General features: G+C 55.7%; 62 protein-coding genes (2 of these 62 cut by a window edge). 34 read left to right on the forward strand and 28 right to left on the reverse strand.

Translation table 11 applies throughout. From position 1 onward, the window contains the following. The 3 genes in view from rimI to arfB are tightly spaced (at most 15 nt apart) and all read right to left on the reverse strand, a layout consistent with a single transcriptional unit that may run on beyond the window. Positions 1-340 carry the 5' portion of a ribosomal protein S18-alanine N-acetyltransferase gene (gene rimI, locus LG203_RS11490; RefSeq protein ID WP_230345890.1) on the reverse strand. The gene continues 122 nt to the left of window position 1, outside the view, so 340 of the gene's 462 nt are visible here — the first part of the coding sequence; the start codon lies at positions 338-340; its stop codon lies beyond the left edge, outside the window. Continuing rightward, positions 337-1029, reverse strand: coding sequence for a tRNA (adenosine(37)-N6)-threonylcarbamoyltransferase complex dimerization subunit type 1 TsaB (gene tsaB, locus LG203_RS11495; RefSeq protein WP_230345891.1), 693 nt, complete (start codon positions 1027-1029; stop codon positions 337-339). Before tsaB ends, rimI begins: the two co-directional genes overlap by 4 nt. Before the next feature lie 15 nt (positions 1030-1044). Further along, a complete protein-coding gene (gene arfB / locus LG203_RS11500) occupies positions 1045-1449 on the reverse strand; it encodes an alternative ribosome rescue aminoacyl-tRNA hydrolase ArfB (protein ID WP_230345892.1) in 405 nt (134 codons plus the stop codon). A 123-nt stretch (positions 1450-1572) separates the two neighbouring features. On the opposite strand from arfB, the gene LG203_RS11505 reads away from it, so the two are divergent. The 5 genes from LG203_RS11505 to LG203_RS11525 are packed head-to-tail and all read left to right on the forward strand — an operon-like array spanning position 1573 to position 4056. Further along, on the forward strand, positions 1573-1938 hold the full coding sequence (locus LG203_RS11505; protein WP_230345893.1) for a DUF4144 domain-containing protein: 366 nt from the start codon (positions 1573-1575) through the stop codon (positions 1936-1938). Next, the gene (locus LG203_RS11510) at positions 1935-2156 is read left to right on the forward strand and encodes a DUF3820 family protein (protein WP_230345894.1); all 222 of its coding nucleotides are present in this window, start codon (positions 1935-1937) and stop codon (positions 2154-2156) included. Before LG203_RS11505 ends, LG203_RS11510 begins: the two co-directional genes overlap by 4 nt. Before the next feature lie 39 nt (positions 2157-2195). Beyond that, entirely contained in the window at positions 2196-2813 is a 618-nt protein-coding gene (locus LG203_RS11515) for a DUF4202 domain-containing protein (RefSeq protein WP_230345895.1), read from the forward strand. A 1-nt stretch (position 2814) separates the two neighbouring features. Further along, the gene (locus LG203_RS11520; RefSeq protein ID WP_230345896.1) at positions 2815-3138 is read left to right on the forward strand and encodes a hypothetical protein; all 324 of its coding nucleotides are present in this window, start codon (positions 2815-2817) and stop codon (positions 3136-3138) included. Between the two features lie 30 nt (positions 3139-3168). Next, positions 3169-4056 carry a DMT family transporter gene (locus tag LG203_RS11525; protein ID WP_230345897.1) on the forward strand — a complete coding sequence of 296 codons (888 nt, stop codon included), beginning with the start codon at positions 3169-3171 and terminating at the stop codon, positions 4054-4056. Between the two features lie 101 nt (positions 4057-4157). On the opposite strand, the gene groL is transcribed toward LG203_RS11525, so the two are convergent. The 6 genes from groL to LG203_RS11555 all read right to left on the reverse strand — a co-directional run bounded on the left by groL (position 4158) and on the right by LG203_RS11555 (position 8739). Further along, complete coding sequence (groL, locus tag LG203_RS11530; protein WP_230345898.1) at positions 4158-5780, reverse strand: chaperonin GroEL; 1623 nt, start codon at positions 5778-5780, stop codon at positions 4158-4160. Positions 5781-5828: 48 nt separating this feature from the next. Beyond that, positions 5829-6146, reverse strand: a complete 318-nt coding sequence (gene groES / locus LG203_RS11535; protein ID WP_230345899.1) for a co-chaperone GroES — start codon at positions 6144-6146, stop codon at positions 5829-5831. A gap of 182 nt (positions 6147-6328) precedes the next feature. Continuing rightward, positions 6329-6958, reverse strand: a complete 630-nt coding sequence (locus tag LG203_RS11540; RefSeq protein WP_230345900.1) for a diguanylate cyclase — start codon at positions 6956-6958, stop codon at positions 6329-6331. Positions 6959-7104: 146 nt separating this feature from the next. Continuing rightward, on the reverse strand, positions 7105-7470 hold the full coding sequence (locus LG203_RS11545) for a YidH family protein (protein ID WP_230345901.1): 366 nt from the start codon (positions 7468-7470) through the stop codon (positions 7105-7107). A 15-nt stretch (positions 7471-7485) separates the two neighbouring features. Next, positions 7486-8400, reverse strand: coding sequence for an NAD(P)-dependent oxidoreductase (locus LG203_RS11550; protein WP_230345902.1), 915 nt, complete (start codon positions 8398-8400; stop codon positions 7486-7488). Positions 8401-8472: 72 nt separating this feature from the next. After that, complete coding sequence (locus LG203_RS11555; protein WP_230345903.1) at positions 8473-8739, reverse strand: DUF2798 domain-containing protein; 267 nt, start codon at positions 8737-8739, stop codon at positions 8473-8475. Between the two features lie 136 nt (positions 8740-8875). On the opposite strand from LG203_RS11555, the gene LG203_RS11560 reads away from it, so the two are divergent. Further along, positions 8876-9808, forward strand: a complete 933-nt coding sequence (locus LG203_RS11560; protein WP_230345904.1) for a LysR family transcriptional regulator — start codon at positions 8876-8878, stop codon at positions 9806-9808. Positions 9809-9816: 8 nt separating this feature from the next. Here LG203_RS11560 and LG203_RS11565 read toward each other — a convergent pair whose 3' ends face one another. Next, complete coding sequence (locus LG203_RS11565) at positions 9817-11775, reverse strand: ATP-dependent DNA helicase (protein ID WP_230345905.1); 1959 nt, start codon at positions 11773-11775, stop codon at positions 9817-9819. A 115-nt stretch (positions 11776-11890) separates the two neighbouring features. Between LG203_RS11565 and LG203_RS11570 the strand changes: the two genes are divergently transcribed. Further along, positions 11891-12301, forward strand: a complete 411-nt coding sequence (locus LG203_RS11570) for an SRPBCC family protein (protein WP_230345906.1) — start codon at positions 11891-11893, stop codon at positions 12299-12301. Positions 12302-12424: 123 nt separating this feature from the next. After that, positions 12425-13081: a 2'-5' RNA ligase family protein gene (locus LG203_RS11575; RefSeq protein WP_230345907.1), complete on the forward strand. Its 657-nt coding sequence runs from the start codon at positions 12425-12427 to the stop codon at positions 13079-13081. 7 nt (positions 13082-13088) lie between these two features. Here the strand turns inward: LG203_RS11575 and LG203_RS11580 are convergent, their stop codons facing one another. Next, positions 13089-13817 (reverse strand): proteasome-type protease, encoded by a 729-nt coding sequence (locus LG203_RS11580; protein WP_230345908.1) that lies wholly within the window; start codon positions 13815-13817, stop codon positions 13089-13091. A 137-nt stretch (positions 13818-13954) separates the two neighbouring features. Here LG203_RS11580 and LG203_RS11585 point away from each other — a divergent pair, with 137 nt between their 5' ends. Next, positions 13955-15010 (forward strand): aldo/keto reductase, encoded by a 1056-nt coding sequence (locus tag LG203_RS11585; protein WP_230345909.1) that lies wholly within the window; start codon positions 13955-13957, stop codon positions 15008-15010. A gap of 13 nt (positions 15011-15023) precedes the next feature. On the opposite strand, the gene LG203_RS11590 is transcribed toward LG203_RS11585, so the two are convergent. Next, the gene (locus LG203_RS11590; protein WP_230345910.1) at positions 15024-15863 is read right to left on the reverse strand and encodes a DUF3034 family protein; all 840 of its coding nucleotides are present in this window, start codon (positions 15861-15863) and stop codon (positions 15024-15026) included. Positions 15864-16050: 187 nt separating this feature from the next. On the opposite strand from LG203_RS11590, the gene LG203_RS11595 reads away from it, so the two are divergent. Genes LG203_RS11595 through LG203_RS11605 form a run of 3 tightly spaced genes read left to right on the forward strand, consistent with a single transcriptional unit; the run spans position 16051 to position 19499 of the window. Further along, entirely contained in the window at positions 16051-16488 is a 438-nt protein-coding gene (locus LG203_RS11595) for a group I truncated hemoglobin (RefSeq protein ID WP_230345911.1), read from the forward strand. Between the two features lie 18 nt (positions 16489-16506). Further along, entirely contained in the window at positions 16507-17136 is a 630-nt protein-coding gene (locus LG203_RS11600; protein ID WP_230345912.1) for a methylamine utilization protein, read from the forward strand. 14 nt (positions 17137-17150) lie between these two features. Continuing rightward, positions 17151-19499 (forward strand): bifunctional diguanylate cyclase/phosphodiesterase, encoded by a 2349-nt coding sequence (locus LG203_RS11605; RefSeq protein WP_230345913.1) that lies wholly within the window; start codon positions 17151-17153, stop codon positions 19497-19499. Between the two features lie 41 nt (positions 19500-19540). Here LG203_RS11605 and pyrC read toward each other — a convergent pair whose 3' ends face one another. Further along, on the reverse strand, positions 19541-20575 hold the full coding sequence (gene pyrC / locus LG203_RS11610; protein ID WP_230345914.1) for a dihydroorotase: 1035 nt from the start codon (positions 20573-20575) through the stop codon (positions 19541-19543). Between the two features lie 53 nt (positions 20576-20628). Beyond that, positions 20629-21480: a 16S rRNA (cytidine(1402)-2'-O)-methyltransferase gene (gene rsmI, locus LG203_RS11615; protein WP_230345915.1), complete on the reverse strand. Its 852-nt coding sequence runs from the start codon at positions 21478-21480 to the stop codon at positions 20629-20631. Between rsmI and LG203_RS11620 the strand changes: the two genes are divergently transcribed. Genes LG203_RS11620 through LG203_RS11640 form a run of 5 tightly spaced genes read left to right on the forward strand, consistent with a single transcriptional unit; the run spans position 21472 to position 24989 of the window. Then, on the forward strand, positions 21472-23121 hold the full coding sequence (locus LG203_RS11620) for a penicillin-binding protein activator (RefSeq protein ID WP_230345916.1): 1650 nt from the start codon (positions 21472-21474) through the stop codon (positions 23119-23121). The genes rsmI and LG203_RS11620 overlap by 9 nt on opposite strands. Positions 23122-23126: 5 nt before the next feature. Beyond that, on the forward strand, positions 23127-23462 hold the full coding sequence (locus LG203_RS11625; RefSeq protein ID WP_230345917.1) for a YraN family protein: 336 nt from the start codon (positions 23127-23129) through the stop codon (positions 23460-23462). A gap of 17 nt (positions 23463-23479) precedes the next feature. Further along, positions 23480-24070, forward strand: coding sequence for a phosphoheptose isomerase (locus tag LG203_RS11630; RefSeq protein WP_230345918.1), 591 nt, complete (start codon positions 23480-23482; stop codon positions 24068-24070). Positions 24071-24072: 2 nt separating this feature from the next. Next, positions 24073-24642, forward strand: a complete 570-nt coding sequence (locus LG203_RS11635) for a BON domain-containing protein (RefSeq protein ID WP_230345919.1) — start codon at positions 24073-24075, stop codon at positions 24640-24642. Between the two features lie 50 nt (positions 24643-24692). Beyond that, positions 24693-24989 (forward strand): DUF3579 domain-containing protein, encoded by a 297-nt coding sequence (locus LG203_RS11640; protein ID WP_013443041.1) that lies wholly within the window; start codon positions 24693-24695, stop codon positions 24987-24989. 96 nt (positions 24990-25085) lie between these two features. Here LG203_RS11640 and LG203_RS11645 read toward each other — a convergent pair whose 3' ends face one another. Further along, positions 25086-25544: a TlpA disulfide reductase family protein gene (locus LG203_RS11645; RefSeq protein WP_230345920.1), complete on the reverse strand. Its 459-nt coding sequence runs from the start codon at positions 25542-25544 to the stop codon at positions 25086-25088. A 2-nt stretch (positions 25545-25546) separates the two neighbouring features. Then, positions 25547-26167: a YqhA family protein gene (locus LG203_RS11650; RefSeq protein WP_230345921.1), complete on the reverse strand. Its 621-nt coding sequence runs from the start codon at positions 26165-26167 to the stop codon at positions 25547-25549. Between the two features lie 128 nt (positions 26168-26295). Here LG203_RS11650 and LG203_RS11655 point away from each other — a divergent pair, with 128 nt between their 5' ends. Next, on the forward strand, positions 26296-27855 hold the full coding sequence (locus LG203_RS11655; RefSeq protein ID WP_230345922.1) for a hypothetical protein: 1560 nt from the start codon (positions 26296-26298) through the stop codon (positions 27853-27855). Here LG203_RS11655 and LG203_RS11660 read toward each other — a convergent pair. After that, positions 27852-29105 carry a sensor domain-containing phosphodiesterase gene (locus LG203_RS11660; RefSeq protein ID WP_230345923.1) on the reverse strand — a complete coding sequence of 418 codons (1254 nt, stop codon included), beginning with the start codon at positions 29103-29105 and terminating at the stop codon, positions 27852-27854. The genes LG203_RS11655 and LG203_RS11660 overlap by 4 nt on opposite strands. Before the next feature lie 169 nt (positions 29106-29274). Here LG203_RS11660 and trxA point away from each other — a divergent pair, with 169 nt between their 5' ends. The 4 genes from trxA to LG203_RS11680 all read left to right on the forward strand — a co-directional run bounded on the left by trxA (position 29275) and on the right by LG203_RS11680 (position 33202). After that, positions 29275-29601 (forward strand): thioredoxin TrxA, encoded by a 327-nt coding sequence (gene trxA / locus LG203_RS11665; RefSeq protein WP_013443046.1) that lies wholly within the window; start codon positions 29275-29277, stop codon positions 29599-29601. A gap of 140 nt (positions 29602-29741) precedes the next feature. Continuing rightward, positions 29742-31001 carry a transcription termination factor Rho gene (gene rho / locus LG203_RS11670; protein WP_230345924.1) on the forward strand — a complete coding sequence of 420 codons (1260 nt, stop codon included), beginning with the start codon at positions 29742-29744 and terminating at the stop codon, positions 30999-31001. A 176-nt stretch (positions 31002-31177) separates the two neighbouring features. Further along, positions 31178-31420 carry a type B 50S ribosomal protein L31 gene (locus LG203_RS11675; protein ID WP_015830863.1) on the forward strand — a complete coding sequence of 81 codons (243 nt, stop codon included), beginning with the start codon at positions 31178-31180 and terminating at the stop codon, positions 31418-31420. Positions 31421-31552: 132 nt separating this feature from the next. Beyond that, a complete protein-coding gene (locus tag LG203_RS11680; protein ID WP_230345925.1) occupies positions 31553-33202 on the forward strand; it encodes an ArnT family glycosyltransferase in 1650 nt (549 codons plus the stop codon). A 55-nt stretch (positions 33203-33257) separates the two neighbouring features. On the opposite strand, the gene modC is transcribed toward LG203_RS11680, so the two are convergent. The 5 genes from modC to LG203_RS11705 form a co-directional block, all read right to left on the reverse strand. Next, a complete protein-coding gene (gene modC, locus LG203_RS11685; RefSeq protein WP_230345926.1) occupies positions 33258-34340 on the reverse strand; it encodes a molybdenum ABC transporter ATP-binding protein in 1083 nt (360 codons plus the stop codon). Next, positions 34327-35040 carry a molybdate ABC transporter permease subunit gene (gene modB / locus LG203_RS11690; protein ID WP_230345927.1) on the reverse strand — a complete coding sequence of 238 codons (714 nt, stop codon included), beginning with the start codon at positions 35038-35040 and terminating at the stop codon, positions 34327-34329. Before modB ends, modC begins: the two co-directional genes overlap by 14 nt. Positions 35041-35052: 12 nt before the next feature. Next, positions 35053-35808 carry a molybdate ABC transporter substrate-binding protein gene (modA, locus tag LG203_RS11695; RefSeq protein ID WP_230345928.1) on the reverse strand — a complete coding sequence of 252 codons (756 nt, stop codon included), beginning with the start codon at positions 35806-35808 and terminating at the stop codon, positions 35053-35055. A 21-nt stretch (positions 35809-35829) separates the two neighbouring features. Next, on the reverse strand, positions 35830-37335 hold the full coding sequence (locus LG203_RS11700) for an OprO/OprP family phosphate-selective porin (protein ID WP_230345929.1): 1506 nt from the start codon (positions 37333-37335) through the stop codon (positions 35830-35832). Between the two features lie 129 nt (positions 37336-37464). Continuing rightward, positions 37465-37800 carry a winged helix-turn-helix domain-containing protein gene (locus LG203_RS11705; RefSeq protein WP_230345930.1) on the reverse strand — a complete coding sequence of 112 codons (336 nt, stop codon included), beginning with the start codon at positions 37798-37800 and terminating at the stop codon, positions 37465-37467. Between the two features lie 160 nt (positions 37801-37960). Between LG203_RS11705 and moaA the strand changes: the two genes are divergently transcribed. From moaA to moeA, 4 genes are read left to right on the forward strand one after another with little or no spacing between them, the layout of a single operon-like run. Further along, on the forward strand, positions 37961-38971 hold the full coding sequence (gene moaA / locus LG203_RS11710; protein WP_230345931.1) for a GTP 3',8-cyclase MoaA: 1011 nt from the start codon (positions 37961-37963) through the stop codon (positions 38969-38971). Positions 38972-39020: 49 nt separating this feature from the next. Then, positions 39021-39599, forward strand: a complete 579-nt coding sequence (gene mobA / locus LG203_RS11715) for a molybdenum cofactor guanylyltransferase MobA (protein WP_230345932.1) — start codon at positions 39021-39023, stop codon at positions 39597-39599. 3 nt (positions 39600-39602) lie between these two features. Next, positions 39603-40148 (forward strand): molybdopterin-guanine dinucleotide biosynthesis protein B, encoded by a 546-nt coding sequence (gene mobB / locus LG203_RS11720; protein WP_230345933.1) that lies wholly within the window; start codon positions 39603-39605, stop codon positions 40146-40148. A 23-nt stretch (positions 40149-40171) separates the two neighbouring features. Then, a complete protein-coding gene (moeA, locus tag LG203_RS11725) occupies positions 40172-41452 on the forward strand; it encodes a molybdopterin molybdotransferase MoeA (protein ID WP_230345934.1) in 1281 nt (426 codons plus the stop codon). A 42-nt stretch (positions 41453-41494) separates the two neighbouring features. Here the strand turns inward: moeA and LG203_RS11730 are convergent, their stop codons facing one another. Next, entirely contained in the window at positions 41495-41878 is a 384-nt protein-coding gene (locus tag LG203_RS11730; protein WP_230345935.1) for a VOC family protein, read from the reverse strand. Positions 41879-42061: 183 nt separating this feature from the next. Between LG203_RS11730 and LG203_RS11735 the strand changes: the two genes are divergently transcribed. Both LG203_RS11735 and LG203_RS11740 read left to right on the forward strand, forming a co-directional pair. Beyond that, positions 42062-44176: a TonB-dependent receptor family protein gene (locus tag LG203_RS11735; protein WP_230345936.1), complete on the forward strand. Its 2115-nt coding sequence runs from the start codon at positions 42062-42064 to the stop codon at positions 44174-44176. A gap of 225 nt (positions 44177-44401) precedes the next feature. Then, a complete protein-coding gene (locus LG203_RS11740; protein WP_230345937.1) occupies positions 44402-45223 on the forward strand; it encodes a quinoprotein dehydrogenase-associated SoxYZ-like carrier in 822 nt (273 codons plus the stop codon). An 84-nt stretch (positions 45224-45307) separates the two neighbouring features. Here the strand turns inward: LG203_RS11740 and LG203_RS11745 are convergent, their stop codons facing one another. Next, entirely contained in the window at positions 45308-45835 is a 528-nt protein-coding gene (locus LG203_RS11745) for a cytochrome b (RefSeq protein WP_230345938.1), read from the reverse strand. A 261-nt stretch (positions 45836-46096) separates the two neighbouring features. Between LG203_RS11745 and LG203_RS11750 the strand changes: the two genes are divergently transcribed. The 6 genes from LG203_RS11750 (at position 46097) to lplT (ending at position 52627) form a co-directional block, all read left to right on the forward strand. After that, the gene (locus LG203_RS11750) at positions 46097-47008 is read left to right on the forward strand and encodes a quinoprotein relay system zinc metallohydrolase 2 (RefSeq protein ID WP_230345939.1); all 912 of its coding nucleotides are present in this window, start codon (positions 46097-46099) and stop codon (positions 47006-47008) included. 159 nt (positions 47009-47167) lie between these two features. Continuing rightward, positions 47168-47941: an energy transducer TonB gene (locus LG203_RS11755; protein ID WP_230345940.1), complete on the forward strand. Its 774-nt coding sequence runs from the start codon at positions 47168-47170 to the stop codon at positions 47939-47941. A gap of 14 nt (positions 47942-47955) precedes the next feature. Next, entirely contained in the window at positions 47956-49422 is a 1467-nt protein-coding gene (locus LG203_RS11760; protein ID WP_230345941.1) for a sensor histidine kinase, read from the forward strand. A gap of 95 nt (positions 49423-49517) precedes the next feature. Then, on the forward strand, positions 49518-49970 hold the full coding sequence (locus LG203_RS11765) for a peroxiredoxin (protein ID WP_230345942.1): 453 nt from the start codon (positions 49518-49520) through the stop codon (positions 49968-49970). Positions 49971-50005: 35 nt separating this feature from the next. Then, positions 50006-51403 carry a PhoH family protein gene (locus LG203_RS11770; protein WP_015830877.1) on the forward strand — a complete coding sequence of 466 codons (1398 nt, stop codon included), beginning with the start codon at positions 50006-50008 and terminating at the stop codon, positions 51401-51403. A gap of 60 nt (positions 51404-51463) precedes the next feature. After that, positions 51464-52627, forward strand: coding sequence for a lysophospholipid transporter LplT (lplT, locus tag LG203_RS11775; RefSeq protein WP_230345943.1), 1164 nt, complete (start codon positions 51464-51466; stop codon positions 52625-52627). A 100-nt stretch (positions 52628-52727) separates the two neighbouring features. On the opposite strand, the gene LG203_RS11780 is transcribed toward lplT, so the two are convergent. The 4 genes from LG203_RS11780 to LG203_RS11795 all read right to left on the reverse strand — a co-directional run. Next, a complete protein-coding gene (locus tag LG203_RS11780; protein ID WP_230345944.1) occupies positions 52728-54068 on the reverse strand; it encodes an NAD(P)/FAD-dependent oxidoreductase in 1341 nt (446 codons plus the stop codon). A 21-nt stretch (positions 54069-54089) separates the two neighbouring features. Further along, positions 54090-54629: a c-type cytochrome gene (locus LG203_RS11785; protein ID WP_230345945.1), complete on the reverse strand. Its 540-nt coding sequence runs from the start codon at positions 54627-54629 to the stop codon at positions 54090-54092. 125 nt (positions 54630-54754) lie between these two features. Further along, positions 54755-55258: a c-type cytochrome gene (locus LG203_RS11790; RefSeq protein WP_230345946.1), complete on the reverse strand. Its 504-nt coding sequence runs from the start codon at positions 55256-55258 to the stop codon at positions 54755-54757. Between the two features lie 123 nt (positions 55259-55381). After that, positions 55382-55732, reverse strand: partial view of a substrate-binding domain-containing protein gene (locus LG203_RS11795; RefSeq protein WP_230345947.1) — the final stretch only. The gene runs 564 nt beyond the window's last position; 351 of the gene's 915 nt are visible here — the last part of the coding sequence; its start codon lies beyond the right edge, outside the window — the gene reads right to left on this strand; its stop codon occupies positions 55382-55384.

Here is a 55732-nt window from a genome sequence, read left to right on the forward strand (position 1 = left end):
ATGGTCGCACTTCCAGAAACATATTGAGGCCGCCATACTGACGGCCGATCTGCATGACATGCTCCAGCAGCAAGCGCCCCAGCCCCCTGCCCTGCATGGCCTGCGCCACACTGATATTCAGGAGATGGGCTTCATCCAGCACCATCATGACAATGGCATAGCCGACGATGCTGGCGTCTTGCTGCATGACCCAGCAGCTGTGGCCCGCATTCAGCGAGTCCATGAAATTACCGCGGGTCCATGGGTAAGGAAAAATCACCTGCTCGATGGCGACGATGGTATCCAGGTCGTCTTTTTGCATGGGGCGGAATGCCACCCGGGGCTTGAGCACGGCGTTCATTTCAGCCCTGCCATCTTGGCGCGCTCGCTGGTTTTGAGCGCCACCTTGTTACGAATGTACAAAGGCGCTGCCTCAGCCGCCGGGCGCCCTTCACCCGCGGCAAACACTGGCAAGGCCAAAGCCACAATCTCCTGCGCACGCGGGTAGCGGTCAGGCTGTGTGCTTGATACTTGCGCAGGATAAGCGGCTTGGAGGATGTCGGCATAACTGGCCCAACCGCTACCAATCCCGACCCAGCCAGCCCCCTCTAAGGCGGGCACGGCTTCAGGCTTGTATAAGCCTGGGGCGATGACTTCCTGCCATGCATCGCCTTGCCGACGATACACGGCGTGGTACACCTCACCCATGCGCGCATCGAGACAGGCTATCACCTGGTCAGCGCCACTGGCTTCCGCCAGCGCCAGCAGGGTGCATACGCCCACCACCGGCAGACCCGCGCCAAACGCCAGGCCCTGCGCCACGCCACAGCCTATGCGCAAACCGGTGAACGAACCGGGCCCGGCGCCGAAGGCAATGCCATCCAGATCGGTCATGGCGAGTCCGGCTTCGTCCAGCAATTCACGCAACAAAGGCAGAATGCGCTGCGAGTGGGTTTGACCAGCATGCAGCTCGCGCGTCAACACGCGGCCATCCAGATGGAGCGCCAGGGAAAGGTATTCGGTAGAGGTATCGAGTGCGAGCAGCCGCATAAAAACTTCAGTCTGTTATTCAGCCGCTATTTTGCCACGCATTGCCTTGATATGCCCGCGCCGCGTCTTGCCTTCCAGTCTTCTTTTGCGTGAAGCCAGCGTGGGGCGCGTGGCATGCCGCACAGCGGGCGGCCGCGCCACCTGGTTTACCCAGGCATGCAGGCGTTCGATGGCATCCTGGCGATTGAGCAGCTGGCTGCGATGGCGCTGTGCCTTGATGATGAGCACACCTTCGCTGCTCACCCGGGCATCGCGCAGCGCCAGCAATCTGGCCTTGTGCGCGTCATCCAGCGAAGAAGCACGGATATCAAAGCGCAAATGCACCGCGCTGGACACCTTGTTGACGTTCTGCCCGCCAGCACCCTGTGCCCGCATGGCGGTCAGTTCAAATTCGCTGTCAGGAATCACGATGGGCTGCATGAAAAGGGGCTCGGCATTCTGGGGTACCAGGCATTGTAACGCAGGGCTGCCGTGCCGTTAGCCGGTAATCCTGACAGCAGCAAACCGGTTGCCAGCAGGCATGGGCATGGTTACCATGCGGGCATGTCCCCTAGCCCCGCTCCTGCCCAGCCACATTGGCCCGCGATTGTGCAATTTGATGGCCAGCCCGAGCTGGCCTACATTAGCAGTCTGGCGGAGTGGCAAGCCGCGGCCGACCTGCAGCACCACATTTACCATGCACGCGATCGGCTGATTGATGCCCATGGCGCCATTTATACGCTAACGCCACGGGCGCAGCAGCGGGTCAAGCCCCAGGCCACCGGCCAGCATCTGTCGCTGGATCAGGTGCTGGAACTGGTACGCGCACATCTGGCACGTGAAGGCCAGGCCTGCGTCGCCAAGTTCCATGCGCCCTCCATCGCAGCCGCCATCGCCATGGCGAATGATGACGAACACACCGCGCCATGAAACCTGAAGATCTGCACCGCCTGGTGACTATGCAAATGCCGTTTGGCAAATACAAGGGCAGACTGCTGGCCGACCTGCCGGGTAATTACCTCAACTGGTTTGCCCGCGAAGGCTTTCCGCCCGGCGAGATCGGCCGCCTGCTGGCACTGATGCAGGAGCTGGACCACAATGGCCTGAAAACCCTGCTGGACCCGTTGCGGGTACCCGGCCAGCACTAGGTGCCCCGCAATATATACAGACAATACCCAGGAAACTATATGACCAGCCCTCAGCTGCAACAGGCATTGGATGCCTTTGATGCCCGCAATGCCCAAGACCCCAAGCACACCGTGGTCGATGGCAAAGCCATCCCCAATGAGCTGCTATATGCTCAGCGCATGAGCGCCATGCTGCAGCGTTACCGGCCCGATGCCAGTGAAGTGCTGCAGCTGGCCGCCCGCTGCCAGCATATTTGCCGCTGGAGCATTGCACGCGACAGCTACCCCATGACCAAGCCTGGCTACCATCAATGGCGCAATGCGCTGAAAGCCATGCATGCCAAGCTTGCCTCCGACATCCTGCGTGACGTGGGCTATGACGACATCACCCTCCAGCGCGTGGCCCAGCTGGTGGGCAAGGCCGCCCCGCTTAGCGACCCGGATATGCAAACGCTGGAAGACGTGATCGTGCTGGTGTTTGTGGAGGATTACCTGCAAGCCTTTGTCGAGCAGCACCCGGATTACGACACGCCCAAACTGCTGGATATTCTGCGCAAGACCTTGCGCAAGACATCGCCACAAGGCCGCGAGGCCGCCCTCACCATCATCCGCCTGCCGGATGCGCTGGTGCCGGCCATTACCCAGGTGATGCAGGAAGAAGGCTGGCTGCCCGCCTGATATGCGCATTGAGCCACAAAGCAGGCAGGCCGCCATTTTGCATCTGGAGGATGGGCGCCAGCTTGCCTTGCGCGTGGAGTCACATGCCCTTGTTTTTGCCTGGGCCGGACAGGTTATAATCCGCCTGCATTTCCGCACCCTGCGCTCTGCCAACTCCCCGGAAGAAACCCCGCTGTTCAGCCTGGAATCTGCCGAGGCCAGCCCCGAGTGGAAAGCCCAACTGGCGCCATGGCTTGCGCCAGCCCTGGCGTTATTCAGCCAATACCATGGCGGGCGCGTGATCATTGCCAAAGCGCTCGCCATCGACCTTGACCTTCCGGCCTGAGCTGCCGCCACCTCATCAGGAACCTTGCCCTTGAGTCTTGCTTTTACCTACTTCTGTGTCTTATTCGCCGCCATCCAATGGGGCGCCAACTTCAATCTGGCCATTCCCGTGGTGGCCGAAATGCCGCCAGTCGTGGCCGGCGCCACGCGCTACCTGCTGGCCGCGCTCATCATGCTGACGCTGACCTATATCCGGGGCGAACATGTTCCGCTACGTCATGCCCGTGCCTACGTGGTGCTGGGGCTGGTAGGCGTATTCGGCTTCAACCTCCTGTTTTTCCTCGGCATGCAAAGCACTTCAGCGGTCAATGGCGCCCTCATCATGGCGCTGAATCCATTGCTGACCGCGCTCATTGCCTGGGCCACCATAGGCGAGCGCCTGCACATGCGCCAATGGCTGGCATTCCCTATCGGCTTGCTCGGCGTGGCGATTGTGGTGCTTGGCGCAGGGGCGCATCTGGAAATATCGCACGGCGACATTCTGATTTTCCTCGCCAGCCTGAGCTGGGCCGCCTATAACGTCTGCGTCAAAAAAATGATGCCGACCGACACCAGCGGCATCGCCAGCACCGCCGCCATCATGACCGTGGGCGCCCTGGCGCTGACCTTAGTGGCGCTGCTCTCGGGCGAGCACTTCGTCATGCCTGGCCAGCACGCGGCCACGGCGCTGCTGATCATGACCATAGGCGGCGGCGTACTGGCTTACTTGTGCTGGAACGCGGGGATTCGTCGGCTGGGCGCGGGTCGGGCCGCCATCTTCCTGAATCTGGTGCCGGTCACCTCCATGGTGATTGCGGCGATGGAAGGCGTGCCGCCCACGACGATACAACTGACCGGGGCGGCCCTGGTGATTGGTGCCGTCAGTTTTGCCAGCTGGCCGCGTCCGCAGCCCACCGTTGACACTACACCCGCAACCTGAGCTGAACACCCCATAAAAAAAGCCCTTCCAGCAAAGACTGGAAGGGCTTTTTTCATCCTGCCGACATGAGCGCCGGAACAGGATGTTGCCTCCGGCCAGGCTTAGTAGCCCATGTCCGGCATGGCAGGTACGGCAGCCTTATCCTCCTTGGGCAACTCGGCAATCGAGGCATCCGTGGTGAGGATCAGGCTGGCCACCGAGGCCGCATTTTGCAGCGCGGTGCGGGTAACCTTGGTGGGGTCTACCACGCCGGTTTCCACCAGATCGGCATACTCACCGGTGGCGGCGTTGTAGCCAAAGTTGCCAGAGCCAGCCAGCACCTTGTTGATGACCACCGAAGGCTCATCCCCGGCATTGGCCGCAATCGCGCGCAGCGGCGCTTCAATCGCACGCAGCACGATACGGATACCAGCATCCTGATCGGCGTTGTCGCCCTTGAGGTCCGCAATGCGGCTGCGGGCACGCAACAGCGCCACACCACCGCCAGGCACGATGCCTTCTTCCACCGCCGCGCGGGTGGCATGCAGGGCATCGTCCACGCGGTCTTTCTTCTCCTTCATCTCCACTTCGGTGGCGGCGCCGACCTTGATCACTGCAACACCGCCAGACAGCTTGGCAACACGCTCCTGCAGTTTTTCGCGGTCATAGTCGGAACTGCTTTCCTCGATCTGGGCCTGGATCGCCTTGACGCGGGCTTCGATGGCTTTTTGCTCGCCAGCGCCGTCAATGATGATGGTGTTTTCTTTTTGCACTTCCACGCGCTTGGCGCGGCCCAGGTCTTCCAGCGTGGCTTTTTCCAGCTGCTTGCCGGTTTCTTCCGAGATCACGGTAGCACCAGTCAGGATAGCAATGTCTTCCAGCATGGCTTTGCGCCTATCGCCAAATCCAGGCGCCTTGACCGCCGCCACCTTAAGAATGCCACGCATGCTGTTCACCACCAGCGTTGCCAGCGCTTCGCCTTCGAGGTCTTCGGCGATGATCAGCAAAGGCTTGCCGGCTTTCGCCACGTTTTCCAGAGTGGGCAGAAGATCGCGGATGCTGCTGATCTTCTTGTCGTAAAGCAGGATCAGCGGATCATCAAACTCGACGGTCTGCTTTTCCGGATTATTGATGAAGTAAGGGCTGAGATAGCCGCGGTCGAACTGCATGCCTTCCACCACATCCAGCTCGTTTTCCAGCGACTTGCCATCTTCAACGGTGATCACGCCTTCCTTGCCGACTTTTTCCATGGCATCGGCGATGATCTTGCCAATGGCATGGTCGGAGTTGGCGGAAATGGAACCGACCTGGGCAATTTCCTTGTTGGTGGTAATCGGCTTGGACAGCTTGTGCAGCTCATCCACCACGGTATTCACGGCTTTATCAATGCCACGCTTGAGGTCCATGGGGTTCACCCCGGCGACCACGTGCTTCATGCCTTCCTGCACAATGGCCTGGGCCAGCACGGTGGCGGTGGTGGTGCCATCGCCAGCGATGTCCGCCGTCTTGGACGCCACCTGCTTCACCATCTGGGCACCCATGTTTTCAAACTTGTCCTGCAGTTCGATTTCCTTGGCGACCGATACGCCATCCTTGGTAATGACCGGAGCGCCAAAACTGCGCTCGATCAGCACGTTACGGCCCTTGGGGCCCAAAGTCACTTTCACGGCATCGGCCAGTACATTGACGCCCTGGACGATGCGCGTACGTGCGTGGTCATGAAATTTGACTTCTTTTGCAGCCATCTTGATGTTCTCCTGATATATCCAGAATTAAACGGTTAACAATGAGGATCAAGCCACTTTTTTGAGCTTGGCATCACTGGACTCGACCACGCCGAGAATATCTTCCTCGCGCAGCACCAGCAGTTCCTCGCCATTCAGCTTGACGGTCTGCCCGGCATATTTGCCAAACAGCACCTGGTCACCAATCTTCACTTCCAGCGGCACTTGGGTGCCATCTTGCAGACGGCGGCCGTTGCCAGTGGCAATCACCTCGCCCTGCTCGGGTTTTTCGGATGCCGTATCCGGAATCACGATGCCGGAAGCGGTCGTACGTTGCGCTTCAATTCGCTTGACGACGACCCTGTCATAAAGGGGACGAATGCTCATTTCTAATCTCCTTAGCGATATCAACGTTAGTCAACATTAGGTTCAGCCCAGGGCGGAGCCTGACATGAGGACAAGCGCCGCCTAAGCTGACAGTTTTTTTGATATGGGTGGGGAAAAAGGATTTCAAGAGGTAGCTTAGAAAAAATTTCAGCCACCTCCCAGAGCCAGTCACCGCAAGGGTTTCAGGGCAGAATGATGCGCTCTACGCGGCCAAGGCGATAAGCCACATGCAGGTTTTTGGAGGTGTAGGTAATCGGGTTGACCGGGCATGGCGTATTGCGCCCGCCAACCTCATCCAGCGTGTCGTCCTCGGCGGTCTGGCGCCAGATGCTGTCTTTCACCGGGCGAAACATCCAGCGCACATAACCAACGGCAGCGGCCAGATGCATCATCTCCAGGCGGTCAGGGGCTTCCACCAGCAAGTGGTCTTCCTGATCGCCCAGCGGCGAGTAATCGCCAAACGCCTGTCGGCATTCCAGCGCCTCCTGCTCGCTGGCACCTATCCAGTTGCAGCCGCGACGTGCATCGCGCACCACATCCCAGGCACCGAGTTTCCAGCCGGCATCCAGCATGGCTTCGTCCAGCATTTCCATGCGGTTCCAGCGTTCATTGAGTTGCAGCGCCGAGCCGGGCACGGCATAAAGCGGCGCAAAGCGTGAAGGCAGGCCTTCCACCTCTTCACGGCGAAAGCCATGCCAGTGCAGCATGAGTAGCAGGGGAGTATCCGCTCGGGGAACGGCAGTCAGGGTGACGGCATATAAGGGCATGCCAAGGGCGTTCATTTGTGCATTTACCACTTGCAGGATATCCATCGTCGTAGCCTCCATAGTACAAGCGCTTCACAATAAACAATCTAGCAAATTGGATACCAGCCGCAAGCGGCCAGCGTCATAAAATGTCAGTCTGACATGGCAGACAAATGCGCATGCTTAGTGCCGCAAGCACGCGCAGGCATTACTTAGCCCAGCGCGAGATAGATCGCCAGCAGCACGCCACACAGCACCACCGACAGTGAAAGGGCCACCGTCATCCAGGGTAGCGCCATGTTGGGCACATCATGTTCCGGCAAGGTGCGTACGTACAGATAATGGTTGTACTGGGCTCCAAGAATCACCACGGCTCCCGCCGCCACCAGCATCACGCCCAGGGTATCTGTCCAGGCATGATGATGCACCAGGTGTGTAGCGCCCGAAGCCGCACTCATCAGGGTGAGAAACAAACCAAATTTGGCCACCACAAAGCCCAGCGCCATGATGGTCACGCCGGAACGCACCCAGGCGAGCAAGGTACGCTCAGCGGCAAAAAACACACGTGGATCAGACATAGTCGCCTCTTGAATTCAGAACTGGCGCTGCACCGGCAGGCCTGCATCATGCCGGGCATTTAGCGCAATCGCGCTCCAATCCTGGCCTTCACGCCCTTCGGCCATGGCACTCAGGTAGCGTTGCTGCACAATACCAAGAAACGGCATCGGCGTCGCGCTCTCCAGCGCCACCTTCTGAATCAGGTTCATATCCTTGAAACCCAGTGAGAGCTTGAAGCCAGGCGCATAGTCCTGTTTCAGTATCAGTTCACCATAGCGCTGGTACATGGGGCAGGCGAAGATGGTGCTGGTCAGCATGCCCAGTACCGCTTCAGGCTTGATGCCATTTTTCTCAGCCAGGGTGGCGACTTCGGCCATGGTTTCCACACAGGAGGCAATCATGAAATTGCCGCTGAGCTTCACCACATTGGCGGCACCCGGGTCATCGCCAAATTCAAAGATGCCCTGGCTCATGGCTTCCAGCACCGGGCGGGCAATGGCTATCGACGGCGCATGGCCCGACACGCAGATCCACAATTTTTTGGCGGCCGCCATGTCTGGCCGACCAAAGACCGGCGCCGCCAGCAACTGCGCGCCTTTGTCCGCATGCAGCGCGGCAAGCTTGCGCGAGGTCTCGGGCGAAACCGTACTCATGGACAAATGCACCGCACCTGGTTTCAGCGCAGCCAGCACACCGTTTTCAGCCAGGGTAACCGATTCCAGCACGGCATCGTTGGATAGCATGGTAATCACGATATCCGCATCCTGCGCGGCGGCAAAAGGCGTATCGCTCAGCACGGCCCCCTTGGCGACCGAGGCGGCGGCTTTTTCCGCGCTGCGGTTATACACGCGCACCGCATGGCCTGCGGCCAGCAGATTGGCCACCATGCCTTCGCCCATGGCTCCCAAGCCTATGAAACCGATCACCAGATTATTGCTTGTTGCATTCATCTCATCATTCCTTCATGTTAATCCCATGGCGTGTCTGACCATGGTTCTGTGCAAACGTCACACCCGATATTCTCAGGCAGGCGGAGCTACCGTCAGCGCTACCAGCTTGACCACCACCGGACGCACCATCAGCACACAGCAGAAGGCCACCGGCATTGCCATCGAGTACGCATGAAACACACTGGCAATATAGTGATGGCCAATGCCACCATTGATCGCCACGATAACGAAAGACATCAGCAGGGCCATGATGCCGGCCATGTAAAAGGCAAATGCCACGGGGGTATAACGCGCTGGAATTTTAGGCAGGCGTGGTGCTTTTAATTCAGTAGTTTGCATGATGGTTTCCTTTCAAGTAATGCAGAACGTTGACGAGACTTTAACGCAAACCCTCCCTGCCGCAATAGAGGTCTGGAGCTTGTTACATTCACAAGATAAACTATCGAATCACATCAATATTCGCAGCCAATAGATTATGGATACCCTGCGCAGCATAGAAAGCTTTGTCCGTGCCGTGGAGCACGGCAGCATTGCCGCCGGCGCCCGCCAGATAGGCATTACCGCAGCGGCGGCCAGCCAGAACATTCAGCGGTTGGAAACCACCCTGGGCATACGCCTGCTCAGCCGTTCCACCCGCAGCATGGCACTGACCGACGCCGGACAGCTTTACTACCACGCCGTGAAAGATATCCTGCGCGACCTGGAGCTTGCCAAATCCAGCATCACCGAATTCCAGGGAGAACCGCAAGGCCGCCTGCGCATCGCCTGCTCGGCCGCCTTTGGCCGCAATGTCATTGCCGACCTGATCCCGCCTTTCATGCGCCGCTATCCGCGCATCTCAGTCGAACTCATCACCACCGACAACGCCATCGACCACATCACCGAAAACATCGACATCAGCATCCGCTTCAAGCAGCAACTGGAGCCCGGCATGATCGCGCGCCACATTGCCCGCGTGCCCATCCTGTTTTGCGCATCGCCAGACTACCTCGACCGCGCCGGACGCCCCACCCAGCCGGAGGAGTTATCGCACCACGCCTGCCTGATGTTTCGCGTGCCCGCCAGCGGGCGCATGCTGGGCTGGGGCTTTCTGCGTGATGGTTTGCGCTTCGAGCCGGACATCACTCCCACCGTCAACAGCAATGACATCGACGCCCTGGCCCGCCTCGCCGTCGGCGGTGCTGGCATCGCCCGCCTGGGCGCCTTCGTCGCCCAACCGCTGATTGACAGCGGCCAACTCGAAGCCCTGTTTACCGGACATGAAACCAGCAAAGGCGCCGTGACCGCCGATATTGAACCGCTGGATTTTTATGTCAGCTATCAGGACAAGCACGCCATGACCCACAAGCTGCGGGTGTTTGTGGATTATCTGGTGGAGGTGATGCCGGAGGAGTGGAAGATGGCCTAACCCTAAGGTCAGGCCTTGCCAGCCTCTGCGAGCGCATCGTCTGCGGCTTGCTCAAAAAACGCCTCTACTTCGGCAATGTCCCGCGTGCGCTTGAAGGGCGGCAGGCTTTGCCAGATGCGACGGCCGTAGTGTTTGGCGATCAGCCTGGGGTCGCAGATCATCAGCACGCCGCGGTCGGCTTCGTCGCGAATCAGGCGGCCGGCGCCCTGCTTGAGGGTGATCACGGAATACGGCAGCTGGTATTCCATAAAGGCATTGCGGCCTTCGGCGTTCATTTTGTCGATGCGCGCAGCGAGCACCGGATCATCAGGCGGGGCGAAGGGCAGCTTGTCGATAATGACGGCGCTCAGGGCTTCGCCGCGCACATCCACGCCTTCCCAGAAACTTTGCGAGCCCACCAGCACGGCGTTGCCCAGGGCGCGAAAGCGGTCCAAGAGTTCTGTACGGGCGCTCTCGCCTTGCATCAGCAGCGGGTATTCCATGCCTTCGCTTGAGAAAGCATCCTTGAGCAGGGCGTGGATTTCACGCATGGCCCGCAGGCTGGTGCTCAGCACGAATGCGCGGCCCCGGCTGGCGCGGATCACCGGCAAGGCGGCGGCCGCAACGGCGGCGCTGTAGCCGGGGCTGTTGGGCTCCGGCATGCCATTGGGCACATAGAGCAGGGCTTGCTGGCCGTAATCAAATGGGCTGTTCCAGTAGCCGGTGGTGGCTTCTTGCAGGCCCATTTGCCCAAGGTAGTGGCTGAAATCGCTTTTGACGGCGAGCGTGGCGGAAGTGAATATCCAGGCGCGCGGCTGGGCGTTCAGCTGCTTGCCAAAGCCTTCGGCCACGGAAAGCGGTGTGGCATGCAGCTGCACCGATTGGCTGAAGACTTCGACCCAGCGCACGAGGTTGGCGTTGTCGGCTTTTTGCCAGGCTTGCAGTTTTTGCTGCAGGGCCAGACCGCGCTGCCAGCAATTTTCAATGGCGGGGTCGCGCTCCGCCTGGCTTTCCAGCACCTGCGCCAGCACATTGAGTTTTTCCTGCATGGTGGCGTAGGCCGACTCAAAATTTTTAAGCGCCTGGGCTTTTTGCACGGGCATGCGGCTGCCTTCAAAACTGAAGACCAGCCGAAAATCGCGCACGGCTTTTTCCAGCGCAGCGGTGGCTTCGGGCAAGGCGGTGCAATCCTTGGCGGTGGTGATGTATTCGGCATGGGCATCGCGTGCCAGCTCCATCAGCTGACTGGTGGAGACATCCTCGCCAAAAAACAGCCCGGCGACTTCCGGCAGCTGGTGCGCCTCGTCAAAAATCACGGTATTGGCGCTGGGCAACAGCTCGGCCACGCCTTCATCGCGCAGCATCACATCGGCAAAAAACAGGTGATGGTTAACCACCACCACATCGGCAGCCAGCGCGCGCTTGCGCGCTTCCATGACAAAGCATTCCTTGTAAAACGCGCACTCCTGCCCCATGCAATTATCGCGGGTGGAGGTGACGGCGGGCCAGATGGTGGCGTTTTCCGGCACATCGGTCAGCTCGCTTTTGTCGCCGGTGGAGCTGTTGTCGGCAAAGGCGCGAATCTTGTGCACGTAATTGGCATCTTCCCGCGAGATAAATCGCCCCTCGTTCATGGCGCGTTCGAGGTGGAAGTGGCAAACATAATTGGCGCGGCCCTTGAGCATGGCCACGGTCACGGGCACCTTGAGTGCATCGCGCACGGCAGGGAGATCGCGATTGAACAGCTGATCCTGCAGGGTTTTGGTGCCAGTCGACACAATGACCTTGCCGCCGGAGAGCAAGGCGGGCACCAGATAGGCAAAGGTTTTGCCAGTCCCCGTCCCCGCTTCGGCCACCAGCTGGCGACCCTGCTTGATGGCTTCTTCAATGGCCTTGGCCATTTCGAGCTGCTGCACCCGGGTGCGGTAGCCGGGAATGCTGGCAGCCAGCGGACCTTCCAGGGAAAAAACAGAATCCAGATCGCTCAAGCCGAACTTTCAGAAAAAAGAGGTGCTCATAAAATCAGGTGCAATCGCCCAAACGGGCGGCTGGCCCAAGGTAGTATTATATTGATCCGTCCTCATCAACCCCAAGGGTTTTCTCATGAGCACAGCCACGCTTTCCTGCATTATCAGCATCGTGATCCAGCGGCCATGGCAAGAGGTCTACCGCTTTGCAGCCCAACCGGAGAATCTTTCGGCTTGGGCCACCGGGCTGGGCCGTGGCATCCGCCGGGTGCAGGATGCCTGGGTGGCGGACGGACCAGAAGGCCCGATACGCATCCGTTTTTGCGAACCGAATGACCATGGCGTGCTCGACCACTGGGTTTATCCGGATGACGATAACGAGATCTACATCCCCATGCGGGTGATTGCCAACGGCAATGCCGCCGAGCTGATGTTCACTCTGTTTCGCCAGCCCGGCATCAGTGATGAACAATTTGCCGAAGACGAGGCCTGGGTGCTACGCGACCTCGCCAACCTGAAAAGCCTGCTCGAAGCCCACGCGGCTTGAGGCCGACCGGAATCAAGACCTGAACCCACGCCAGCCACCCCCACCCTTCGCATGCCATCAGACACCGCCATCATCTTGAGTTCACCCGCCGCAGACATAAACCGTACACCTTGCTTGCAGGAGATGGCCTCGCACACCATCGCCTGCCGCGCTGATAACTTTGTACGCTGGCATCTGGGCCGACCGTTTTATGCGGTATGGATAGTAGAAGCGGATACGGCAGAGATGCGCGCCCATATCAGCGCGATGCGCCGCCACTTGGGCGACTGGCTGCTGCCGGATTATCGGCGCCAGCCGCACATCACGCTGGCAGTGTGCGGCTTTCCGCAAGCCCATGCCAGGGATGCGCACAGCTACACCGAGGCTGACTTTCAGCGGGATATCGCCTGCCTGCAAGCCTCATTGCCCACATCGTTGCAAATAAGCACCAGCTTCGCGGGTAGCTTTACCACCGCCGCCTATCTCGGACTGAAAGGCGACATCGAACCCTTGCACACCATGCGTACCGCGCTAAGAGCCACCGAAACACAGCCCTATGTACCGCACATCACGGCGGGGTTTTACCGTCAGCGCCTCGCCATGATCGACGTGCAGCAGAAACTTGCCGCCCTGGCACTGCCGGAAATATCACTGGAAATAAACGAGATCACGCTGGCCGTGTATGCCAGCGCCGAGATTGCAGGCCGCCTGCTTCCAGTGTGTCGCTACTCGCTGGAAGATGGCAGCCTGCAGGTGTTGCAGTCACGCTACCTGCCCTGGCGCATGCCAGGCGGCGCGTAAGCGAGTACTAGCACCAGTCAGGACTGGGCAAGCCGCTGAATACGGTTTTAAGGCCGTCGGACCAGCCTTGGCGGATCGTGGCGTAATACGGGTCTTTTTCCTCGATGCGCTGACGGCAATTGGCGCTGAGGCTATCGGTGCGATACAGCATGAGATCGATAGGGGCCGCTACCGAGATGTTGCTGCGGATGGTGGAGTCAAAGGAGATCAGCACGCACTTCACCGCATCCATCATGTCGCTGTTGTACTTCACCACGCGGTCGATGATGGGTTTGCCATACTTGGTTTCGCCGATCTGGAAATACGGCGTTTCCCGGCAGGTTTCAATAAAGTTGCCCGCGGCATAGATATTGAACAAGCGCGGCTTTTCACCCTTGATCTGACCGCCCAGCAAGATGCTGGCATTGAAATCGGTGTTATGGTTTTTCAGGTGCTCGGCATCTCGCTCAAACACATCACGCATGACATCGCCCACCAGCTGCGCCGCCTCAAACATGCTGCCGACATTGTTCAAATGTGCAATATCCTCCACCTTGATCGCTTCGCGCAAGCGGTTGACCACGGCTTGCGTGATCGCCAGGTTGCCCGCCGTCAGCAAGGTGATCACACGCTCGCCCGGCACTTCAAATACGTTCATCTTGGGGAAGATGGCCACCTGGTCCACACCGGCATTGGTACGGGTATCCGAGGCAAACACCAGGCCTTCATCCAGCAGCAGGGCTACGCAATAAGTCATGAGATTGATCAGCAGATTTAAACGGAAATAGCATCATACTCACCCGCTCTGCCTGCAACAACCCGTGTCCGGCCCGGTTTCGGCTTTCTACGCAAATTGACGTACACTTTGGTTTTTACGCAACGCGCCCATATCCCATGCAACTACGCCCACTCGCCCATACCGACCTGCACGTTTCACCCATCTGCCTGGGCACCATGACCTTTGGCGACCAGAACACCGAAGCCGAGGCGCATCAACAGCTGGATTACGCCGTTGCCCAGGGCATCAATTTCATTGATACCGCCGAGATGTATCCGGTGCCGCCCAAGGCCGAGACCTACACGCGCACCGAAACCATGGTGGGCAACTGGCTGAAGCACCAGCCACGCGACAAGATTATTCTGAGTGGCAAAGTGGCAGGCCCCCGGCGTGGCCTGGGCTGGATACGCGGCGGCCCGCCATCGCTGGATCGCGCCAATATACGCGCCGCCATTGAGGGCTCCTTGCAACGCATGCAAACCGACTATATCGATCTCTACCAGCTGCACTGGCCTGAGCGCAATGTGCCGATGTTTGGTCAATATCAGTTTGATCCGGCACAGGAGTTTGAAAACGGCCAGCAGAAGGAATGGGTAAGCATACGCAATCAGCTGGAAACCCTGGCCGAGCTGGTGAAAGAAGGCAAGATCCGCTACATCGGGCTATCCAACGAGCAGCCGTGGGGGCTGATGGAGTTTCTGCGCATCGCCAGGGAATACGATCTGCCGCGCGTGGCCACCGTGCAAAACTGCTACAACCTGATCAACCGCGGCATGGAATTCGGCATGACCGAGGTGCTGTATCGCGAAAACATCGGCCTTCTGGCTTACTCGCCGCTGGCATTTGGCCATCTTACTGGCAAATATATTGATGACCCGCAAGCTGTGGGCCGGGTCACCATGTTTCTGGGCTATGCCCAGCGCTACAAAAAACCCAATGTCGGCCCGGCCAGCGCCGCTTACGCCGCATTGGCGCGCCGTCATGGCCTGACACCCACGCAGCTGGCACTGGCGTTTGTCTATCAGCGCTGGTTTGTGAGCAGCACCATCATCGGCGCCACCAGCATGACGCAGCTGCAGGAAAACATTGCCGCCTGGCAAACCCGCTTAAGCCCGGAGATATTGCAGGAAATCGAAGCGCTGCATCTTACCTACATGAATCCGGCGCCTTGAGCGGTGACATGCGCTAGAAGCCGAGCTGGCCGGACAGGTACCAGCCGGTCTGGTTGTCTTTGTCGGCAATGCGGCCCAGATCCAGATAGGCTGCGGTAATCGAGAAGTTGCGGTGGGCAAACCAGGTGAGAAAGATATCCTTGGCGTCGTCTTCGCGATAGACGCTGAGATTATTTGGCTTGCTACGATACTCGGCCCCCAGTAGCGTGCGGTCGGTGAGCATGACGGCGGCCGACACCCCCAACTGCGCACGATAATCATCATGGCGATCGCCACCAAAACCCAGCAGGCCAAACTGATTGGCCTTGGTCGCCTGCAAGGTCGCCCCCAGCAGCAGGTTATGCCCCCCCACAGCGTCCAGATATAGCTTGGTGGCGGCCACATAAAAATCCGCCCCGCTGGCATGTTTGGCCCCCAGCGCAGCCGGGATGAATTCAAAATCCTCGTTGTGCTTGAGATGCATGCCCACCGCCACCTGCGGCCACCAGCGATCCTGGTCATACACCGCATCGCCAAACAGGCGCAGCTTGATACCCGCTGTATTCATGCGGATGGTCTCGCCATGCACCGTACTGCCCAGGCCAAAATGCTGCTGAGACAGCGACAGCTCAACCCGGTTGGCAATGCCCACGCTGACACCGACCACGTTGAGATCAAAGCCGCCACGCGTGCGGGCTTCGGTATAAAAACCGGTCGCACTGACCTGCTGGTCGGTGCTATAGCCTGAAATCACTGCCCAGGGCACCAGCCCGCCGCCACCAGAACCCTCCACCTGGCTAACCCCACCGGTTGCCAGCAGGCGATCACCCGCCTGTACTTGCCCAGCCATTGCCAGACCGAGCAGTAGGCACATCCCCCATTTTTTCCATCGTCTTGCCATCATTTTTTCACGCACCACACTTATTCAATATCCGACACAATTCATTATTCGTTATGATGCAAAGGCATGACGCACGGGAAATCCAGCACATCAGACCTTGCGCTGCCGTCAGCATTGGCAGCGTTCCCGTCGGAATCCATCATTTCAGTTACGGCATAAAATGCAAAACATGAAGCCATTCTCTATCGCCAGCCTCATCTTTTTAGTCGCCTGTGTATGTGCATGCAGCCCGGTCAAACCCGAGCGCAGTCTGTATGATCGTCTGGGGGGAAATGCGGTGTTGACGGCGGTCGTCGATGAAACCATAGACAAGGTCAGTCAGGACCCCAAAACCAGCCGCTCGTTCGATGGGGTGAAACTGCCAGTGCTGAAAGAAAGCATTGTCAGCCAGCTTTGCTCACTCACCGGCGGCGGCTGCCAGTACGAAGGCGAAACCATGGAAAATGCGCATGCAGATGCCAGGATTACCAATGCCGAATTTGAGCGGATGGTGGACGCCATGCGCACGGCGCTGGATCACCAGCATGTAGGCACCCGCGAAAAGAATGAGCTGCTGAAATTACTGGCGCCCATGAAACGCGATATCGTCGCGCACTAACCCTGTCAGGCATACCATATGCAGCCTTCCTTTCTTCATCGTTCCCTCAGACTGCTGACGCTGGCATGCCTGCTTGTCCCATACACCACATGGGCAGCAGACCTGACCATCACCGTCACAGATGCCGCTGGCACCCCGCTGCCAGATGCTGTGGTGTGGGCAGAACCGAGCGGCAAAGCCACCCTGCCGGCTCCGGGCACGGCAGCCATCGAACAGAAAAACCGCCAGTTTTTGCCGCTGGTCAGCGTGGTACAAACCGGCACCAGCGTAAGCTTCCCCAATCGGGACAAAGTGAAGCATCACGTGTACTCCTTCTCGCCCGCCAAAACATTTGAGCTGAAGCTGTATTCTGGCGTCCCCAGCACGCCAGTGGTGTTCGACAAAGCGGGCACAGTGGTATTGGGCTGCAACATCCACGACCAGATGCTGGCGTTCATCCGCGTGGTCGACACGCCTTATTTCGCCTTGAGCGACAGCACGGGCAAAGCAACCATCAGCAATGTGCCCAACGGTTCCTACACGCTGGCCGTCTGGCATTACGCGCAAAGCAATGAAAACACCCTCTTTGAAAAAGCGCTTGGGGTTAAAGCCGACGAACAAACTGCCGTTAAACTGGATATCAATACGAGCGCACTTCAGAAACGGTAAACGCGATACCTTCCATGCAGTTCAAAAGCCTACAAAGCCGCATGGCGGTGATCTTCCTCACGCTCATTCTCGCCATTCAGATCGCGGGGTTCCTGGCGATCAAATACAGTATCAACAAGAACTCGCGTGCCGCCGTCAATGAGCAGCTGGAAATTGGCGAACGGGTGTTCCTGAATCTGCTCAAGCAAAACGGGGACAGCCTGAGCCAGGGCGCCAGGATACTGGCGAGTGATTTCGGCTTCCGGCAGGCGATTGCCAGCATGGATTACGAAACCATCCTCTCCGCGCTCAGCAATCACCAATCCCGCATCGACGCCGATATTGCCATGTTCGAATCCGCGGCCACAGGCAACCTCACTATCTCGGGCAAGATATCCCATCTTGAAGCAAGCCCGATCGTCGACAAGCTGATTCAGGATAGCCAGCAGAACGGCTATGCGCAAAGCTTCGCCATTTTCAATCACCAGCCTTATCAGCTGGTTGCCGTGCCGGTAAAAGCACCCCTGACCATAGGCTGGATTATCATGGGTTTCCAGATTGACGATACCCTGGCCCAGAATTTACACAAACTGAGCAACCTGGACGTCACCTTCATCAGTCGCTCCAATGGCAGCGGCTGGAGCTCCATGGCATCCACGCTCAGCATGTCCCTCACCGAAAAGCTGCTCGACAAAGCCTCGACCAGCCGACTGACCGAACTCAGCATGGGCAATGCCGAGTACGGCACGCGCTATGTCTCCATCATGGAGCATGGAGACGAATCCCTGGTGGCTATCCTGCAGCGCTCAATTGATGAAGCCACGGCGCCCTACCTGGCATTGCAGCGCAACCTGCTGCTGCTCACCATGCTGGGCGCACTGGTGTTCGCCTTTGTCATTTTTTATGTTTCCCGACGCATCAGCCAGCCGATTACCGAGCTGGCCGATACCGCCAGAAAGCTGGAAGAGGGCAATTTTTCCATACGCCTCAGCAGCAGTCGTGAAGATGAGCTTGGCAAGCTCAGCCGCGCCTTTGGCAGCATGGTAGATGCGATTGCCAGCCGCGAGCAAAGCATCACCCGTCTGGCTTACTGGGATGAACTGACCGGTTTGCCCAATCGCGCTTCGTTCCTGCGCGAGCTGGGGCTAGCGCTGCAACAGGCACAGGAGCAGCAAGAGCATCTGGCGGTGCTGGTGATGAACCTGAACCACTTCAAGCAGATCAACAAGGTACTTGGGCATACCGCGGCAGATGACTTGCTGAAAGGCGTGGCGCAGCGCCTGCAAAGCTCTATCCGTCAAGAGTCGGATCTGGTGGCGCGGCTGGGCGGGGATGAGTTTGCCCTGCTATTGCCGAGAACCAGCCTGGAAAACGCCATGCACGTCGCCAATATGCTGCTGCAAAAACTGGAAACCCCCATCAGCATCGCCGACCAGTCGGTCGATATCAGCATGGGCATTGGTGTAGCCAGTTATCCTGAACATGCCAGCTCGCAGGAAAAACTGCTGGGCAATGCCGAGATGGCCATGCATGTTGCCAAGGCCAAGCAGTCCGGCGCCGTGCTGTTTGATCCGGCATTTGATATCAGCAGCCAGGGCAATTTATCGCTCGCCTCGGAATTACGGCAGGCCATTGCCATGAATGAGCTGGCGTTATATGTGCAACCCAAGATAGACCTGCAAAATGGCAAGGTCAGTGCGGTAGAAGCGCTGATCCGCTGGCGGCATCCGCAAAAAGGCCTGATGTTCCCCGATCAGTTCATTCCATTTGCCGAACAGTCTGGCCTGATTTCGCTTATCAGCCTTTGGGTGCTGGCCGAAGCGGTCAGGGTGGAAGTAGCGTGGCGCAAACTCGGTATTGACGCGCCGATTGCGGTGAATCTCTCAACCCGCGACCTGATTGATCAGGATTTGCCGCACAAGATTCTGAGCTTGCATCAGGATGCGGGGCTGGTACTCGGGGGCATGACGCTGGAAATCACCGAAAGCAGCATGATGGATGATCCACAACGTGCACAGCACACGCTGGAGCGCCTGGCGGACATGGGGCTGCAACTGTCGATTGACGATTTCGGCACCGGCTATTCATCGCTGGCCTATCTCAAGCGCCTGCCGGTGAGTGAGCTGAAGATCGACAAATCGTTTGTGCTGAAAATGGAAGAAGACGAAAGCGATCGCAAGATAGTCCGCTCGACCATAGACCTTGGCCATAACCTCAATCTCAAGGTGGTAGCGGAAGGGATTGAAAGTCGCGCCGCGTGGGATTTGCTAGCCAGCATGGGCTGCGACTTTGGTCAGGGATATCACATCAGCAAGCCCATGCCGGCAGCGGACTTTCCGGCATGGTTGCAACGCTGGCAAGCGCAAGAGCTACAAACCGCCTGATCCGGTCTGGGTTTGGTCGCCCTTGGTAGCTGTCAAGCTGGCTAAAGCAAACGCCAGCCTATGCTTTGCCCTGCACGTAACGGCACCAGTCGCTCCTGGCCCATGGGCAAGTCGTCTGGCACTTGCCAGCTTTCCTTAACCAGAGTCACCGTGTCGGTATTGCGCGGCAGGCCATAAAAATCTGCCCCATAAAAACTGGCAAATCCTTCCAGGCGATTCAACGCCCCCGCCTCTTCAAAGGCTTCGGCATACAGCTCAATGCCCGCATGCGAGGTGTACATGCCCGCGCAGCCACAGGCAGACTCTTTGGCAGATTGTGGATGCGGCGCACTATCTGTCCCCAGGAAAAACTTGGGCGAACCCGATGTTGCCGCCGCAACTAGCGCCAGCCGGTGCTCCTCGCGCTTGAGGACGGGCAGGCAATAATGATGTGGCCGCATGCCGCCGCTGAACATGGCATTGCGATTCATCAACAAATGGTGGGCGGTGATGGTGGCTGCGATATTGTCCGGCGACTCCGCCACGAACTGCGCGGCTTCCCGTGTGGTGATGTGTTCAAACACCACCCGCAATGCAGGAAAGCGCTGCAGCAGCGGGCGCATATTGCGCTCGATGAACACCTTCTCGCGGTCAAACACATCCACATCGGCATCGGTCACCTCGGCGTGCACCAGCAGCGGCAGGCCCAGCTCCTGCATGGCTTCCAGCGCAGGCACACAGTGGCCGAGGTTGGTCACGCCGGAGTCAGAATTGGTGGTCGCACCAGCGGGATACAGTTTGACGCCATGCACGATGCCACTGGCCTTGGCGAGGCGGATTTCTTCGGCGGAGGTTTTGTCGGTGAGATACAAGGTCATCAGGGGTTCAAAGCGATCCCCAGGTTGCAAGGCGGCCAGAATGCGCTGGCGATAGGCCTGTGCCAGCTCGGTGGTGGTCACCGGCGGGCGCAGGTTGGGCATGACGATGGCACGGCCAAAGCGACGCGCCGTGTCGGGCAAGACCGCCTGCAGGGCAGCGCCATCGCGCAAATGCAAATGCCAGTCGTCCGGGCGGGTAATGGTGAGGGAGGAGGTCATGTCAGGCTTCCACTATCTTTAAAATTCAACGAAATAATTCAACTTCATTTCACTCAGGCTTGCGCGTCATTCAGCTGCAAGGCGAGTTGGTACAGGGCGTTCTTTTTGCCACCGGTAATATCCACTGCCAATTTTACCGCCTGTTTCAGCGGCAGATCGGCCAGCAGCAGGCGGAGTATGCGCTCAGCCTCGCGTGTATCGGCATCGTCTTCCGCAGGTGGGGCAGCTTCCACCAGCAGCACAAACTCCCCGCGCTGACGATTGGCATCGGCCAGCAGCCAGTCATGCGCTTCGCCGAGCGGGCAACGGTGAAAGCTTTCAAAGGTTTTGGTCAGCTCACGGGCAATGGTGATGCGCCTGTGTGGGCCCAGCACGGCGGCCATGTCCTGCACGCTTTCCAGCACGCGATGCGGGGCTTCGTAAAACACCAGCGTGGTCGGCTCATGCTCCAGGGCTTGCAGCTGTTTTTTGCGCTGGCTGCCACTGGCGGGCAGGAACCCCACAAAACGGAATCCATTTTCGGTAATACCCGAGGCGGATAAAGCGGCGATCACTGCGCTGGCGCCCGGCACGGGGACCACGGTGACACCAGCTTCGCGCAAAATATCCACCACCACGGCACCCGGGTCACTGATACCAGGCGTGCCGGCATCGGTAATCAGGGCGACGGATTGTCCGGCCTGCAAACGCTCCAGCAGGATTTCTGCCGAGCGATGCTCATTGTGCTCATGCACGGCCAGCAGCTTTTTCTGGATGGCATAGTGGGCGAGCAGGCCGCCACTATGCCGGGTATCTTCCGCTGCAATCAGGTCCACCGTTTTCAGGGTTTCCAATGCGCGCAAAGTAATGTCCTGCAAGTTTCCAATTGGCGTGGCTACAACATATAATGTGCCGATATGATTCAACGCTTACTCACTCTGCTGTTCATGTGCTTGTGGCTGAATGCGGGCCCGGCAGCCGCCGATACCGTCGCTACTGGCTCTTCCCTCAAGAAAACGCCCGAGACGCAATTCAGTCTCGGCATGGGCTGCCTGAAAAAACAGGATATCCCATGTGCGCAGCTGGCGCTGGCGGGCATTCCGGCCATGTCGCCGTATGCCAAGGTGTTGTCAGGCAACATCGCCGCCAGCCAGCAGGATTACGATCAGGCCTTGCTGATGCTGCTTCCCTTGCAAGCGAACAAGTCGATATCCGCTGAGGCAAGCGCAAGTTTACACACAAGCTTGGCTCTCGCCTACGAAAACCAGGACGATCCCTTGCGTGCGCTGGAGCAATATGTTCAGGCGCAGTCAGGCCTGGCGGGCGATGCACTGCTCACAGCGCAGAAGCAGCTCTGGCAGTTTCTGAGCAAGACCAACAAGGTCGACCTGATTGCCATGCGCGGCAATATCACCGACACCACCCTGCAAGGCTGGATAGACCTGGCGCTTGCTGGGCAGGATGGCCTGAGCAAGGACGATGTCAGCCAATGGCGCAATGCCTATCCTGACCATGTTGCCATGGATGAACTTCTCGCGGGACTCACCGTCAGCAGCGCCGCCGCAGGCAACACAGGCACAACAGCAGCTTCAGCAAATACCGCTGCCTTGAGCGGTCAGATTGCCCTGATCCTGCCATTTTCTTCCGAAGCCTATTACCCGGCATCCGATGCTATCGAACGTGGTTTCGTGGCCGCACAGACCATTGCCAACAGCAATGCTGAGGTCAAGATTTACGCAACCACTGGTGGCCGTGATGATTTCGCTGCCGTCTACCAGCAAGCGGTCAGCGAAGGCGCCAACTATATTGTCGGCCCGCTGACGAGAGATGAAGTGACCGCGCTGAGCGAACTGCCGGTGAGTTTGCCCACGGTGGCGCTCAACCAGAGTGACCTTGCCACCGCCAACCGCAACATTCATTTTTACGGGCTGGCTGTCGACAGTGAAGCCCAGCAGGTGGTGCGCATCGCCCGCGACCTTGGCATGCAGACCGTCACCATCGTCGGTACCGAAAGCAGCCTGTCCAACCGCATGATCAAGACCTTTGGGGATGCATGGATAGCCGATGGCGGCCAAGTTAGCCAGCAATTTGGCGTCAATGAAGACACCGATATGCAAGCAATGAAAACTGACATTCAGGCGCATCCCACCGACATGATCTTCCTTGCCACCACGGCTGATAATGCCCGCCAGATCCGTCCGGCACTCGATGCCGCCACGCCGACATTCGGTCTATCGCACATCTATGCCGGTGTGCTGGACAATCCCGACGATGCCCCCCTGCTGGCCGTGCGCTTTGTCGATATGCCATGGCTGCTGAATCCGGACGCCTTTGCCGCTTACAAACCGGCCGCGCAGGATTTGCCCAGCGGCGAAATGCAGCGCTGGTTTGCCCTGGGCGCGGACGCCTACAGCCTGCTACAAGCCGTGGTACAGCGTCCTGGCTCGCCCGCGACCATCAAGGGCCTGAGCGGCACCTTGCGTCTGAATGCAGATGGCAGTGTCAGCCGCGAGCTGGCAGTGGCCCGATTCAGCCGTAATGGCATCACCGTAGAGCGCCTGCCTTAATCCACGTGAACACCCAGGGCACTGAAGCGGAAGAGCGCGCTGCCATCTATTTGCAACAGCAGGGTCTCAAACTGCTTGCACGCAATTACCGCTCGCGTTTTGGCGAAATAGACCTGATCATGCGCGATGGCGCGAGTCTGGTGTTTGTTGAAGTCAGGATGCGCAAAAGCGAACGCTTTGGAGGTGCTGCTGCCAGCATTACCCCCGCAAAGCGGCAAAAACTGGCACTCACGGCTGAGCAGTATTTGCAGCAACATGGCACCAGCGCTTGCCGCTTTGATGCCGTTCTGCTGGATCAGGCATACAACATCGTATGGATACGCAACGCTTTTGAAGCTTGAATGAAAACCCACAAGTCATGGACATCACAGAACGCATAGCCGGCCACTTTACCGAAAGCGCCAATCTCAAACTGCAGCTGGGCGACCTGCTGGCGCGGCCGATTGTCGCGGCGGCCGAGATGATCGTGCAGGCCCAGCTCAACGAGAAAAAAGTGCTCGCCTGCGGCAACGGCGGTTCGGCGGCCAGCGCGCAATATTTCGCTTCGCGCATGCTGAACCAGTTTGAAATGGAACGCCCAGGCCTGGCGGCCGTGGCCCTCAGCGCAGACAATTCGACGCTGACCGCCATTGCCAACCATGGGCATTTTGACCAGATTTTTTCCAAGCAGGTGACAGCGCTCGGCCACACCGGCGATGTACTGCTCGCCATCAGCACCAGCGGCAACTCCCGCAATATCCTGCGCGCCATTGAGGCGGCCAAAGACCGCAACATGACTGTGATCGCCCTCAGCGGTGGCGATGGAGGGGAGCTGGTTGAACTTCTGACGGAGGAGGATATCCACATAGGCGTCCCGCACGACAATGCATCGCGCGTACAGGAAGCCTATATTCTGATATTGCATTGCTTATGCGATGCAATTGATTGCACTTTACTAGGAGTCAACTAATCATGCGTTTCATCACCAAAGCGTTTATCGCCACCGCCCTCGCCACTCAACTGGCAGGCTGCTTCCCTGCGATTGTCGGCGGCGCCGCTGCCACGGGCGTCATGGCGGCAGACCGCCGTACCTCGGGCATTTACATTGAGGACGAAGGCATTGAGCTGAAAGCCTCACAACGTATCTCCTCTGAGCTGGGCGAAAACATTCATGCCAATGTCACCAGCTTCAACCGCAACGTGCTGATCACCGGCGAAGCATTCAATGCGGAAACCAAAGCCAAGGCCGAGTCGATTGTGAAAGAAGTGGAAAATGTCCGTAGCGTGACCAATGAACTAGTGGTGGCACCCAAGAGCTCGCTAAGCTCACGCAGCAGTGACACCTATATCACGTCCAAAGTCAAAAGCCGTCTGGTGACCGAAAACCGCTTCCCGGCCAATTACGTCAAAGTGGTGACTGAGAAATCCACCGTATTCCTGATGGGCCTGGTCACCAAACAGGAAGCCGCCGATGCTGTGGATATCGCCAGCGGCACCTCGGGTGTGGAAAAAGTGGTCAAAGTTTTTGAATACATGGACTAAGAGCGCACTGCTATAATCCAGATATTATTGAAATTTTCGGCAAAACGACCATGAGCTTACCTGACGAAATCATCATTGAAGGCCTGACCCGCGCAGGCAAACCTTTTCGCCCCAGCGACTGGGTGGACCGTATGTGCAGCACCTACGCCACCTTCGGGCCGGATCGCAAGCTGCGCTACTCACCTTACCTCAAGCCACGCGTCGTCAATGGCGTGCGTTGCCTGGCGGTGGATCTCAAGCTCAAGGTGGTAAATCCGGAAGGCTATACCCAGCTCATGCACTTTGCTGAAGAGAACCAGCTCAATGTTCTGGATTCCGCCGGCAACAGCATTCCAACGCCAAACTAAGCGGTAATCTCCATAAAAAAAAACGCCACGTCGCAGCCTGCTGCACGTGGCGTTTTTTATGGGTGTTTTTCCCGGGCGCCGTCCGGCCCCTGAAGATTATTTTCCGGAAACCACGCTTTCGATAAAGGCGCGTGTCACCAGACCACGCTTTACCTTCACCAACTGTCCCTGCGGGTTATAAAAATAAGTGGTGGGCAACACGGTATTGGGGCCAATCTGGGCGGCAACCTCCGCGTCGCCCAGCACTATCGGGTAAGACATCAGCATGTCATCCGCAAAATGGGCCACTTCGGCGGGGCTCTTGTATTCCCAGGCCACACCGATCACGGCCAGATCCCGCTTATGCCGCTGATCATGCAGATTCACCAGATCAGGCACCTCTTCCAGACATGGCGGGCACCAGGTAGCCCAGTAATTCACCAGTACCCATTTCCCCTTGTAATCCGACAATTGTTGCAACTTGCCAGAAGTATCGCGCAGCTTGAACCCGTCTTCCGCCATGCCGATGCCACTCAGCATGAGCAACATCAAGGCGAGCAGAAGGCGGACATACATGGTCAGGATTTCTCTGTGGTATGAGGCTGATGCCCGGGACTGTGTTGAATAGGGTGATGCTCACCCAGGTGAGGCTCCGCATGCTGCGCTGGGGCGGGATGATGCTCGCCGCGGTGCATCAGGAACAAGGCAAGCCCGATGAGGGCAATGCTGCCGCCAAAGGTGAGGAGATCCTGCGGGCCCGTCATTTTCATCTTGAGCGCATGTTCAAACAGCGAAACAATCATGATCATGACGATCACCTTGGCCAGACGATTCTTGAGATCATCCAGATCGTGGATTACCAGCACACGGCTGGATGCCTTGCTGCCCTGAGCCGCATCAATGTCGCTGATGAAGAGCTCATAAAGACCCAGCGAGAAAATCAGCATGATGGTAGCGAGCAGATAGCCATCCACCACTTCCACCACGTGCGAGACGGTATCATCGTGCAGGGTTTTGCGTATTTCATTGGTCAGGTCAGGATCGGCGTAATGCGCGACATGCTTGATCAGGAAAAATACATCGACCGTGGCAATGTAGAAAATGGCAAAGCCTGCGAGCAGGCTGGCAACGACCGCCAGCATCACCACAAAACGACTCTTCCATAAGATGCCCTCAAACACCTGTTCCAACCATTTCATTGCTGATATTCCTCTGTGATTCCTTGTTGCGGGCTATTCTAACTCATCACTGACAGAGCTTGCCGGGTTCATCGTGACAAAAGGCACCATAGGTCTTAACATGGGTTTACATACTCATGGAAGGCAATATGGCATTAACACTCACTATTCCAGCGCTCACCGACAAACCCCTGATCCCCGCCGAGACACAGCCGCAAAAACTGCAAACGCTGATGGGCCAGTGGTTGAAGTTGCCCATGCTGGAAGCCGCGACTGCCATGGCCGACGAGCTGGAAAACCTCAATCGGCAGGTGGTGCCGGCGGACGCACGCTTTCGGGCACTGGAAACTTATCGCCCCCTGGTCATCAGCATGAGTCGACGCCTGGCTGGCATTTATGGCAAAGCCAGCCTGCCCTTGCCAGCAGAGGCACGCGCCTATGTAAAGGTCGCGGAGTCATTATGGCTGGAAATGGCGTATGGCTACAAAATTGCGCTCATCGACGAACAGCAGAAACTGTTCAAGATCAACAGCAACCCCAAGCATATGGCGCTGCTATTGCTACGCGCCTTTGAAGCCCTGAATGGCCTGATCCATATTTATTTTCAGACTTACTTTCCGGCGCCGGGCAGTGTCTGGAACGATATTCACCAACTGTATCGCTATGCTGTCCAAGCCGAACTGCAAGACCTGCCCATTGAACAGGGCGAACGAAAAACCACCAGCATCAGCACGCAGTTCAAGCAGATATTGCTGATGGCACTGGCTGAGCCGCAAAACCTGACACCTTCTGAAATTCGTCGCGTCGCCGACTATATAGAACGCCACGCCGCCCTGGCGGAGTTACATGCCACGGGGCGCATTGAAAACCCGGCGGCGGTATTTCTGGTCAAGCTCAACACCGATATGCCGCCCATCGCCTACAGCAAGCATGAAAGCCTGCCGCCCACTGGCAGCGACCTTCTGTTGCTGACCATTCGTCTGGCGCGCATGGTGCATCAGCATATCCAGTTATTGCAGAAAAAAAACGCCATCATCAGCACGCATGAATTGCCTGATGATGCCACCGATGGGCGCTATATCGACCTGCTGCGCTACTTGCTGCAGCATTGGGGCAAGGTCCCCAAACGGGTTTTCAAACGCTCACGCAAGAGCAGCAGTGTGTCCATGGTGATCGGCATGCCTGCCGCGCATGCTCTGGCGAATCACGCGTGGCAGGGCAGCAAGCCAGCCAATGTCGGCCGTACTGGTCTCTTGCCAGAGCAACTGCAGGCTGCCCGCTGGGCGGTGCTCAATGTCAGCGCGGCGGGCATGGCCTTACGCAAACCGGCCAAGCTCACCAGCCAGTTGCATGTGGGGGAAGTGATTGCGGTAAAAGAAGACCATATGCAGGGCTGGGCGACGGGCGTCATCCGCTGGGCCATGCATGATGAACAGGACAATCTGGATATCGGCATCCAGCTGATTGCCCCTACCGCCAGAGCCATCGGCTTGCGCCGTCCGTCCCAGCCGTCGTTTGAGTTTGCGCTATTGTTGCCCGCCATCCATGCCCTGAAGCAGGATGCCAGCATTGTGGGAGCCGTAGGAAGTTATATGCCGGAGCGCATCATGGAGCTGGATTACGATGGCCGCACCCGACGCATTGTCCTCACCAAGCTGGTGGAGCGCACGCATGGCTTCGAGCGCTTTCAGTTCACTGCGCTGGATTAAACGCTCACATCCCAATCCAGGTCACAGCACAGCACTTGCACGACCCCCATCGGTTTGATGGCGATGGATATCGTCAGGCAAAGCTCGCCGGTCGCAATCGACAGATATGGCCGCGTCATCTGCACCTCACCGGGATTGCCCAGGGCGCGACGCAGATAAGGCCGCCGGATCCAGTTGGCGCCTGAGCCATCCGCCAGGGGTTGATAGCGCACGCTCATGATAGAGCGACGACTTGGCGCCACTTCGCTGGTCCCTATCTGTACCCCCTGCTGGTTAAGCAAATAGCAACGATCAACACCGGGGATAGCCAGCAAGGCTTGAACGGCGTTTAATAGTGGAACGCCTGCCTGTAATTGCTCAGACGCTTTAAGAAACGCGGCTATGGCATCCTGCATTTTCTGATGGCGAATCTCAGGCACGGTGGATTGGCGATAGCCCTGAAATAATTTGGCGATGGATTCGGAGCGCGTTTCCTGCAGCAAATACGGCGCTGGCCGACCAAAATAATAGCCTTGGACAAGGTCGACATCAGTATCCATGGCAATAATGGCTTCCTGCTCGGTTTCCACGCCTTCGATCAACACCAGGCTACCTGCCTCATGTATCAAAGACACCACGCCCGGCAACACGCGACGTGCCACTGCCGTGCTCGCCGCCTGCGTAATCATGGAACGATCCAGCTTGACGATATCGGGAGAAAGACGCCAGATACGCTCAAAATTGGAATGACCGGAACCAAAATCATCAATTGCCACCAGACAACCGAGATTTTTGTAAAACTGCACGGACTCGGAGAGCTGCGACTCATCTTCTATCGCCCCCTCGATAATCTCCACCACCACCATGGACGGCGGCACACCATAATGCTCCAACAGGTCCTGAAAGAACTGCCCATAGTGCTTGCCGTTCACAATCACCTGCGGATTGATATTAAGAAACAGCCATTGGGCTGATTGGCCCTGCTGCATGAAGTTGTGCATGTGCAAGGCACGCGACAAACGATCAAGCTCGACAATCTCGGACTCGGTTTTCGCCTGCTCAAAAATCCGCCACACAGGCAGCGCCTGCTGCTGCTCATCAAAAGCCCGGATCAGGCCTTCATACCCGACCACCCGACAATGCGAAAGACTAAAAATAGGCTGGAATGCACTACTTAAGCGCATTCCCTTGTAATTCGATTGTGAATGCCCCATGTTGGGGATAGTGGCATCCTCGATCAGCTCGAGAATATCCATCAGAATTCTATTCATTTCGGCAACACATGATTTTAGTATTGAACCTTCCCTGTAACCCGGCAATGATCAGCAATTATCATGCCGACATGAATACTTCACTTACGCGTCTTTTTTCGCTAGGATAGCGCAATACTTCGTTTTCACTATCTTAATTACAAGTCCCATTTTCTATAGAGGTTCACACATGAGCGACCATATTACCCATATTAGCGACAGCGCTTTCGAGCAGGAAGTGCTGCAATCCCAAGTGCCCGTGCTGGTTGACTACTGGGCTGAATGGTGCGGCCCATGCAAAATGATTGCCCCCATCCTGGATGAAGTCGCAAAAGAATACGAAGGTCGCCTGAAAGTCGCCAAGCTCAACATTGACGAAAACCAGCAAACACCTCCCAAATACGGCATCCGCGGCATCCCCACCCTGATGCTGTTCAAGAATGGCAATGTAGAAGCCACCAAAGTAGGCGCACTGTCCAAATCCCAACTGACTGCTTTTATTGACAGCAATATTTAATACCGCTACGCTTGCGCCTGATTTTGTGTTACCGTGACTTTTAATCCCACGCGTCATTCATCCAATTAGAAATCAGGCGCTAATTCCCTAGCAGTTCACTGCACTCCCTGCAGTTTCGATTTTCAGCGAGCCCTCCTCTTATGCATTTATCCGATTTAAAACATCTTCCCGTGACCGAACTGGTCGAAATGGCGATTGCCAACGAGATTGAAGGCGCGAGCCGCATGCGCAAGCAGGACCTGATCTTCGCTCTGCTGAAAAACAAAGCCAAAAAGGGAGACAGCATTTTTGGGGATGGCACGCTGGAGGTATTGCAGGATGGATTCGGTTTCTTACGCTCACCCGACACCTCCTACCTGGCAGGTCCGGACGATATCTATGTTTCACCCTCGCAAATTCGACGCTTCAACCTGCACACCGGCGACTCCATCATGGGGGAAATTCGCACCCCCAAAGACGGCGAACGCTACTTTGCCCTGGTAAAAGTCGATAGCGTCAACGGCGAAGCCCCCGAAAACACCAAGCACAAAATCCTCTTTGAAAACCTCACACCTCTCTTCCCCACCAAGCCTCTTGTACTGGAACGCGATATTCGCGGTGAAGAGAATGTCACGGGCCGCGTTATTGACATGATCGCGCCTATCGGCAAAGGCCAGCGCGCCTTGCTAGTGGCTCCGCCGAAATCCGGCAAAACGGTGATGATGCAACACATTGCCCATGCCATTACCGCCAATCACCCAGACGTCAGCCTGATCGTGCTGCTGATTGACGAGCGCCCGGAAGAAGTCACAGAAATGACCCGCTCGGTGAAGGGCGAGGTTGTTGCTTCCACCTTCGACGAGCCCGCTACCCGCCACGTTCAGGTAGCCGAAATGGTGCTGGAAAAAGCCAAGCGTCTGGTTGAGCATAAAAAAGACGTGGTGATCCTGCTGGACTCCATCACCCGCCTCGCGCGTGCTTACAACACGGTTGTACCAGCTTCCGGCAAGGTACTGACCGGCGGTGTGGATGCCAATGCACTGCAGCGCCCCAAACGCTTCTTTGGCGCTGCGCGCAATATTGAAGAAGGCGGCTCGCTGACCATTATTGCCACCGCGCTGATAGACACTGGCTCCCGCATGGATGATGTGATCTATGAAGAGTTCAAGGGCACCGGCAATATGGAAATTCACCTGGATCGCCGCATGGCAGAAAAGCGCCAATACCCCGCCATCAACGTTAACAAATCCGGCACCCGCCGCGAAGAGTTGCTGATTGAAAAAGATATCCTGCAAAAGATCTGGGTGCTGCGCAAACTGCTTTACCCCATGGATGATCTCGAAGCAATGGAGTTCCTGCTGGACAAGCTCAAGGCCACCAAGAACAACGCCGATTTCTTTGACTCCATGCGTCGAGGCTAGAAACCAGCAGCTTTCTGCTCGATATCAGCCGAAAATCCGCTTTTTCAGTCACAGTAGGCAACTTGCAGGCGAGTATTGCAAAAGAACCATCGAATCAATATAATGCTCACCTTTCGCAGTTGTCGCATGTGAACCACTACCCGCCGCACATACCGGCCAATTTGAGGTAAATGATTATGAAATCAGGCATTCATCCTGAATATCGCGAAGTTGTTTTCCAGGACATCGGCGCCGATTTTAGCTTTATTACACGTTCTACCATCTCCACACGTGAAACCATCAAGTGGACTGACGGTAAAGAATATCCATTGGTGAAGATTGAAGTTTCTTCGCAATCGCACCCGTTCTACACCGGCAAGCAAAAGATTCTGGATACCGCTGGTCGCGTTGAGAAATTCCGCCAAAAGTACGGCATGTAATTTCTTGTGCACTTGCACACAAAAAGGCAGCCTGGGCTGCCTTTTTCATTTGTGCCGCGCCAAGCCCGGCTTATCGGCAGACTGGGCGCATGACATCGTATACACTGCTGCAGCAACCTCTTGAGATAGCACATGGCTTTTGAGCTGGAACATGACTGGCAAGGCAATCTGGCCACACCCCGCGCCCGCATAGGCGAGAGCGCAAAAACGCGCTTGCTGATCCTGCTGTGCGCAGTGTGGATCTGCCTGGGCCTGATCAACCACGCGCCATGGAAACCTGACGAATCCCAGAGCATCAACATCGTCAAATCCATGCTGCATGGCCATGCGCTTATTGCGCCTGTTGTCGCAGGCCAAACCTCAATAGAAAACCCTCCTTTGTATTACCTTAGCGCGGCCGGCATGGCGAAAGTCTTGCAGCCATGGCTACCGATGCACGATGGCGCACGCCTGGTAAGCGGCTTGTGGATGGCACTCACCTTGTTGCTGGTCGGCATGCTGGGCCGCGAATTATGGGGACGGGGTGCCGGACGGCAAACCACGTTCATTTTCCTGGGGTCGCTTGGGCTGGTCGTTTCCGCCCACTTGCTGATGCCTGAGGTCGCGGCCCTCACGGGTTCCGCCATGGGCCTGTATGCGTTGGCACTGGCCAAGCGTCGCCCCTATCGCGCCAGTGCTTTGCTGGGATCAGGCATCGGTATCTGCTTCCTGACGACCGGCTTGCTGTATGCCATTCCGATTCTGTTCACCGCTCTTCTGCTGCCGATTCTGTTTAGCACCTGGCGCACCAAAAGCTACGCCGTTGTGCTGGGCCTGAGCATGCTGGTGGCGACTCCCTGGCTGGCCATATGGCCGCTGCTGCTCTGGCACACATCACCCAGCCTGTTTGCAGCATGGCAACAATCAAACAGCGACCTGTTCGCACAATCCAGCCATGTGTACTTTCTGAATACGCTGGCCTGGTTTTCATGGCCTGCATTGCCTATCGCCCTATGGGGCTTATGGCGTTATCGCACGGTCCTGCTGTTAAAGCCTCGTTTTCAATTACTCATCACGTTTTTTGTAATCAGCCTGATCGTGATTGGCTTTGGCGCAAACACACGCGAAATATATGCATTGCCCCTGCTACTGCCTTTGGCTGTCTTGGCGGGTGGCAGTGTTGAAACCTTGAAACGCGGCGCAGCAAGCGCGCTGAACTGGTTTGGCCTCATTCTGTTCGGCATGATCGGCTTTCTGATCTGGCTGGGGTGGTTTGCCATGATGACGGGCTGGCCCGAAAAGCTGGCCGAGCGCATGCAGTTTCTCTCTTCGATTCACCATCCGGTATTCAACTGGATTGGATTTGTCGCGGCTTTTCTCATCACGCTGATATGGCTGGCCGTTGTCATTAACGCCAAACGCTCGATACGCGCAGCGGTGACGGACTGGGCCGTCGGTATCACCATGGCCTGGAGCCTGCTGATGGCGCTATGGTTGCCATGGATTGATACTGCCAAGAGCTACGGCCCGGTGATGAGCAGCATGCAAAAAGCCCTGCCCAACGATTACCACTGCATGATGGAGCGGAATCTTGGCAGCTCACAATATGCCTTGCTGGATTATTATCTGGGCATTCGCCCTCGTGCAGCAGAATCACGCGCCAGTCGTCGTTGCGATCTGTATCTGATTCAGGATGAGCGCGGCAGGGCCAAGTTCCAGCCTGGCCCGGAATGGAACATGATCTGGCATGGCAAACGTGCGACAGACCGCCGTGAAAGCTTCAGGCTGTATCAGCGCAATTAATATCAACCGGGCTTCAGATGCCCGGTTTTCATGTCCGCGACAGCGGCCCTGCCCCTCACAATACCTGACCGTAAAGGTGCAAGGCCTGCGTTTTAATCAGCGCATGCACTTTCATTCCCGGGCTTAGGGCAAGATCCTGAATGGCCTTTGCACTCACCTCAGCCACCAGTGTATTTGCATCCAGCACCACATCGACCAGCATGCGGTGATCCACCTGCCGCATCTGGCCCAGCGTGCCGGGCAGCTGATTTTGTATGCTGATGCCGGAAACCGGCTCACGTGCCAGCGCGATATTGGACGCGGCTGTGGAAATGGTAATCCGCTCGCCCACGCCACCCGCCGAAAGTGGAATAAAAAGGCGTTGCGTACTAAGCTGTGCAACCGAATAGCCTTCTGCCGGATGATGCGAAAGCAATTCCACCTGCAGCACATTTTCCATGCCCAGTGAGCGCGCCAGAGCAAGCACCTGGGTATCCCGCATCACATCCACAAAATCACCATAGCCAATCACGTGACCCTGCTCCAGCACCAGCATGCGCGACGTCAGTTGCAATACCTCATCAATCGCATGGCTGACATACAGCATGGGAATATCAATCTCGTCCCGCACGCGCTGCATGAAGGGCAAAATCTGCATCTTGAGCCTGACATCCAGCGATGCCATCGGCTCATCCAGCAATAACAGGCGTGGTGAACTCAGCAACGCTCGCCCAAGTGCCACCCGCTGCCGCTGACCACCCGAAAGTTGATGCGGCTTTTGCAGCAGCAAAGCGCCTAGCTCAAGCAGCTCAACAATCTGCGCCAGGCTGAAGCGGCGCTGTCCACGTGTCAGCCGATGGTAGCCATATTCTAGATTGCGGCTGACAGTAAGATGTGGGAACAGGCGGCTATCTTGGAACACCATGCCTATCCTGCGTTTGTACAAGGGCAGGTCAATGCCGCGTTCGGTATCCAGTAGACATTCGCCATTTAGCACCAGCCGCCCGGCATCCGGCTTGACCAAGCCGGCCAGCGTACCCAGCAAAGTGGTTTTACCTGCACCGGAAGGGCCAAACACGCCCGTGACACGATCATTGAGCGTCACGTTGACGCGCGTGGCAAATTCACCGCGGCGCAGCGCAAAATCAAGCTCTATCATCGCCACTCCCTACGCGACGCAAGGCCCGCTGCTCCATGACATTGCTGAAGTAAAGCGCCGCAAATGCCAATAGCAAACTCAGTACGACGAGGCGCAACGCAGGCACATCGCCTCCCGGTATTTGCGTATAGGTATAGATGGCCAGTGGCAATGTCCGCGTTTCCCCTTCAATATTGCCCACAAAGGTAATCGTGGCGCCAAACTCGCCCAAACTGCGACTGAATGCCAGCACCATGCCCGTGAGAATACCGGGCAAAGCCAATGGCAAGGTGATACTGAAAAATACACGCACCGGATGTGCACCCAATGATTGTGCCGCCAATTCAAGGCCCCGGTCGACCTGACTGACGGCCAGACGTGCCGATCGCACCATCAAAGGCAAGGCCATGATGGCCGAGGCCACCACAGCCCCCATCCAGGTAAAGGCAATACTGATGCCAAATGCCTCCTGCAGCCACTTGCCCAGAACGCCCTGATTGCCAAACAGCAGCAAGAGCAGAAAGCCCGGCACCACCGGCGGCAGCACTAATGGCAAATGCACCACGCTATCCAGCAAGGCCTTGCCGAAAAAGCGCTTGCGGGCCAGCACCCATCCCAGCAATACGCCAGGGATGAGGATCAACAAGGTGCAAAATAAGGCAACTTTGGCGGATAGCCATAAGGCTGCCATTTCCTCAGGGGTTAACTGCAATATCGACACCAGAACGCGCCTTTAAAATAATGGGGTAAAGCCATATTTGCGGAAGATATCGGCGGCTTGGGGGCTTTTCAAATACGTGAGAAAAGCGCTGTCGGCATTTCTTGCCCCTGCCACCCGGGCGACAGGATACACCACTGGCGCATGGGTCTCTTCTGGAAACACCCCGACAATCTCCACCTTGTCACTCACTTTGGCATCGGTTTCATACACAATCCCCGCCGCACACTCGCCACGCGCGACAAACGCCAGTGCTGCGCGTACATCCTGCGCGCCGACAATCCGTGTTTTCACACCATTCCACCAATTGAGACTGCTCAGCGCCTGCTTGGCGTAAATACCAATAGGCACTGCCTCCACATCCCCCGTGCACAGCCGTCCATCAAACGCCTTGGCAAAGTCAAAGCCCGCATGAAAATCGACCTTGAATCCACGCCCTTTGGGCGCGATCAACACCACTTTATTCCCGAGCAGATTGCTGCGGGATGCGACCTCAATGCGTTTCTTCCCCTGCAGGTAATCCATCCACTTGATATCCGCCGATATAAAAATATCGGCCGGAGCCCCATTTTCAATCTGCTTAGCCAAGGCGGAGGAGGCGGCATAAGACTGTGTCACTTTGACCTCCTTCTCCTTTTCATAGGCCTCACTGATATCCGTCAAGGCATTGGTCAGGCTGGCTGCGGCAAATACCGTCACCTTGTCCTCGGCAAATGCCGAGGAGGTGATGACCAAGGCTAACAGGCCCCACGCAAACGTCATCTTGTTCATAAGATATTCCTGAGATAGAAATTAGAAATCATATTGCGCGCGCATGATCAGGGCCTTCTCCTGGTCATCGGTCTTGCCTGCCACCGTAATCGGCGTGTCGAAATCGGTCCGGATGTAGTTAAGCATGATGCGGGCATTGGGCGTCATGATCCATTTGACGCCTGCGGTCCAGGCATCCGCCTTTGCGGTATAAGCTGTTCCGGCATTGGCAGTGGGCAACATGCTTTCAAAGTCGGAAGCATCAAATTGGCTGTACCGCAGACCTAACTCCCAGGCACCCCAGCCACTCTTGCCCATGGCCATGTTGTTCTTGGGTTTCATGCGTCCAAACACGCCACTTTTATAACTATCCGCATATGCCTCACCCGTCAGCATCCAGTTAACATTCACATACCAGGCGTTGATGTCATTGTCATAGCGCTGACCCGAGCGATCCCCCTTGTAGTTGGTGGAAATATATTCGGACTGAATCTTTACAGGGCCATAGGCAAGCGCGGTTTCAACCCCCTGACGCCGACGATCAGCATCTGCATTTTGCAGTCCAGCCACATTAAAGAAAGATACCCCATTCGCTTCTGTCGCTTGCGATATGCCAGTAGCACTTGCAGATGAATAGGCGACACTGCCGTCACTGTAGGAACCACCCACATGAATAACAGCATTTTCAATATTCATGAGTTTTGCCAGATTGGCATTAACGCGGAAACCGACATCCTTGGTATTGTCTACCTTGGTAATGACACCTCCTGTTGTGGAAGAGTTATTGAGTTCATCATTATTTTGGCCAGTGCCGTTAATCACATAAGCGTTGTAGTTAAGCCATGGCAGAGGGTCGCCAAACACCATAACGCCTCGGTCATACGTGGAGTTGAACGCCGCCCCATTGTTAGTCGCCAATGAAAGCTCAGTAAAATCGGTAAAGTTGGTGCCATAGGCACGCTCGAGCCCGAAGAAGGGTTTGAACTGCCCAATACGAATTCTGGCCTGCTTCCACCAATTAATATCCAGATAGCCATAGGTAAGCGCAGTTGTTCCGCGCGAGCCATCTGTGGCATTGGCATATTCGCCTTCGATGCGCACCGCGTAATCCTTCAGGAAGGTAAACGTACCGCCAAACCGGGCACGGCGTATATTGAAGGTATCGGTCCGCCAATCGCTGTCGGCATAATCCCGATAGTCCGCCTGAACCCGCCCATTGATCTGCAATTTCCAGTTGCCACTACCATCATCAAACACCAGGCCATCCTTGAAAGCCGCATAGACGGGGCTGCCCTCGCTCTTGCCTTTTTCTTCAGTTTTGGCGATTTTGGATTGGCTGATCTGATTTTCAATGCCGACCAGCTCTTTCGTGAGCATCTCAATTTGCTTGTCTTGCTCAGCGCGTTGCTGCTGCATTTGCTGCATCATCTGTTCAAGCTGGCGAATGCGGGTTTCCGGATCCACCTCAGCCGCCATTAGCCCAGGGGCAAGTGTGGAGAAAAGACTGGCTACCATGAAAGAAATCGTGCTTCGTTTGTACGTTTGCATGTGAACTCTCCCTGAATGTATTTATAAGAAATTAGGTACAGCATAATACTACCGCTATTTCCATTCGGGAATAGCGATTCGTATTGGAACAGCACATCGACTACCGCAGACTAGCTTGTTACCCTCTACTTAAACGGCAAAATCCATGAGTTGCTGCAATTCAACAGCCGCCGCCAGCTCGCTTTTTCGCACCAGCTCTTCATAGCATCGAAGAATATGAAAACCGAATTCCGTGACTTTGGCGCCGCCGCCATTCGCCCCACCCATGGCGGTTTCCACCAGCGGTAAGCGATAGCAGGCATTCATGGCATCTACTAGCTGCCAGGCACGGCGATACGACATTTTCATCGCCTTGGCCGCGCCCGAGATGGAGCCGGTTGCTTCAATAGCACGCAGCAAATCCGCCTTGCCTGGGCCCATGGCAGTGACCTTGCCGTGGGAAATTCGGATTTTTAATATCGGCATAGGCGCGATCTCCAATTTTTGCGTTTAGTCATTATGAGCATAATGTCAAATTCGTGGTCCAACATCATAGCCCCCAGTGCCGCATTGCGTCGTTTGGCATTGTGCCGCCGGGGGTAAAGTCTTAAAATTCAAGGTCTCGCGCAAAGGCACTGGCATTTTAATGGGTAAACAGCTGCAAATTCCGGACGCATTGATAGACCAGTTTGGTCGCAAGGTGGACTATATACGCCTGTCGATCACGGATCGCTGTGATTTCCGCTGCGTCTACTGCATGGCAGAAGACATGACCTTTCTGCCTCGCGATGAAGTACTGAGTCTGGAAGAATGTGCCCGCCTGGTCAAAATTTTTGTGCAGATGGGGGTGAGCAAGGTGCGCATTACCGGCGGCGAGCCGCTGGTGCGTAAAAATGCCCAATGGCTGTTTGAAGAAATTGGCCATCTGCCGGGATTGAAAGAACTGGTAGTAACAACCAATGGTTCACAACTGGAACATCAGGCTGCCGCATTGCGCCAGGCGGGTGTCAAACGCATCAACATCAGTGTGGATAGCCTGAATGCTGACCGTTTTCGCCAGATCACCCGTGTCGGCGACCTGAACAAAGTACTGCGAGGCATTCAGGCAGCGAAGGACGCCAGATTCGACAACATCAAACTCAACAGTGTCATCATGCGCGGCGTCAACGATGATGAAGCCCTTGATCTGTTGCGCTTTGCCATTGACCAACAGATTGATATTTCCTACATCGAAGAGATGCCTCTGGGCGCGGTGGATCATGCGCGCGGCGATACCTATGTGAGCAATGCCGAAACCTTGAAGCGGCTGCAGCAGCACTACTCCATGATCAGCAGCACCGAAAGCACCGGCGGCCCGGCACGTTACTGGCGCATTCCCGGCACGGCAACGCGTGTGGGGTTCATTTCGCCCCACAGCCATAATTTCTGTGAGTCCTGTAACCGGGTGCGCATTACCTGCAAGGGCGAACTTTACCTGTGCTTGGGGCAAGATCATATGGTGGAACTGATGCCCTTGTTACGCGAGCATCCGCACGATGACCAGCCAGTGGTGGATGCGATTGTGAATAGCATGCAGATCAAACCTAAGGGCCATGACTTTGATCTGGCACGCGCACAACCTGCCGTTGTGCGTTTTATGTCGGTCACTGGCGGCTAAGCGCCAACCGGCTTTTATCTGACGAATAACTAAACAGGGAAACTTAATTATGTCCATTACCGCAGTTGTACTGGCCGGGGGCAAAGGTCGTCGCATGGGTGGTGTCGACAAAGGCATGGTCGAATTTCTCGGCAAGCCGATGGTGGCGCACGTCATTGAGCGCCTCCGTTCGCAAACACCGGAGATTCTGATCAATGCCAACCGCGAAATTGAGCGCTATGCCGCCTTCGGTTTCCCCGTGATTCAGGATGACATTCCAGACTATGCCGGCCCGCTGGCAGGCTTGCACAAGGCCATGACCACTACCGAATCCGCCTACATTCTCACCGTGCCTTGCGATGCACCGCTGCTGCCGCGCAATCTGCTGGCCAAGCTGATGGATAGCATGATGGCGCATGATGCCGATATTGCCATCGCCAAAACCGGCATGCAGGCGCATCCGGTGATCAGCCTCTGTCGTCGCGCCCTGTTGCCCAGCCTGACAAAATACCTGCAAGAAGGCGGTCGCAAGGTGGATACCTGGCAGCAAGGCCACGAAGTCGTGGAAGTCCAGTTCAGCCAGCATCCGCTGGCATTCAGCAACATCAATACCAGCGACGAACTGATCTCTCTCGAACAGGCCGCCTGAACGATGCCCAATGTCGCCGCCCATCACCAGCGCCCCAGACTTCTCGGCTTTTGCGCACAGGCGAGCGGCAGCGGCAAGACCACTCTGCTCACCGCCCTTATCCCGGTGCTGATCGCACGCGGTTTGCGCATTTCCGTCATCAAGCATGCGCATCATCAGTTTGATATCGACCACCCCGGCAAGGATAGCTATCGCTTGCGCGAAGCTGGCGCCGTGCAAACGCTGGTCGGCTCCAGCCGTCGCTGGGCATTGATCACTGAGCTGGAGCGTAGCGGCAAACCGGAGCCCGAACTCTTTGACTTGGTCGATCATATTGATCCCACCATGTGCGACCTCGTGCTTGTCGAGGGCTTCAAGCTGGCGAATATCCCCAAGATTGAAATTCACCGCCCCTCTCTCGGCCATCCATTGCTGGCGGATCAGGATCACAGCATTATTGCCATTGCTAGCGATGTGCCTTTTGAACACACACTGCGCGTGCTTGACCTCAATCAACCCGCCGACATTGCCGACTACATCCGTCTGTGGCTATCGACCACCCCTCATTAATTTCACCTTAGCGTCCATCCACGATGTCCGAAAAACCCCTCGCAGACCTTGCCCGTAGCCCCAGCTGTGCTGACGACTATGATCCCAACTCCATGTCGGTTGAAAAGGCGCGCGACTATATCAAGCGCTACCTCAGCCCGGTGAGCGAAACAGAAACCCTGCCCGTACGGGAAAGCCTGGGCCGCATTCTGGCAGCGAGCATCATCTCGCCAGCCAATGTTCCCAATCACGACAATTCCGCCATGGATGGCTATGCCGTACGCACGGCCGATAGCCAGGAAAATGGCGAAACCCGCCTCAAGATTGTTGGCACTGCCTATGCCGGCCAGCCTTGGGCAGGCAGCCTGGAAGCGGGGGAATGTGTCCGCATCATGACCGGCGCGGTGATCCCGGCAGGCGCTGACGCCGTGATCATGCAAGAACGCGTGGTGCAGGAAGGCGACACCATGCGGCATGCAGAACAACCCCGGGCCGGCAGCAATATTCGTCGCGCCGGCGAAGACCTCCGCGAAGGAGAAATCGTGCTACCCCAAGGGCATTTGATGCACAGCGCCGACCTGGGCCTGATAGCCTCGCTAGGCATTGGCGAGGTAAGTGCCTATCGCCGTCTCAAAGTCGCCTTCTTCTCCACTGGCGACGAGCTGGCCAGTGTCGGACAAGCCTTGCAGGCAGGACAAATATACGACAGTAATCGCTACACCCTGCATGGCATGTTGACGCGTATGGGGGTCGAGATCATGGACCTTGGTGCAATCAAGGATGATCCGCAGGTGCTGGAGCAGGTGCTGACCCAGGCTGCGAATGAGGCCGATGTGGTCATTACCAGCGGCGGCGTCTCCGTGGGCGAAGCCGACTACATGAAACAGCTGCTGCAAAAGCTGGGTTCCGTGCTGTTCTGGAAAATTGCCATGAAACCCGGTCGGCCGCTTGCCTACGGCAAAATAGGCGCAGCGCATTATTTCGGCCTGCCCGGCAATCCGGTCGCCGTCATGGTGACCTTTTACCAGTTTGTGCGCGAAGCCCTGCTGGTCATGATGGGGCAGGCTTCACCGCCGCCTTTGCCCATGTTGCAGGCAATCTGCGTGGAGGAGATACGCAAAGCCAAAGGCCGCACCGAATTTCAGCGGGGCATTTTATTTGCCGATGAAGATGGTACATGGAAAGTCAAAACCACTGGCGCGCAAGGCTCAGGCATGCTGAGCTCCATGTCGCGTGCCAATTGCTTTATTGTGCTGGATGAAGACACGGGCAGCCTGCCAGCGCATCAGCTGGTCAGGGTGCAGTTGCTGGAAGGCATTATTTAAATATCAACTACCGAGCTGGCCTATCTCACAGGCCAGCCCGCATCAACTCTCGTCGAAGTTAAATTCCACGCCATTACCAAATGGATCCTTGAAAAATATCTGCCTGACGTTGGTCGCCTTGACAACCCGGCTGCCAAACTGGACGCCATGCGCCTGCAAGTGCTGTTCCATGGCGGCGTAATCCGTGCAGGTGAAAGCCACATGATCAAACGTGGTTTGCACATTCAGTGCCGGTTGCACGCCCTCCTTCACCTCTGACAAATGCAGCACATCGTTGGCACCAGCATATAACCAGTAACCAAAGCTGCTGAGTCCAGGACGCTCACCCAGGGTCAAACCCACCACTTTCGTATAAAAATCGAGCAACACCGCCATCTGCTCACGCGTCGCCCGCAAGTTGTAATGATTAAATCCGGTAACGGCCACAAGATGTCCTTTTCTCTGGGTCAGGCTGAATATTCTACACCTGCCGCCCCACACCACGACCTCAACGTAATGGCATATTCCACTGTGAATCACAACGCATATTCATGATTATCCTGATGCGCCAAGGCCTCCAAATGTACTATCCTCCGGCCATTATAAAAATTAACTCATCAAGGGAGCATCATGTTCATCAGAAAAACCCTGCCATACGCCGTCTTGAGCGCATGCGCTTTTGCCCAACCTGGCATGGCCGCAGAGACCACCGACACTGGTCACGAAGAGCGCATTTCCATCCTGGCACCCATCGTAGTCACCGCCACGCGTCAGGCGCAGGACAGCTTTGACCTGCCCGTGGCTATCGATGTGGTGGAAAAGGAAAACATCCAGGACGGTCAAGCCCGCATGACACTGTCAGAAAGCCTGATCCGCGTCCCCGGCATTACCGCCCAGAACCGCACGCAGATGGCACAAGACCCGCAAATCTCCACCCGTGGCTTTGGCGCTCGCTCAGCGTTTGGGGTGCGTGGCGTGCGGGTATATGTTGATGGCATCCCGCTGACCATGCCGGATGGACAGGGTCAGCCAGGCAATGTCGATCTTGATATTGTGCAAAATGTTGAAGTATTGCGCGGGCCATTCTCAGCCCTGTATGGCAATTCCTCTGGCGGCGTGATTCAGATGCTGACCGAAGACGCGGCTAAAACGCCAGAAGTCTCAGCAGGCGTCGTGTTTGGCAGTTATGGCACCAGTAAGGAGAGCGTACGTGCATCCGGCACCTCGGAAGGTATCGAGTATCTGGTCAATTACTCAAATTACGAATCTGATGGCTATCGTGACCACAGCGCCAGCAGTAAGAAACAAGGCACTGCCAAATTCAAGATCAACCTGAATGAAGACACCAAGCTGACAACGCTGGTCAACTGGTTTGATCAGGATGCCCAGGATCCAGGTGGTTTACCCCGGGTAGCCACTGCCACCGATCCTTCTGCGTTTAATGATCCGAAAAGTGTCAGCACGGCGACACTACGTTCCAATACCCGTGTTTCGCGCACCAACACGCAAGTAGGGTTCAATCTGGAACACACGATCAACCCCAACAACTCGATTAACCTCATCAACTATGTCGGCACCCGCGAGAATCTTCAATATCTCGCTCTTGGCAGCACGGGCGCAGGCCGTGCCAGTGCCATCTCTCGTGAATTTTGGGGAACCGAGCTGCGCTGGAACAACCAGGGGATGCTGCTGAATAAGCCTTACACTCTGAGCGCCGGCCTGGTTTACGGCAAGATGAATGATGATCGTACGGACACGCCCACCACCAATGGTGATAAAAGTGCCGCAGCCACCCGTAACGAAAAAAATATCGCCTCCAACTCTGACCAATATCTGCAAGGCAAATGGTCTGTCCTCGACAGTCTTGATCTGCATGCGGGCTTGCGCAGAACCAAAGTTTCGCTGGAAGTTGATGATAAATTCATCACCGCAAGCAATCCAGACAACAGCGGCAACCTCACCTATGAGAAAACCACCCCTGTCATCGGTGCCGTATGGAAAGCCACGCCCCTGCTGAATTTCTACGCCAACTATGGCAAGGGGTTCGAGACGCCAACATTCATTGAGGTGGCCTACCTGACCAGCAGTATCAACAGCACGCCAAACTTCAACTTGAAGCCCAGCACCAGCAAAAATTTTGAAATCGGTACCAAGGCGCTTATCTCGGATAATACCCAGTTGAACGCTACGTTCTTCAAAACCCTCACGGATGACGAAATCATTGCGTTAACAACCGGAACCTTCGCAACCTATACCAATGCGGCAAAAACAAAGCGCAATGGGGCTGAGGTGTCCGTACAGACCAATCTGCCACACAACATTTCCCTGTATGGGGCCTACACTTTGCTGAATGCCAAATTTGACTCTGATTACGTCGGCAACCTCGGTCTGGTAAATGCAGGCAATACCATTCCGGGGACTTACCACACGCAGATATACGCCGAAGCCGCATGGAAACATGTGGAATCTGGCTTCCGTACCGCATTCGAAGCCCGCCACAACAGCAAGGCTTACGTTAACGATACCAATACCGATAGCGCGCCTTCGTATACCATCTTCAATGTACGCGCAGGCTTTGAGCAGCAACTCAAGAGCTGGCGCTTCAGCGAATTTGTCCGCGTCGAGAATATTTTCGACAAAGACTACATTGGTTCGGTCCGGGTGAATGATGGCAATAGCCGTTTCTTTGAACCGGCGGCAGGCCGTAACTGGCTGCTGGGTCTGAACGCCAATTACCGTTTCTAAATGGCGGTAAAACGACTGGGCTGGCTTAAGTAACTTCAGTCACAGACGCCATCTGGTAAAGTCGGCTAAGCTTCAAGGCATCTCTATCATCGTATAGTGATGCCTTGATGTTTTTTCAGGGTTGATACACGCAAAAACGATGCAAGCGCAGCTACCGAATGTCATCATCATTCTTATGTCTAAGCGCTATCTATTATAAAAACAGTGTTCTAAGGAGAAGAGGCCGTGGTCAAGCATAGTGTAGGTATCCCCAGCATGATGTTGGGAAAATGGGTAATGGCAGGCATGCTGCTGGCATGCAGCACAGGGGCTTGGGCAGAGGCTTCGGATAAACTGTGGCCTGTGGTCAAGGAGGCATTTTTTGCCAACCGCACCATCGAAGAAGTGCCCTTTATTCAACTCACCGGCCCACGTCGTGCAGAAAGTGGCGCGCAAGTACCCGTCACCCTGACGGTGAATCAGTCACAAAGCCCGGCCGCCATCAAGAATGTCTATATCATCGTCGATGCCAACCCTATCCAGCTGGCGGCGACCTATCACCTGACGGAGCTGCTGGGCAATCTGCAGCTTTCCACACGCATCCGCATGGAAACCGATTCTTTCGTACGGGCGATCGGCGAAACAGCGGATGGCAAGCTCTATATGTCCACCATCCAGATTCGCGCAGCTGGTGGTTGCGGTGGTTCGGTGGATGGCGATGAAGCGGCGATACGCGCAGCCTCCGGTAAGATCAAACTGAATGTGGAAACCCCGGTGAAGTTTGGTCAGGCAACTCCCGCCACCTTTATCATCAAACACCCCATGTACACAGGCCTGCAACGTGACCTGGTTTCGCAAGGCTTCCGGCCCGCGTTTTATATTCAGAAAGCGGCCTTCACGTATAACAGCCAGCCGGTCATGAGTGTGGATTTTGGCGTAGGTACCAGCGAAGATCCTTATCTGCGATTTGACTTCACACCTGCTGCACCGGGCACACTCGAAGTGCATGCCGAAGATAATGAAGGCACCAAATTCTCGCAGCAGCTCGAGGTCAAGAACGCGTCCTGATCATCGCTAAATAAAGGTCAGGCAACGTCATCGTGCAAATAAAAAGGCGTCCTCAAGACGCCTTTTTTACTCCGGAATGTGCGTTTACAGCATGCGCTTCAGGGTGTCATCCTTGTCCAGGAAGTGATGTTTGAGCGCCCCGGCCACATGCACGATGATAACGAGCAATAAAATGAGGCCTATCACTTCATGCACTTCGGTAAATACATCACGTAGCGCTTTATCATCCAGGCCGGGGATTAAAGGCAGCCCGAACCATTTAACACCAAATTTGCTGAAGGCGCTCATGATCAAGCCACTTACTGGCACGAGCACCATGAGCAGATAGAGGGAATGATGTCCGGCATGTGCCAGCTTCCGCTCCCAGACTTTGAGTGTGCTGACAAGGGCAGGAGGTTTGTGACCGATACGCCAGAACAGCCGGAACAGCACCAAGGCAAACAGGGTAATGCCTACGGATTTATGCAGGTTGAAGTAAAAGGCGCGGTCTGGGGTTTCTCGCGGCAGATCAGTCATGAACCAGCCGAGGGCAAACATGCCAAAAATGCTCAGGGCAATCAGCCAGTGGAGAATCTTGGCGGTAGTGGTATAACGGGCAGCACTCATTTCCATTCTTTCTTTTTTAGGTTGGGGTTAACGCGCAGCGCATTACTGCAACCTGACCTTGTAATTATGTATTGCGCGGATACTGCAGAAGCATAACAGCCGAGCTTCCATTATGTGTTAAACCCGGGATTATCGGGAAAAGTTCCCTAATCTCCCGGCACCAATTGACCGCTGACAGGCTTAGTGCCAAGATGCCTGCCTGCCATGCCTTGGCGACATCTTATGTCGCTGCACGACACCCGTCATCATAACGAGGAGACTTTCAGGATGTGGCGATTGCTTCAAGGGTTGATTTTACTCGCGGTGGTGCCTTATGCACAGGCAACCGCGTTGACATTGACGGAAGTCAGTCCGGGGGTTTATGTGCATCAGGGTGTGCATGAGGACTTATCGGAAGGCTATCATGGTGATATCTGCAATATCAGCGTCGTGATAGGCAAAAGCGGCGTGGCCGTCATTGATACCGGTGGCAACCTCAAGGTGGGGCAAGCCCTGCACGACGCCATACGCCAGCTGACTCCGTTGCCGATCCTGTACGTGATCAACACCCATGTGCATCCTGATCATGTATTCGGCAATGCTGCATTTATCGCAGATCACCCGCAATTCATTGGCCACGCCAAACTGGCAGATGCCCTGGAACGCCGCCGCGACAGCTATATGCGCAGTAACGAGCAATGGCAAGGTCAGGATTTTGCCGGGAGCGAAATCGTCAAGCCGACATTGCCCGTCAGTGATGCACTGGAGATCGACCTCGGCGGTCGCCAATTGGCACTTAAGGCCTATCCGCCCGCGCACACCAGCACCGATCTCACCGTCTATGACACGCTCAGCCAAACCTTGTGGACCGGTGATTTGCTGTTCATCGAACGCACCCCATCTCTCGATGGCGATATCAAAGGTTGGCTGAATGCCATCACGCAACTGAAGCAAGTCCCGGCCGCACGTGCGGTACCCGGCCATGGTCCGGTAAGCAGCCACTGGAAAAGTGCGCTCATCGATGAACAGCGCTATCTGCAAACACTGCTTGAGGATGTACGCGCCAGCATCAAAAAAGGCGAAGTGATGGAAAAAGCCATGGATACCGCTGCCAGCAGTGAAAAAGGCAAATGGGCGCTATTTGATATCGTCAACCGACGCAATGTAAATATCCTATACCCTGCACTGGAGTGGGAATGACCATTTCGTTGGAAGCACTTGCAAAGGCATCAGCGACTCGGCTGCAGAATTCAGTTTTCTGTGGCAGAATCAACGCCTTGCCACTGGCAACCCATAACAATAAACCATAATAACGATGGCCTTCTGGCCCCTTCCTGACTACTTTTGAGCGTGTGCAATTTGGCAACTTACTCATCCAGCATATCGGCCCCTTCTCACCGGCTTCAGTGGGCGCTGATTATTTCCATCGCCGTCCATGCCATCCTGATCTGGCAATTGCCAAATCTCAAGTTTGATAGCCCACCCGAACCCCAGGTGTTGCAGATTGAACTCGCCCCACCCGTCAAAAAACAGCAGGAAACCCCGGTAGCAGCACCGGCGCCCGCGCCAGAGCCTCCGAAACCAGAGCCTGTCGTCAAACCTGAAGTAAAACCACAACCCAAACCACGCCCGGTGATCACACCCTCGCCCGAGGTCGCACCGCCCCCTGTAGAGCGCAAAGCCGACCCCAGCCCACCGGTGATGACAACGAGCCCACAGCCCGACGCCCCGAAAGCGGAAACAGCACCGGCCCCTGCCCCCGCTGCCCCGGCGACGCCCGCCCCGGCGGCCCCAGCTGAAGCACCCAAAGCGGCTGCGATCAGCCAGCAAGATCTGGATGCGGCCAAAAATGCATTCGAAAACAATATTTTCAATGTAATGAGCAAATACAAGAAATACCCCAATATCGCGCGCAGAAACAATATGCAGGGTACGCCCGTGCTTGAGCTTGAGCTGGATGCGCAGGGGCATATCATCAATGGCCGCATCAAGCAATCGGCGGGCTATGAGATATTGGACAAGCAGGTACTGGAGATGTACCAGCAAGCTCTTTCCTCACTGCCTACGGCACCGGCTTCGCTGCAAGGTAAAATCAGCAAAATCAGCATTCCCATCACGTTCCGCTTGGAATAGGAATAACCCTCGCCATGTCCAAGCCAAAGTCGTTAAAAGACCTGCTGCTCATCCACGAGCTGGCATTCATTATGCTGGTTTGTCTGGCCGGGGCTGCAGGTGGGGTGGGCATACACTTGTGGGATAAATCTTCCCACGAATCACAACGTATCAACCTGCTGATCCAGGAAATCCAGCAAACCCGAGGCGACCTTTACCGCCAGATGAAGGAGCTGTTCGACGCCTACTTCCTGAAAGATCCGCAAGCCAAGGATGAGTACGACGCATACACGGTATCGGTGGGCGCACACTTTGTGAAGCTGAATCGCCTGGCGGTGGGAGACGAGGAACGTGCTGCCATCGATGAGTTGAGGAAAAGCTATGCGACGTTTATTACAGAAACCAGCACCATTTTCAATCATCAGAATGAAGTATCGGATGAGCTGATTGAAAAAACACTCAACTCGAACCTGGAGTCCGGGATTTTTCAGCGCTACGAGATCGTGTCGGCACGCGCCGAACGCCTCTTGTCGCTAAAGCAAAAAGAATTGCAGCAAAGGCTGGATGAATCAAAACGTACATCCCTTACCCTGCTGACCATTCCCATCCTGCTCGCGACATTGCTGCTCCTGTTTTCACGCGTTTTTTTGAAACGCGCGATTGTCCTGCCCATCAATGCATTGCTGCACGCCACTACAGAAATCAGTGCAGGCCGCCTTGAACATAAAGCCCCTCGCAAAGGCGCGGAAGAGTTGGCCACGCTGTCTGGCGCGATCAATGACATGGCGGACAAACTGACACAAAGTCAGGACGCACTGATCCGCACAGAAAAACAGGCGACGCTGGGCTTGCTGGTGCCGATGCTGGCCCATAATATCCGCAACCCGCTAGCCAGTATTCGTGCCTCCGCCCAAGTCGCAGACAGCGCCGAACTGGATAAGGATACCCGGGAATCCCTGCGCGATATCATCAGCACCGTAGACAGGCTTGAACGCTGGACTGGCTCGCTGCTTTCCTATCTGCACCCCATGCAACCTCAGCCCACGCTAAGCAAACTCAGCCAGATCATCCATGGCTCCCTGTCACCTTTGCAGCAAAAAATTGCAGAAAAATCCATTGAACTGGAGCTGCCTGCATGGGAAAAACAGGACGACAGCATTTATACCGACGAGCACTTGCTTGAGCAGGCGCTCTATAACTTGTTGCTGAATGCCATCGAAGCGGTCCCCAACCACTCCAAGCTGGAAATACATGCCGACCTCAGTCGCGAAACCGTCCGTCTGATGATTGCCGACCGTGGCCCGGGCATGCCGTTCACCCCTGACCCCCATGCCATCAGCCCAGGCCCTTCGACCAAGCGCTTTGGCACCGGGCTGGGTATTCCCTTCGCTTTCAAGGTATGTGACTCCCTACTGGGGCGCATTACCTTCAGCCCACGCAAAGGTGGAGGCACCTTGATCGAAATTGAGTTGCCACGCTTCCATCAGCCTGCGGTTTCTTAACGCCTGTAAAAAAACTTTTCGATTCCCCCATATCGGGCTTGCCTTATACCGCGTTTTTAACAACAATGGAGACGTGTATATGCCACCCCATACTTATGTTGAACCAACCCGTTCCTGATTTTGAATGTCCTTCGACCAGTGGGCAGTTCAAGCTTTCTGAGTTTCGCGGCAAAACCCTCATTATTTATTTTTACCCCAAGGATGCAACGCCAGGCTGTACCACGCAAGGTATGCAATTCCGCGATCACTACCCGGAGTTTCAGGCTCTGAATGCCGTGATTGTGGGCATCTCGCGTGATAGCCTCAAATCACACGAGAAATTCAAAGCCAAGTTCGAGTTCCCCTTCGATCTTCTGGCCGATACGGAGGAATTGGCGTGTTCCCTGTTCAATGTCATCAAGATGAAGAAGATGTACGGCAAGGAAGTACGCGGCATTGAGCGCAGTACCTTTGTCATCGACAGCTCGGGCAAGCTGGTGCACGAGTGGCGCGGCGTCAAAGTGGAAGGCCATGCGGCTGAAGTACTTGATTTCATTAAATCGCTTTAACGCACACTCAATCTCAACCTGGGGAATATAAGCTCATGGCTAAAAAAAGTGTCACAAGTACCAAACTGTTTGTTCTCGATACGAACGTACTGATGCATGACCCTTCCAGCCTGTTTCGCTTTGAAGAGCATGACATTTACCTGCCCATGGTCACGCTGGAAGAGCTGGACAACAACAAAAAAGGCATGACCGAAGTTGCCCGTAACGCCCGCCAGGCCAGCCGTAATCTGGAAGAGATCGTGGGTACCAGCCTCAACAACCTGGATGATGGCTGCCCGCTGGCGATCAATGGCAACAAGCACCTGAGCGGCCGCCTGTTCATGCAGACGTCGGCGGTGAGTATCGACCTGCCCATGTTGGCCGGCAGCAAGGCCGATAACCAGATTCTTGGGGTCGCCCTTGACCTGCAGAAGAAGCAACCTGAACGCCAGGTGATCCTGGTCAGCAAAGACATCAACATCCGCATCAAGGCCCGCGCTATTGGCGTAGCGGCTGAAGACTACTTCAACGACAAAGTACTTGAAGACACGGATCTGCTCTACACTGGCATGCGCGAACTGCCAGCCAACTTCTGGGAGAAGCACAGCAAGGAAATGGAATCATGGCAAGATGCCGGACGCATGTTTTACCGCATCACCGGACCGATCTGCAAAAGCCTGCTGGTAAATGAGTTTGTCTATTACGAATACGAAAAACCTTTTCATGCCATTGTCCGTAGCCAACAAGGCAATACCGCGGTGCTGGAAGTGGTCAAGGACTACACCCAGCACAAAAACAGCATCTGGGGCATCACCGCCCGCAACCGCGAACAGAATTTCGCCCTTAACCTGCTGATGGATCCGGATGTGGATTTCATCACGCTGCTGGGGCAGGCAGGTACCGGCAAAACACTGCTCACCCTGGCTTCTGCGTTAACGCAAACGCTGGACAAGAAAATCTACAGCGAAATCATCATGACCCGCGTAACCGTGCCGGTTGGTGAAGATATTGGCTTCCTGCCCGGAACAGAGGAAGAAAAGATGGCACCATGGATGGGCGCACTGGAGGATAATCTGGATGTGCTCAACAAATCCGACGAAGATGCTGGTGAATGGGGGCGCGCTGCCACTCAGGACCTGATACGTACCCGCATCAAGATCAAGTCACTCAACTTTATGCGGGGGCGCACTTTCCTGCACAAATTCCTGATTATTGACGAAGCGCAAAACCTCACCCCTAAACAAATGAAAACGCTGATTACCCGTGCCGGCCCCGGGACCAAGGTGGTCTGTCTGGGCAATATTGCCCAGATTGATACGCCTTACCTGACGGAGGGCAGCTCTGGCCTGACCTATGTTGTCGACCGTTTTAAGGGTTGGCAGCATAATGGTCACGTTACGCTGGTTCGCGGCGAACGTTCACGCTTGGCAGACTTTGCTGCCGAGGCTCTTTAGCCAGCTCTAAGCTGAAATGGAATTAGAATCGCCCGTGCTCCGGCCGGGCGACACCCTGCGATGAATCTAGGTTTTTACATCATACTGCTGGCGCAGTTCTTATCTGCATTGGCGGACAATGCTTTGTTGTTTGCCGCCATTGCCCTGTTGCAGCAAATGCAGTCTCCCGAATGGCATACGCCACTGCTGCAAGAGTTCTTTGTGATCTCCTACATCGTGCTCGCCCCCTTTGTCGGCTCTATCGCCGATGCATTTCCCAAAGGGCGGGTCATGTTCATTTCCAATGGCATCAAGTTCGTGGGAACGATCGCCATGATTTTTGGCCTGCCACCGCTTTATGCTTATGGCATTGTCGGTATAGGTGCAGCCGCCTACTCGCCTGCCAAATACGGCATTCTCACCGAATATCTGCCTCCGCACATGCTCGTCAAGGCCAATGGCTGGATGGAGGGCTCTACCGTACTTGCCATCATTCTGGGCGCCATCATCGGCGGCAAGCTGGCCAGTATCGATGTGCAAATGACGATGTGGATCATTACCGGCCTGTATCTCGCCGCCGCCACCTTCAATATGTACATCCCCCGGCTACCGATTGATCACAAGCTACCCAAGCGTAACCCGCTTTATATCTTCAAAGATTTCTGGCACTCCTTCAAGGTCTTGTGGAAAGATCCCATGGGGCAGGTTTCGCTGGCCGTTACTACGCTCTTCTGGGGCGCGGGTGCAACCTTGCGTTTGGTCGTGCTGGCATGGGCAGCCGTTGCGCTGGATTTTGGCCTGGAGCACGCCACGCAGCTCACCGCCATGGTGGCGGTTGGCATTGCCGTAGGTTCGGTATTCGCAGCCAAATACATCAAACTCGAAGACTCCATTAAAGTGCTGCCCGCGGGCATCCTGATGGGGCTGCTCGTAATGGCGATGGTATTGATCAACGACTGGCGCGTAGCCAGTGCACTGCTGTTCCTGATCGGTGCATTAAGCGGATTTTTCGTGGTACCGCTCAATGCACTGTTGCAACACCGCGGGCATATTCTCATCGGGGCAGGGCACTCCATTGCTGTGCAAAACTTCAATGAGAATCTTGGCATCCTGGTCCTGATAGGGGTTTATGCCCTGATGGTCAAAGCCGAGCTGCCTATCCACCTGACAGTGATTGCATTCGGCTTGTTTGTGAGCCTCAGCATGAGCGGCATTTACCGGCTTTACAAGCAGAAAACGTTTTAAGATTTCGGTGCTGAAAGCTTAAACCTTGCGAAAGTCTAAACGCTGCGTCCAAATAAAAAGCCTCAGAATCCTGAGGCTTTTTTATTACCACATCCAGGCATTAATGCAGCTTGACGTGCGGCTCGGTCCGGCGAGTAATCATGCGGGCCAGCGTCTGCAAGAACACGGTGAAAAAGCCGTGCAATGCCATCAAATGCATTTTATACAGCGACTGGTACATGAAGCGGGCAAACATCCCCTCAATAAAGAGGCTGGAGCCACCTACCGAACCCATCAGGTTACCCACGGTAGTGTACTTGCCCAGGTTGACCAGTGAGCCATAGTCGCGGTATGTGTATTCTGGCAGACCGGTTGTCTTGCCAGCCACACGCTTCTTGACCGTCTTGACCAGCATGGAAGCCTGCTGGTGTGCAGACTGTGCACGTGGAGGTACGTTCTCATCATGACCTGGCCATGGACAGGCGGCGCAATCGCCAAAGGCAAACACATCATCATCCAGCGTGGTTTGCAAGGTGCGACGCACTACGAGCTGGTTGATACGATTGGCCTCGAGCCCATCCAGCTGACTCAGGAAATCCGGCGCCTTGATGCCAGCCGCCCAGACGACCAACGAGGATGGGATAAAGCGACCGCTATGGGTGTAAATACCCTTATCCGTCACTTCGGTCACGCGCTCACCGGTGTATACATGCACTCGCAACTTGCGTAACTCAAGCTCTACCGATTGGGAGAGTCGAGGTGGCAATGCTGGCAATACACGATCACTGGCTTCAATCAGCGAGATTTTGACATCCCGGTCTGCATTGATCTTGTCCAGGCCATAGGCTGCCAGCTCACGTGTGGTGTTATGCAGCTCAGCGGCAAGCTCGACACCAGTAGCACCGGCGCCCACGATCGCCACTTCAAGTTGCCCCGCTTGCAATGGGACATTCTGAGTATGCGCACGCACCAATGCATTATGCAATCGCCGATGGAATCGTTCGGCCTGATCCTGGGTATCCAGCGCAATAGAATGCTCTCTTGCGCCGGCAATCCCGAAGTCATTCGTGGTACTGCCGATGGCAATGATCAGGGTATCGTACTTGAAGGTACGGCGCGGGATAATTTCCACGCCATCCTCGTCGTAAAAAGGCGCAATGTAGACTTCCTTTTTAGCACGATCTAACCCGTCCATGCTCCCCAGACGAAAACGGAAATGATGCCAGTGCGCCTGAGCCAGGTATTCCAGCTCATGCTTGTCCGGATTCATACTGCCAGCCGCGATCTCATGCAGCAGCGGTTTCCAGACGTGCGTTCTGGTGCGGTCGATCAGGGTGATTTCCGCCTTACCCTTGCGCCCTAGCTTATCTCCCAGACGAGTAGCAAGCTCCAAACCTCCTGCACCACCTCCCACAATAACGACATGGTGCAAACCCGAACCTGACTCTACTTGCGATTGCATAAATGATGCCTTTCTTATTTGCTATGACTCGTTACCTGTCGCCGTGCCGTGGCTACGTATCCAGGCTATTATTTTTAGCAGTTCGTCCGGGGACAAACCATTCGATGGATCGGTAGGATCCATCAAGCCCTTACCTTTTGCTCCCATACCACCATTGGTACCATGCCACACGGTTTCAAACATACCCTTGTTAGTGGCATCCTTGGCGTAATTATAATTGGGACCAGTCAGGTTGGGGCCAACCTGACCTTGCGCGTCAGCACCGTGACATTGCGTGCATGAATACAGTTGGAAAAGTTTTTTACCCTTGGCAATCGCATCCTGATTGCCTACGTAAGGGTTCTTGCCTGTTGTCATAAACTCCTTGGCTTCAGGCGTATCAAACAACTCGGCTTTTATCGTGAGGGGGGAACCATCCTGAGTAGTAACAAACTTGATCATTTCACCAGATGAGGCGTCGGCTGCCTTCTCTCCACCGCCAGCGCTATCGCCTGATTTACCACAGCCAGCCAAACCTGCCAGCAAGATAATACCCAGAGTGCTTAGTGTCATTTTTCGCATTGATACTCTCCTCTATCGTTATTGATTTTACTCCAACAGATATTGCTACACATAAAAAAAGCGGTCACCGCTTTTAACAATGACCGCTTTTATTTTAATTAGTGCCGAATTTTAGCGATAAGCGCTTATTCGTTACCAGTGAACTTGCTGTGAGTTCTCACCCAGGCAACAATTTTCAACACTTCATCTGGTGTCAGACCGTTTTCAGGATCGGTAGGATCCATCAAACCTTTACCCTTGGCACCCATACCACCATTAGTACCATGCCAGATTGTTTCAAACATGCCCTTGTTAGTCGCATTTTTTGCGTACTTGAAGTTAGGACCATGCAAGCTTGGGCCTACAGCGCCTTCAGCCTGACCGCCATGACATGCTGTGCATGAATACAACTGGAACAACTTCTGACCACGTTTAGTTGCAGCTTCGTTGCCGATGTAGGGGTTCTTACAGGTATCCAGGAATTGCTTTGCTTCTGGGGTATCAAAAGCTTCAGCCTTGATGTCCAGTGGCGAACCATCCTGAGTTGCGGTTAACTTACATTCGGCGCTAGCTTGCAGTGGAAGAGTCAATCCAACCAGAGCAAGCATAGAAACAAATAACGTCGCCTTAACTGCCTTATTGCCTAACATGTCATCTCCTCGTTTGAAAATAGAGCTACAGTTTAATCATGCCAAACCATGATCAACATGTAATACATATAACGGACAGGCGTTATTTACGGTTGACCCAAACAACCTGATAACGCCCATTCATTATTCGAATTTCGGAATTACATCACCGCGCGTTTCGCGTTTCTTTTCAACGCTATCACCGGGGACGACATCCAGATGTGGAATACCAAAATCATCCAGAATCTTCATGATGTCCGCATGCCGACGATCCAGTACTTCTTGAATCATGGCCAGACGTTCCTTGTCTTTCTTGCGCACAGCCACTGAAATATTCCAGTACTCCTTGCCATGCACATTCGTATCTTCATACTCAGGTACCGGCACAACGACCAATGGAACTTTGGACTGTTTGGCATAATACCCACCAATTGGCCCCCAGACAATGGCGATATCAATATCACCTTTGACCAGATCGTCAATCATGAAACTGGG

The organism is Methylovorus mays, assembly GCF_020531915.1.
In the GTDB taxonomy this organism is placed as follows: domain Bacteria; phylum Pseudomonadota; class Gammaproteobacteria; order Burkholderiales; family Methylophilaceae; genus Methylovorus; species Methylovorus mays.

Bases quoted from the DNA above. Each gene is read 5' to 3' on its own strand.
- LG203_RS11630 (WP_230345918.1), top strand. From the start codon at position 23,480: ATGGACATCACAGAACGCATAGCCGGCCACTTTACCGAAAGCGCCAAT.
- LG203_RS11705 (WP_230345930.1), bottom strand. From the start codon at position 37,800: ATGCCGATATTAAAAATCCGAATTTCCCACGGCAAGGTCACTGCCATG.
- LG203_RS11645 (WP_230345920.1), bottom strand. From the start codon at position 25,544: ATGTATGTCCGCCTTCTGCTCGCCTTGATGTTGCTCATGCTGAGTGGC.
- LG203_RS11620 (WP_230345916.1), top strand. From the start codon at position 21,472: ATGATTCAACGCTTACTCACTCTGCTGTTCATGTGCTTGTGGCTGAAT.
- mobA (WP_230345932.1), top strand. From the start codon at position 39,021: ATGTCCATTACCGCAGTTGTACTGGCCGGGGGCAAAGGTCGTCGCATG.
- groES (WP_230345899.1), bottom strand. From the start codon at position 6,146: ATGAGCATTCGTCCCCTTTATGACAGGGTCGTCGTCAAGCGAATTGAA.
- LG203_RS11635 (WP_230345919.1), top strand. From the start codon at position 24,073: ATGCGTTTCATCACCAAAGCGTTTATCGCCACCGCCCTCGCCACTCAA.
- LG203_RS11735 (WP_230345936.1), top strand. From the start codon at position 42,062: ATGTTCATCAGAAAAACCCTGCCATACGCCGTCTTGAGCGCATGCGCT.
- groL (WP_230345898.1), bottom strand. From the start codon at position 5,780: ATGGCTGCAAAAGAAGTCAAATTTCATGACCACGCACGTACGCGCATC.
- LG203_RS11560 (WP_230345904.1), top strand. From the start codon at position 8,876: ATGGATACCCTGCGCAGCATAGAAAGCTTTGTCCGTGCCGTGGAGCAC.
- LG203_RS11510 (WP_230345894.1), top strand. From the start codon at position 1,935: ATGAAACCTGAAGATCTGCACCGCCTGGTGACTATGCAAATGCCGTTT.
- LG203_RS11750 (WP_230345939.1), top strand. From the start codon at position 46,097: ATGTGGCGATTGCTTCAAGGGTTGATTTTACTCGCGGTGGTGCCTTAT.
- modA (WP_230345928.1), bottom strand. From the start codon at position 35,808: ATGAACAAGATGACGTTTGCGTGGGGCCTGTTAGCCTTGGTCATCACC.
- LG203_RS11515 (WP_230345895.1), top strand. From the start codon at position 2,196: ATGACCAGCCCTCAGCTGCAACAGGCATTGGATGCCTTTGATGCCCGC.
- LG203_RS11680 (WP_230345925.1), top strand. From the start codon at position 31,553: ATGGCTTTTGAGCTGGAACATGACTGGCAAGGCAATCTGGCCACACCC.
- LG203_RS11780 (WP_230345944.1), bottom strand. From the start codon at position 54,068: ATGCAATCGCAAGTAGAGTCAGGTTCGGGTTTGCACCATGTCGTTATT.
- LG203_RS11605 (WP_230345913.1), top strand. From the start codon at position 17,151: ATGCAGTTCAAAAGCCTACAAAGCCGCATGGCGGTGATCTTCCTCACG.
- arfB (WP_230345892.1), bottom strand. From the start codon at position 1,449: ATGCAGCCCATCGTGATTCCTGACAGCGAATTTGAACTGACCGCCATG.
- LG203_RS11785 (WP_230345945.1), bottom strand. From the start codon at position 54,629: ATGCGAAAAATGACACTAAGCACTCTGGGTATTATCTTGCTGGCAGGT.
- LG203_RS11555 (WP_230345903.1), bottom strand. From the start codon at position 8,739: ATGCAAACTACTGAATTAAAAGCACCACGCCTGCCTAAAATTCCAGCG.
- mobB (WP_230345933.1), top strand. From the start codon at position 39,603: ATGCCCAATGTCGCCGCCCATCACCAGCGCCCCAGACTTCTCGGCTTT.
- LG203_RS11765 (WP_230345942.1), top strand. From the start codon at position 49,518: ATGTTGAACCAACCCGTTCCTGATTTTGAATGTCCTTCGACCAGTGGG.
- LG203_RS11790 (WP_230345946.1), bottom strand. From the start codon at position 55,258: ATGTTAGGCAATAAGGCAGTTAAGGCGACGTTATTTGTTTCTATGCTT.
- LG203_RS11675 (WP_015830863.1), top strand. From the start codon at position 31,178: ATGAAATCAGGCATTCATCCTGAATATCGCGAAGTTGTTTTCCAGGAC.
- LG203_RS11550 (WP_230345902.1), bottom strand. From the start codon at position 8,400: ATGAATGCAACAAGCAATAATCTGGTGATCGGTTTCATAGGCTTGGGA.
- LG203_RS11590 (WP_230345910.1), bottom strand. From the start codon at position 15,863: ATGTGCCTACTGCTCGGTCTGGCAATGGCTGGGCAAGTACAGGCGGGT.
- tsaB (WP_230345891.1), bottom strand. From the start codon at position 1,029: ATGCGGCTGCTCGCACTCGATACCTCTACCGAATACCTTTCCCTGGCG.
- rho (WP_230345924.1), top strand. From the start codon at position 29,742: ATGCATTTATCCGATTTAAAACATCTTCCCGTGACCGAACTGGTCGAA.
- trxA (WP_013443046.1), top strand. From the start codon at position 29,275: ATGAGCGACCATATTACCCATATTAGCGACAGCGCTTTCGAGCAGGAA.
- LG203_RS11545 (WP_230345901.1), bottom strand. From the start codon at position 7,470: ATGTCTGATCCACGTGTGTTTTTTGCCGCTGAGCGTACCTTGCTCGCC.
- LG203_RS11640 (WP_013443041.1), top strand. From the start codon at position 24,693: ATGAGCTTACCTGACGAAATCATCATTGAAGGCCTGACCCGCGCAGGC.
- LG203_RS11520 (WP_230345896.1), top strand. From the start codon at position 2,815: ATGCGCATTGAGCCACAAAGCAGGCAGGCCGCCATTTTGCATCTGGAG.
- modC (WP_230345926.1), bottom strand. From the start codon at position 34,340: ATGATAGAGCTTGATTTTGCGCTGCGCCGCGGTGAATTTGCCACGCGC.
- moeA (WP_230345934.1), top strand. From the start codon at position 40,172: ATGTCCGAAAAACCCCTCGCAGACCTTGCCCGTAGCCCCAGCTGTGCT.
- LG203_RS11575 (WP_230345907.1), top strand. From the start codon at position 12,425: ATGGCCTCGCACACCATCGCCTGCCGCGCTGATAACTTTGTACGCTGG.
- LG203_RS11505 (WP_230345893.1), top strand. From the start codon at position 1,573: ATGTCCCCTAGCCCCGCTCCTGCCCAGCCACATTGGCCCGCGATTGTG.
- LG203_RS11595 (WP_230345911.1), top strand. From the start codon at position 16,051: ATGCAAAACATGAAGCCATTCTCTATCGCCAGCCTCATCTTTTTAGTC.
- lplT (WP_230345943.1), top strand. From the start codon at position 51,464: ATGAATCTAGGTTTTTACATCATACTGCTGGCGCAGTTCTTATCTGCA.
- LG203_RS11770 (WP_015830877.1), top strand. From the start codon at position 50,006: ATGGCTAAAAAAAGTGTCACAAGTACCAAACTGTTTGTTCTCGATACG.
- LG203_RS11700 (WP_230345929.1), bottom strand. From the start codon at position 37,335: ATGCAAACGTACAAACGAAGCACGATTTCTTTCATGGTAGCCAGTCTT.
- LG203_RS11580 (WP_230345908.1), bottom strand. From the start codon at position 13,817: ATGACTTATTGCGTAGCCCTGCTGCTGGATGAAGGCCTGGTGTTTGCC.
- pyrC (WP_230345914.1), bottom strand. From the start codon at position 20,575: ATGACCTCCTCCCTCACCATTACCCGCCCGGACGACTGGCATTTGCAT.
- LG203_RS11655 (WP_230345922.1), top strand. From the start codon at position 26,296: ATGGCATTAACACTCACTATTCCAGCGCTCACCGACAAACCCCTGATC.
- LG203_RS11585 (WP_230345909.1), top strand. From the start codon at position 13,955: ATGCAACTACGCCCACTCGCCCATACCGACCTGCACGTTTCACCCATC.
- LG203_RS11650 (WP_230345921.1), bottom strand. From the start codon at position 26,167: ATGAAATGGTTGGAACAGGTGTTTGAGGGCATCTTATGGAAGAGTCGT.
- LG203_RS11540 (WP_230345900.1), bottom strand. From the start codon at position 6,958: ATGGATATCCTGCAAGTGGTAAATGCACAAATGAACGCCCTTGGCATG.
- LG203_RS11600 (WP_230345912.1), top strand. From the start codon at position 16,507: ATGCAGCCTTCCTTTCTTCATCGTTCCCTCAGACTGCTGACGCTGGCA.
- LG203_RS11660 (WP_230345923.1), bottom strand. From the start codon at position 29,105: ATGAATAGAATTCTGATGGATATTCTCGAGCTGATCGAGGATGCCACT.
- LG203_RS11760 (WP_230345941.1), top strand. From the start codon at position 47,956: ATGTCCAAGCCAAAGTCGTTAAAAGACCTGCTGCTCATCCACGAGCTG.
- LG203_RS11745 (WP_230345938.1), bottom strand. From the start codon at position 45,835: ATGGAAATGAGTGCTGCCCGTTATACCACTACCGCCAAGATTCTCCAC.
- moaA (WP_230345931.1), top strand. From the start codon at position 37,961: ATGGGTAAACAGCTGCAAATTCCGGACGCATTGATAGACCAGTTTGGT.
- LG203_RS11570 (WP_230345906.1), top strand. From the start codon at position 11,891: ATGAGCACAGCCACGCTTTCCTGCATTATCAGCATCGTGATCCAGCGG.